54 protein-coding genes, 2 pseudogenes and 1 riboswitch (2 of these 57 running past the window's edge) are annotated in these 57671 nt (G+C 38.9%); of the genes and pseudogenes, 11 read left to right on the top strand and 45 right to left on the bottom strand.

Going from position 1 to position 57671, the window contains the following annotated elements; translation table 11 throughout:
• From scpA to ACFFHF_RS04290, 10 genes are all read right to left on the bottom strand, one after another.
• On the bottom strand, positions 1-1377 hold the 5' portion of the coding sequence (gene scpA, locus ACFFHF_RS04335) for a methylmalonyl-CoA mutase (protein WP_377057648.1). It extends 804 nt beyond the left edge of the window; the window shows 1377 of its 2181 coding nt (coding positions 1-1377); it begins with the start codon at positions 1375-1377; its stop codon lies off the left edge, out of view.
• Complete coding sequence (locus ACFFHF_RS04330; RefSeq protein WP_377057646.1) at positions 1370-3208, bottom strand: methylmalonyl-CoA mutase family protein; 1839 nt, start codon at positions 3206-3208, stop codon at positions 1370-1372. Before ACFFHF_RS04330 ends, scpA begins: the two co-directional genes overlap by 8 nt.
• A gap of 152 nt (positions 3209-3360) precedes the next feature.
• Complete coding sequence (locus tag ACFFHF_RS04325) at positions 3361-4623, bottom strand: dihydrolipoamide acetyltransferase family protein (RefSeq protein ID WP_377057645.1); 1263 nt, start codon at positions 4621-4623, stop codon at positions 3361-3363.
• A gap of 32 nt (positions 4624-4655) precedes the next feature.
• On the bottom strand, positions 4656-5639 hold the full coding sequence (locus tag ACFFHF_RS04320) for an alpha-ketoacid dehydrogenase subunit beta (RefSeq protein WP_160546537.1): 984 nt from the start codon (positions 5637-5639) through the stop codon (positions 4656-4658).
• A 14-nt stretch (positions 5640-5653) separates the two neighbouring features.
• Complete coding sequence (locus ACFFHF_RS04315; RefSeq protein WP_340904570.1) at positions 5654-6649, bottom strand: thiamine pyrophosphate-dependent dehydrogenase E1 component subunit alpha; 996 nt, start codon at positions 6647-6649, stop codon at positions 5654-5656.
• Between the two features lie 71 nt (positions 6650-6720).
• Positions 6721-8142 (bottom strand): dihydrolipoyl dehydrogenase, encoded by a 1422-nt coding sequence (gene lpdA, locus ACFFHF_RS04310; protein WP_160546539.1) that lies wholly within the window; start codon positions 8140-8142, stop codon positions 6721-6723.
• A gap of 16 nt (positions 8143-8158) precedes the next feature.
• Positions 8159-9283 (bottom strand): butyrate kinase, encoded by a 1125-nt coding sequence (gene buk, locus ACFFHF_RS04305; protein WP_340904572.1) that lies wholly within the window; start codon positions 9281-9283, stop codon positions 8159-8161.
• 68 nt (positions 9284-9351) lie between these two features.
• Positions 9352-10446: a branched-chain amino acid dehydrogenase gene (bcd, locus tag ACFFHF_RS04300; RefSeq protein WP_160546541.1), complete on the bottom strand. Its 1095-nt coding sequence runs from the start codon at positions 10444-10446 to the stop codon at positions 9352-9354.
• A 32-nt stretch (positions 10447-10478) separates the two neighbouring features.
• Positions 10479-11384 carry a phosphate butyryltransferase gene (gene yqiS / locus ACFFHF_RS04295; protein WP_160546542.1) on the bottom strand — a complete coding sequence of 302 codons (906 nt, stop codon included), beginning with the start codon at positions 11382-11384 and terminating at the stop codon, positions 10479-10481.
• Between the two features lie 136 nt (positions 11385-11520).
• Positions 11521-13581 carry a sigma 54-interacting transcriptional regulator gene (locus tag ACFFHF_RS04290; protein WP_377057644.1) on the bottom strand — a complete coding sequence of 687 codons (2061 nt, stop codon included), beginning with the start codon at positions 13579-13581 and terminating at the stop codon, positions 11521-11523.
• A gap of 135 nt (positions 13582-13716) precedes the next feature.
• Between ACFFHF_RS04290 and ACFFHF_RS04285 the strand changes: the two genes are divergently transcribed.
• Entirely contained in the window at positions 13717-13968 is a 252-nt protein-coding gene (locus ACFFHF_RS04285; protein WP_119710658.1) for a DUF2627 domain-containing protein, read from the top strand.
• 8 nt (positions 13969-13976) lie between these two features.
• On the opposite strand, the gene ACFFHF_RS04280 is transcribed toward ACFFHF_RS04285, so the two are convergent.
• From ACFFHF_RS04280 to accB, 15 genes are all read right to left on the bottom strand, one after another.
• The gene (locus tag ACFFHF_RS04280) at positions 13977-14717 is read right to left on the bottom strand and encodes a glycerophosphodiester phosphodiesterase family protein (protein WP_160546544.1); all 741 of its coding nucleotides are present in this window, start codon (positions 14715-14717) and stop codon (positions 13977-13979) included.
• Positions 14718-14733: 16 nt separating this feature from the next.
• The gene (locus ACFFHF_RS04275; protein WP_160546545.1) at positions 14734-16308 is read right to left on the bottom strand and encodes a flagellar assembly protein A; all 1575 of its coding nucleotides are present in this window, start codon (positions 16306-16308) and stop codon (positions 14734-14736) included.
• Positions 16309-16623: 315 nt separating this feature from the next.
• Positions 16624-17427 (bottom strand): sporulation transcription factor Spo0A, encoded by an 804-nt coding sequence (gene spo0A, locus ACFFHF_RS04270; protein WP_377057643.1) that lies wholly within the window; start codon positions 17425-17427, stop codon positions 16624-16626.
• Positions 17428-17658: 231 nt separating this feature from the next.
• Positions 17659-18948, bottom strand: coding sequence for a SpoIVB peptidase (gene spoIVB / locus ACFFHF_RS04265; RefSeq protein ID WP_377057641.1), 1290 nt, complete (start codon positions 18946-18948; stop codon positions 17659-17661).
• Positions 18949-19078: 130 nt separating this feature from the next.
• Positions 19079-20767 (bottom strand): DNA repair protein RecN, encoded by a 1689-nt coding sequence (recN, locus tag ACFFHF_RS04260; protein WP_160546546.1) that lies wholly within the window; start codon positions 20765-20767, stop codon positions 19079-19081.
• 16 nt (positions 20768-20783) lie between these two features.
• Positions 20784-21233, bottom strand: coding sequence for a transcriptional regulator AhrC/ArgR (gene ahrC, locus ACFFHF_RS04255; RefSeq protein ID WP_160546547.1), 450 nt, complete (start codon positions 21231-21233; stop codon positions 20784-20786).
• Positions 21234-21378: 145 nt separating this feature from the next.
• On the bottom strand, positions 21379-22221 hold the full coding sequence (locus ACFFHF_RS04250) for a TlyA family rRNA (cytidine-2'-O)-methyltransferase (RefSeq protein ID WP_160546548.1): 843 nt from the start codon (positions 22219-22221) through the stop codon (positions 21379-21381).
• Positions 22218-24122: a 1-deoxy-D-xylulose-5-phosphate synthase gene (gene dxs / locus ACFFHF_RS04245; protein ID WP_340904577.1), complete on the bottom strand. Its 1905-nt coding sequence runs from the start codon at positions 24120-24122 to the stop codon at positions 22218-22220. The genes ACFFHF_RS04250 and dxs overlap by 4 nt, the downstream gene beginning before the upstream one ends.
• Before the next feature lie 114 nt (positions 24123-24236).
• Complete coding sequence (locus ACFFHF_RS04240; protein WP_377057640.1) at positions 24237-25130, bottom strand: polyprenyl synthetase family protein; 894 nt, start codon at positions 25128-25130, stop codon at positions 24237-24239.
• Positions 25131-25132: 2 nt separating this feature from the next.
• Positions 25133-25366: an exodeoxyribonuclease VII small subunit gene (locus ACFFHF_RS04235; protein WP_160546549.1), complete on the bottom strand. Its 234-nt coding sequence runs from the start codon at positions 25364-25366 to the stop codon at positions 25133-25135.
• Complete coding sequence (gene xseA, locus ACFFHF_RS04230) at positions 25359-26717, bottom strand: exodeoxyribonuclease VII large subunit (protein WP_160546550.1); 1359 nt, start codon at positions 26715-26717, stop codon at positions 25359-25361. Before xseA ends, ACFFHF_RS04235 begins: the two co-directional genes overlap by 8 nt.
• A gap of 142 nt (positions 26718-26859) precedes the next feature.
• Positions 26860-27258 carry a transcription antitermination factor NusB gene (gene nusB / locus ACFFHF_RS04225; protein ID WP_160546551.1) on the bottom strand — a complete coding sequence of 133 codons (399 nt, stop codon included), beginning with the start codon at positions 27256-27258 and terminating at the stop codon, positions 26860-26862.
• Positions 27259-27398: 140 nt separating this feature from the next.
• Positions 27399-27806, bottom strand: a complete 408-nt coding sequence (locus tag ACFFHF_RS04220) for an Asp23/Gls24 family envelope stress response protein (protein ID WP_160546552.1) — start codon at positions 27804-27806, stop codon at positions 27399-27401.
• 17 nt (positions 27807-27823) lie between these two features.
• A complete protein-coding gene (gene accC / locus ACFFHF_RS04215) occupies positions 27824-29182 on the bottom strand; it encodes an acetyl-CoA carboxylase biotin carboxylase subunit (protein ID WP_160546553.1) in 1359 nt (452 codons plus the stop codon).
• A 13-nt stretch (positions 29183-29195) separates the two neighbouring features.
• Positions 29196-29705: an acetyl-CoA carboxylase biotin carboxyl carrier protein gene (gene accB / locus ACFFHF_RS04210; protein WP_160546605.1), complete on the bottom strand. Its 510-nt coding sequence runs from the start codon at positions 29703-29705 to the stop codon at positions 29196-29198.
• A gap of 271 nt (positions 29706-29976) precedes the next feature.
• Here accB and ACFFHF_RS04205 point away from each other — a divergent pair, with 271 nt between their 5' ends.
• Genes ACFFHF_RS04205 through ACFFHF_RS04185 form a run of 5 tightly spaced genes read left to right on the top strand, consistent with a single transcriptional unit; the run spans position 29977 to position 33908 of the window.
• Positions 29977-30702 (top strand): SDR family NAD(P)-dependent oxidoreductase, encoded by a 726-nt coding sequence (locus tag ACFFHF_RS04205; protein ID WP_160546554.1) that lies wholly within the window; start codon positions 29977-29979, stop codon positions 30700-30702.
• Positions 30699-31727 (top strand): S-adenosylmethionine:tRNA ribosyltransferase-isomerase, encoded by a 1029-nt coding sequence (locus ACFFHF_RS04200; protein WP_160546555.1) that lies wholly within the window; start codon positions 30699-30701, stop codon positions 31725-31727. Before ACFFHF_RS04205 ends, ACFFHF_RS04200 begins: the two co-directional genes overlap by 4 nt.
• A 12-nt stretch (positions 31728-31739) precedes the next feature.
• The gene (locus ACFFHF_RS04195; RefSeq protein WP_160546556.1) at positions 31740-32090 is read left to right on the top strand and encodes a VOC family protein; all 351 of its coding nucleotides are present in this window, start codon (positions 31740-31742) and stop codon (positions 32088-32090) included.
• Positions 32091-32132: 42 nt separating this feature from the next.
• Entirely contained in the window at positions 32133-33254 is a 1122-nt protein-coding gene (locus ACFFHF_RS04190; protein WP_160546557.1) for a GAF domain-containing sensor histidine kinase, read from the top strand.
• A 12-nt stretch (positions 33255-33266) separates the two neighbouring features.
• A complete protein-coding gene (locus ACFFHF_RS04185; protein ID WP_160546558.1) occupies positions 33267-33908 on the top strand; it encodes a response regulator in 642 nt (213 codons plus the stop codon).
• Between the two features lie 34 nt (positions 33909-33942).
• Here the strand turns inward: ACFFHF_RS04185 and ACFFHF_RS04180 are convergent, their stop codons facing one another.
• From ACFFHF_RS04180 to spoIIIAA, 8 genes are read right to left on the bottom strand one after another with little or no spacing between them, the layout of a single operon-like run.
• On the bottom strand, positions 33943-34488 hold the full coding sequence (locus ACFFHF_RS04180) for a SpoIIIAH-like family protein (protein ID WP_160546559.1): 546 nt from the start codon (positions 34486-34488) through the stop codon (positions 33943-33945).
• A gap of 15 nt (positions 34489-34503) precedes the next feature.
• On the bottom strand, positions 34504-35178 hold the full coding sequence (gene spoIIIAG, locus ACFFHF_RS04175) for a stage III sporulation protein AG (protein WP_340904590.1): 675 nt from the start codon (positions 35176-35178) through the stop codon (positions 34504-34506).
• On the bottom strand, positions 35179-35793 hold the full coding sequence (gene spoIIIAF, locus ACFFHF_RS04170) for a stage III sporulation protein AF (RefSeq protein ID WP_160546560.1): 615 nt from the start codon (positions 35791-35793) through the stop codon (positions 35179-35181). It abuts the gene before it with no gap.
• A 10-nt stretch (positions 35794-35803) separates the two neighbouring features.
• Positions 35804-37021 (bottom strand): stage III sporulation protein AE, encoded by a 1218-nt coding sequence (gene spoIIIAE / locus ACFFHF_RS04165; protein ID WP_445677922.1) that lies wholly within the window; start codon positions 37019-37021, stop codon positions 35804-35806.
• A gap of 26 nt (positions 37022-37047) precedes the next feature.
• A complete protein-coding gene (gene spoIIIAD, locus ACFFHF_RS04160; protein ID WP_066047148.1) occupies positions 37048-37443 on the bottom strand; it encodes a stage III sporulation protein AD in 396 nt (131 codons plus the stop codon).
• Between the two features lie 8 nt (positions 37444-37451).
• On the bottom strand, positions 37452-37658 hold the full coding sequence (gene spoIIIAC / locus ACFFHF_RS04155; RefSeq protein ID WP_077213937.1) for a stage III sporulation protein AC: 207 nt from the start codon (positions 37656-37658) through the stop codon (positions 37452-37454).
• A 32-nt stretch (positions 37659-37690) separates the two neighbouring features.
• On the bottom strand, positions 37691-38206 hold the full coding sequence (gene spoIIIAB, locus ACFFHF_RS04150; RefSeq protein WP_160546562.1) for a stage III sporulation protein SpoIIIAB: 516 nt from the start codon (positions 38204-38206) through the stop codon (positions 37691-37693).
• Positions 38207-39124, bottom strand: a complete 918-nt coding sequence (gene spoIIIAA / locus ACFFHF_RS04145; protein WP_160546563.1) for a stage III sporulation protein AA — start codon at positions 39122-39124, stop codon at positions 38207-38209.
• Between the two features lie 157 nt (positions 39125-39281).
• Between spoIIIAA and ACFFHF_RS04140 the strand changes: the two genes are divergently transcribed.
• On the top strand, positions 39282-39959 hold the full coding sequence (locus ACFFHF_RS04140; protein WP_160546564.1) for an SIMPL domain-containing protein: 678 nt from the start codon (positions 39282-39284) through the stop codon (positions 39957-39959).
• A gap of 55 nt (positions 39960-40014) precedes the next feature.
• On the opposite strand, the gene efp is transcribed toward ACFFHF_RS04140, so the two are convergent.
• The 3 genes from efp to ACFFHF_RS04125 form a co-directional block, all read right to left on the bottom strand.
• The gene (efp, locus tag ACFFHF_RS04135; protein WP_160546565.1) at positions 40015-40572 is read right to left on the bottom strand and encodes an elongation factor P; all 558 of its coding nucleotides are present in this window, start codon (positions 40570-40572) and stop codon (positions 40015-40017) included.
• A gap of 25 nt (positions 40573-40597) precedes the next feature.
• The gene (locus ACFFHF_RS04130; RefSeq protein WP_160546607.1) at positions 40598-41659 is read right to left on the bottom strand and encodes a M24 family metallopeptidase; all 1062 of its coding nucleotides are present in this window, start codon (positions 41657-41659) and stop codon (positions 40598-40600) included.
• Between the two features lie 86 nt (positions 41660-41745).
• The gene (locus ACFFHF_RS04125) at positions 41746-42270 is read right to left on the bottom strand and encodes a YqhR family membrane protein (protein WP_160546566.1); all 525 of its coding nucleotides are present in this window, start codon (positions 42268-42270) and stop codon (positions 41746-41748) included.
• 364 nt (positions 42271-42634) lie between these two features.
• On the opposite strand from ACFFHF_RS04125, the gene ACFFHF_RS04120 reads away from it, so the two are divergent.
• A complete protein-coding gene (locus tag ACFFHF_RS04120) occupies positions 42635-43009 on the top strand; it encodes an SA1362 family protein (RefSeq protein WP_160546567.1) in 375 nt (124 codons plus the stop codon).
• A 211-nt stretch (positions 43010-43220) separates the two neighbouring features.
• On the opposite strand, the gene ACFFHF_RS04115 is transcribed toward ACFFHF_RS04120, so the two are convergent.
• The 6 genes and pseudogenes from ACFFHF_RS04115 to lipM form a co-directional block, all read right to left on the bottom strand.
• Positions 43221-44105, bottom strand: coding sequence for a patatin-like phospholipase family protein (locus ACFFHF_RS04115; protein ID WP_160546568.1), 885 nt, complete (start codon positions 44103-44105; stop codon positions 43221-43223).
• 106 nt (positions 44106-44211) lie between these two features.
• Positions 44212-45237 carry a spore photoproduct lyase gene (gene splB, locus ACFFHF_RS04110; protein WP_160546569.1) on the bottom strand — a complete coding sequence of 342 codons (1026 nt, stop codon included), beginning with the start codon at positions 45235-45237 and terminating at the stop codon, positions 44212-44214.
• 106 nt (positions 45238-45343) lie between these two features.
• Positions 45344-47077: pseudogene (locus tag ACFFHF_RS04105) on the bottom strand (vitamin B12-dependent ribonucleotide reductase); the annotation flags it as partial.
• Between the two features lie 276 nt (positions 47078-47353).
• The gene (locus tag ACFFHF_RS04100) at positions 47354-48136 is read right to left on the bottom strand and encodes an HNH endonuclease (RefSeq protein ID WP_160546571.1); all 783 of its coding nucleotides are present in this window, start codon (positions 48134-48136) and stop codon (positions 47354-47356) included.
• Positions 48137-48205: 69 nt separating this feature from the next.
• A pseudogene (locus ACFFHF_RS04095) lies at positions 48206-49024 on the bottom strand (ribonucleotide reductase barrel domain-containing protein); the annotation flags it as partial.
• A 388-nt stretch (positions 49025-49412) separates the two neighbouring features.
• On the bottom strand, positions 49413-50249 hold the full coding sequence (lipM, locus tag ACFFHF_RS04090) for an octanoyltransferase LipM (protein WP_160546572.1): 837 nt from the start codon (positions 50247-50249) through the stop codon (positions 49413-49415).
• 174 nt (positions 50250-50423) lie between these two features.
• On the opposite strand from lipM, the gene ACFFHF_RS04085 reads away from it, so the two are divergent.
• On the top strand, positions 50424-50804 hold the full coding sequence (locus ACFFHF_RS04085; protein ID WP_119709106.1) for a rhodanese-like domain-containing protein: 381 nt from the start codon (positions 50424-50426) through the stop codon (positions 50802-50804).
• A 94-nt stretch (positions 50805-50898) separates the two neighbouring features.
• Here the strand turns inward: ACFFHF_RS04085 and gcvPB are convergent, their stop codons facing one another.
• Genes gcvPB through gcvT form a run of 3 tightly spaced genes read right to left on the bottom strand, consistent with a single transcriptional unit; the run spans position 50899 to position 54824 of the window.
• A complete protein-coding gene (gene gcvPB / locus ACFFHF_RS04080) occupies positions 50899-52356 on the bottom strand; it encodes an aminomethyl-transferring glycine dehydrogenase subunit GcvPB (RefSeq protein ID WP_160546573.1) in 1458 nt (485 codons plus the stop codon).
• On the bottom strand, positions 52349-53695 hold the full coding sequence (gcvPA, locus tag ACFFHF_RS04075; RefSeq protein WP_160546574.1) for an aminomethyl-transferring glycine dehydrogenase subunit GcvPA: 1347 nt from the start codon (positions 53693-53695) through the stop codon (positions 52349-52351). The genes gcvPB and gcvPA overlap by 8 nt, the downstream gene beginning before the upstream one ends.
• 16 nt (positions 53696-53711) lie before the next feature.
• Positions 53712-54824: a glycine cleavage system aminomethyltransferase GcvT gene (gcvT, locus tag ACFFHF_RS04070; RefSeq protein ID WP_160546575.1), complete on the bottom strand. Its 1113-nt coding sequence runs from the start codon at positions 54822-54824 to the stop codon at positions 53712-53714.
• Between the two features lie 138 nt (positions 54825-54962).
• Positions 54963-55054, bottom strand: a riboswitch (glycine riboswitch).
• Between the two features lie 168 nt (positions 55055-55222).
• Between gcvT and ACFFHF_RS04065 the strand changes: the two genes are divergently transcribed.
• Together ACFFHF_RS04065 and ACFFHF_RS04060 are read left to right on the top strand one after the other, a co-directional pair.
• On the top strand, positions 55223-56911 hold the full coding sequence (locus ACFFHF_RS04065) for a DEAD/DEAH box helicase (RefSeq protein ID WP_160546576.1): 1689 nt from the start codon (positions 55223-55225) through the stop codon (positions 56909-56911).
• A protein-coding gene (locus ACFFHF_RS04060) for a YqhG family protein (protein ID WP_377057637.1) crosses the window boundary here: on the top strand, positions 56889-57671 show its 5' portion. It continues 12 nt past the right edge of the window; the window shows 783 of its 795 coding nt (coding positions 1-783); its start codon is at positions 56889-56891; the stop codon falls past the right edge of the window. Before ACFFHF_RS04065 ends, ACFFHF_RS04060 begins: the two co-directional genes overlap by 23 nt.

Raw genomic sequence — 57671 nt, 5'->3', positions numbered from 1 at the left:
CTCACCTGAGTCAATTTTGGCTTGGCGCTTAGCTGCCGCTTCTTCAATCTTCATTTTTGGCAAGCCCGTTTCAATTGCTTTTGCCATTCCACCTAGCTCTTCAATCTCTTCGATATGCTCCCACGCACGTTTAATCAACTCATCTGTCAGAGCCTCCACATAATACGATCCACCCCAAGGGTCAATCACATTCGTGATACCAGTCTCTTCCTGAAGAAACAACTGTGTATTGCGAGCAATTCTAGCAGAAAAATCGGTTGGAAGTGCAATGGCCTCATCTAAAGCATTGGTGTGAAGTGATTGAGTATGTCCCATTGCTGCCGCATGAGCTTCTATAAGGGTGCGCGTCACATTATTAAACGGATCCTGTTCCGTTAAGCTCCACCCAGATGTTTGGGAATGGGTACGCAAGACAAGAGATTTTTCACTTTGAGGAGAAAACGTCTTCATCATCTTTGCCCAAATATAACGTCCCGCCCTCATTTTAGCTACTTCCATAAAATAATTCATACCAATCGCCCAAAAAAATGATAATCTCGGAGCAAAGGAATCGATATCAATCCCCGCTTTTAGACCTGTTCGAACATATTCGAGTCCGTCAGCTAGTGTATAAGCAAGCTCGATATCAGCTGGTGCTCCTGCCTCTTGCATATGATATCCTGAAATACTAATGCTATTGAATTTTGGCATATGCTTAGAAGTATACGAAAAAATATCAGAGATAATTTTCATCGACATTTCTGGTGGATAAATATATGTATTACGAACCATATATTCTTTTAAAATATCATTTTGTATCGTCCCAGATAACTGTTCCTTACTTACCCCTTGCTCTTCAGCCGTTACAATGTAAAAGGCCATGATCGGCAAAACCGCTCCATTCATCGTCATCGAGACTGACATCTGGTCTAGAGGAATGCCATCAAACAAAGTTTTCATATCAAGGATTGAATCAATAGCCACCCCGGCTTTACCTACGTCACCTTCGACGCTTGGATGATCAGAGTCATAGCCTCGATGAGTGGCTAAATCAAATGCTACAGACAAACCTTTTTGTCCCATTGCTAAATTCCTGCGATAAAATGCATTACTTTCCTCTGCGGTCGAAAAGCCTGCATACTGTCTTACCGTCCAAGGTCTGTTTACATACATCGTTGGATAGGGTCCCCTTGTAAAGGGGGGCAAACCAGGTAAATCTCCAAGATGGGCTAAATGATCGCGGTCCTCTCTTGTATAAAGAGACTTTATCCTGATTTGTTCATTTGTTTCGTAAAATAAATCGTCTATGGAAGCAGTTATTTCTTCTTTTTCTCGTCTACTTTTTTCTTCCTTATAAGACGATATCTTTATTTGACGAAAATTGGGTTTGTTAAGCATGTGTAGTTTCCTCCATTTCAGTCAAGAGACTCAATAGAGAATCATAGCAGTTACTTTTACGATGAAAAAAGCCCCTTACACCTGTTTGAAGCCACACATCCTTATGTTCAGGAAGACCACCCAAATATAATCTTTTTTCTGGATAAATCGCCTGAAATTCTTTCACGATGGATAGCCCCCATTCTTCAAACTCTCCATATGCTCCACACAAACAGTACGTTGAATAGTTGCTGCTATCAATATATTTCTGAATTTGTTTCCAACTGTCCGTTTCCTCACTTTTTTCCGTAACAATTCCACCTGGTGCGAGAAAGCCTGCAACAAAATCTGCTTGTGGTTTAAACTGTTTGACTCCACCGATACAGATTACCCCTACGACTGGTTTCTGTTCTAGTTTTTCAGAAACCCTTCTAAGGTTTTCATAGGGTTCTGAAAGTCTAGATTGCTTTAGTTCAGGTATCTTTATTGCTACATCTTCAGGTGTAACTTTTTGCTGGACGCTTAATTTTAATGGTTGATCTTGCAAATTTGCGTATATATTGGTACCGATAATCGATTGTTGTCTTGTGAAACTATCATTCTTTCTATTTTCCAATACTTTAGAGAGTTGAGATTGAATCTCTCCATCAACAAGGGAAGATAGCATTCCACCAGAATCATCAATTTGTATAAACAACTCCCATGCCTTATTGGCAATCTCGTCAGTTAGTTCTTCTATATACCAGGAACCACCAGATGGATCGTGAGTTTTACAAATAAGCGCTTCTTCTTTTAGAATAAGTTGCGTATTTCGAGCCATTCGCTCTGAGAATTCTGCTCCGTTCCCTTCGAGCTCATTATATGGACTAACATGCAAATATTGAACCCCTCCGATAACTGCAGCAAACGCTTCATTACTAGAACGAAGAAGATTCACATATGGGTCATACACTGTTTTGGTAAAGGTAGACGTTCGTGCTGATATGACCATTTTTTGATTTTCTTTACTTCCTCCGTATGCTTTTACGATTTCACCCCAAAGCATGCGAGCTGCTCTTAACTTAGCAATTTCCATAAAGAAATTAGCTCCTATTGAGAAGTGAAAAATATATTTAGATAGTATGGTTTCAATCGGTATGTTTCGGTTTGAGAGTTCTTCTAGGTGGAATACAGCAGATGCAAGCGAAATCGCAATCTCTTGAACTGCGTTAGCTCCCCCATTATGATAGGGAGATGTGTCAACAAGAATTGTTTTTAATTCCGGGAATTTTTGTGAGGTGATTTGAATATTTGTTGCTAGTTCATCATACACAGCATTCACTGGCTCTCTTAAATAGCCATCTGAAGCCAATTGGGCTAACGGATCTGTTGCAATAAAGCCTTGTAGATCACTTATCTCTTTGATGCTACAGAGCTCTGAGACGAGTTTGGATTGCTGACTTTTTTTTGCATGCACACAAATCGGGAAACGGTCGGCAAACTCTTCAAGTATAGATTGATATGAGATATCCTCTTGAACAGAGAAAGAAACAGCGGTCTGTCCACCTTTGATTGCAGCTTCTATCTTATCTTTTAGTTCCTTTGCAGTCGACGCTTGAATAGTCTGAGCAATTCTCCATGGTTGTTTCTGATCAATGTACGAATCAATTCCTCTTCGATAATCTGGGACACCTGGAAATTGAGAACCATGTTGTTCTTTCTTAAAATAAAGCGGTTTCAATTTTATCTGTTCGTATGTACGATTTATTAATTGTTCTACCTTTTTTCCTTTCAGTGACTGTTCACTTTTTTCGATCCAGTCTTTTTCTTGCCAAAGTGGGAATGACGCATGTTTCATATCTCTTATTTGCATTGTATGCCGTGCAAAATCTGCTACGGCTTCCCTCCCTCCGAAAGATAAATTGAGGTAAAATTCAAAATTATTGATCTTACCCTTATTGTAGTACACATGGGAATAATTGCAAAGAAGAAAAACCGCTGTCTAATTGACAACGGCCTTTTGTCTTAGTAGATTGATGTATTTTCTTTTGTGGTAGCCTCAAGGATATCTTTCACCCGTTTTAAGAATCTTCCGCACACAAGACCATCAAGAACGCGGTGATCAAGCGATAGACAAAGATTAACCATGTCTCTTACAGCAATCATTCCGCCATTCATTACCACCGGACGTTTAACAATGGACTCTACCTGTAGAATGGCTGCCTGAGGGTAATTAATAATTCCCATAGATTGTACAGATCCGAACGAACCAGTGTTGTTAACAGTGAATGTTCCACCTTGCATATCAGTACTTGTTAATTTTCCAGCTCTTACTTTAGAAGCTAATTCCGTTATTTCTCTCGCAATCCCTTTAATGGTCTTTTCATCCGCGTGTTTAATAACTGGAACATATAAAGCATCCTCCGTTGCAACTGCGATGGAAATATTAATATCCTTCTTCTGAATAATTTTATCTCCTGCCCACATAGAGTTCATTTGTGGAAATTCCTTTAAAGCTTGAGCAACTGCTTTTACAAAGAACGCAAAGAACGTTAAGTTAAATCCTTCTTTTGCCTTAAACTCCGATTTGATGGAGTTTCTGTATGCAACTAAATTTGTCACATCGACTTCAACCATTGTCCAGGCATGTGGTGCCTCATGCTTGGAGCGTAACATATTGGCCGCTATCGCTTTTCTAACACCTGTGACTGGAATTTCTATATCTCCGGCTGTTACAGGAACATCCATTGGAGCAGGCGGTGCTTTTTCTACCGCTTTTGGTGCTGGAGCTGTTGGAACAGTTACAGCTTTTTCTTGAGGTGTTGGAATGGCTCCGGATTCTATAATCGCTTGAAGATCTTTACGCGTAATTCTGCCACCCGCTCCAGAACCTGACACCTGAGTTAAGTCAATTCCATGCTCCGCAGAAAGCTTTAAGACTGCAGGTGAATAGCGTGCTTTATTTGGCGCATCACTTACTTCAGTCTTAAGAACTTCCATATTAGATGGCTTAGAATCAACCGATTCCTCTTGTTTACGATTGTCGCCCTCGACTTCGATTGTACAAATGATGGCGCCGACCTCTAATGTGTCTCCTTCATTGGCGATGAGTTCAACAATTTTCCCAGAGAAGGATGAAGGTACTTCTGCATTTACTTTATCCGTCATTACCTCTGCTAGAGGATCGTATTTGTTTACCGTGTCTCCAACTGAAACGAGCCATTTGCTAATCGTTCCTTCTGTAACACTCTCCCCAAGCTGAGGCATTTTGATTTGTTCAATAGCCAATTCGTTACCTCCTTGTTAACCTTTAATCCCTATTAAAATTCAGCAAGCTCACGCATTGCTTTTTCGACCTTATCTGGATTTACCATAAAGTATTTTTCCATCGTTGGTGCGTATGGCATAGCTGGTACGTCAGGGCCCGCTAAGCGCTTTATCGGTGCATCCAAATCAAACAAGCAGTTCTCTGCGATGATCGCTGCTACTTCGCTCATAATGCTGCCTTCCTTGTTATCCTCCGTTACTAATAGGACTTTTCCTGTTTTAGAAGCCGCTTCAATAATTGCCTCTTTATCCAAAGGATACACGGTACGTAGGTCAAGAATATGGGCTGAAATCCCGTCACTGGCCAATTTTTCTGCGGCTTGTAGAGCAAAGTGAACACATAAACCATATGTGATGACGGTAATATCTTCTCCTTCTCGTTTTACATCTGCTTTACCTATTGGAAGAACATAATCATCAGCCGGAACCTCCCCTTTGATTAAGCGGTAGGCACGCTTATGCTCAAAAAACAGTACAGGATCATCATCACGAATTGCAGCCTTTAACAGACCTTTTACATCGTAAGGAGTCGAAGGCATCACAATTTTCAGACCTGGCTGATTGGCAAATACCGCCTCAACGGATTGAGAGTGGTACAGTGCACCGTGAACGCCTCCACCATACGGAGCACGCACTACAATAGGGCAATTCCAATCATTGTTAGAACGGTAACGGATTCTTGCTGCTTCGGAAATAATTTGGTTCACTGCGGGCATAATAAAATCAGCAAACTGCATTTCGGCAATAGGTCTCATGCCATACATTGCGGCACCAATTCCGACTCCTGCAATGGCTGATTCTGCTAGTGGAGTGTCAATTACTCGCGCCTCACCAAATTGATCATATAAACCTTGTGTTGCTTTAAACACACCGCCCTTTTTGCCAACGTCTTCTCCTAAGACAAATACTTTCGGATCGCGTTCCATTTCCTCACGAATCGCCATAGTTACCGCATCAATATACGAGATTACAGGCATTAATTTCTTCCCCCTTACTTCTCAGCGTACACATGCTTTAATGCACTTTCAGCAGCTGCATATGGTGCATTTTCTGCATAGTCTGTTGCTTCATTTACTTGTTTCATTATTCGATCATTAATTTCCTTTGCTAAATCATCATTTAAGAGTCCAACTTCTGTTAGATAAGAAGCAAATGTTAGAATTGGATCCTTCGCCTTTGCTTCTGCTACCTCTTCCTGGCCACGGTAGCTTCGGTCATCATCATCAGAGGAGTGAGGAGTTAATCGGTATGAAACGGTTTCTACCAATGTTGGACCTTCTCCGCGACGACCACGATCCGCAGCTTCTTTCACTGCCTTGTATACTTCAAGAGGATCGTTTCCATCAACCGTTACCCCCGGCATTCCATAACCAATGGCTCGATCGGAAACATTCTCACATGCCAGTTGTTTTTCAATTGGAACAGAAATCGCATACTTGTTGTTTTCGCACATAAAGATGACTGGAAGCTTATGAACTCCAGCAAAGTTTGCGCCTTCATGGAAGTCTCCTTGATTTGAAGAACCTTCTCCAAACGTAACGAATGTTACTAAATCTTTGTTTTCCATTTTCCCAGCAAGAGCAATTCCAACGGCATGAGGAACTTGTGTAGTTACTGGGGAAGAACCTGTGACAATCCGATTTTTCTTCTGTCCAAAGTGACCTGGCATTTGACGGCCACCTGAATTTGGATCCTCTTCCTTAGCAAAACCAGACAGCATGAGATCTTTGGCAGTCATACCAAACGTTAAAACTACACCCATATCTCGATAATACGGAAGAACATAATCCTTCTCACGATCTAATGCAAATGCTGCACCAACTTGAGCTGCCTCTTGACCTTGACATGAAATAACAAATGGAATTTTCCCCGCGCGATTTAACAGCCACATCCTCTCATCAATTCGACGAGCAAGCAGCATCATTTCATACATTTCTAAGACAGTTTCATCACTCAAACCTAACGCAAGATGACGATTTTCACCCATTATCATAACCTCCTATTTAACGGTGACAGACACCACTCGTGGACATTTGTATTTATGGAGTGGACACCCTGTCACCCATGTAATGCTTTCCCGTCGACTGCAAGAGCTGCTTCTCCGATTGCTTCAGATAAAGAAGGATGAGGGTGAATCGTATGAGCGATTTCCCACGGAGTTGCATCCAACACTCTAGCCAACCCTGCCTCTGAAATCATATCTGTTACATGCGGTCCGATCATATGGACACCTAAAATATCATCCGTTTTCTTATCAGCAATGATTTTTACAAATCCATCTGATTCACCGTACACCAGTGCTTTTCCGATGGCTCGGAAGGAGAATTTCCCTACTTTTACTTCAAATCCTTTCTCCGTTGCTTCTTCCTCTGTGTATCCTACACTTGCTACCTCAGGATTAGAGTATATACACTTAGAAATGAGACTATAATCTATTGGAGAAGGATTCTCCCGGGCAATATGCTCAACCGCAACAATTCCTTCATGCGAAGCAACATGAGCCAACTGTAGTCCGCCAATGACATCACCAATGGCATAAATATGGGATTCCTTTGTTTGATAATAAGAGTTGGTTTTTATAACCCCTCTTTCTATCTCTATATCCGTATTTTCAAGGCCAATTCCTTCCACATTCGCTTGGCGACCTACAGAAACCAAAATCTTCTCAGCTGAAAATTCCTTAATCGTTCCATTTACATCAGCAGAAATCGAAACAGCATTTTCCTTTTTTAAAGATTCTGGCAACACTTTTGCACTAGTAACCAATTTAATTCCTTTTTTCTTCATTAACCGCTGCATTTCCTTTGAAATTTCACGATCTTCTGTAGGAATGATACGATCGCTATACTCTATTACGGTTACTTCCGTTCCAAAATCTGAAAGCATCGATGCCCACTCAATTCCAATCACACCGCCGCCAACAATAATCATTGAATCCGGAACAGACGTAAGCTGCAATGCTTCATCTGAGGTAAGTACATGTGAACCATCGATTTCAAGACCATCTAACGTACGAGGACGCGAACCAGTAGCAACAATGACATTTTTCGGTATCAGCATCATATTGTCTTCTCCGCTATTCATCTCTACCGAAACTGTACCTGGCATTGGTGAAAAGATAGAAGGACCTAGAATTCTACCCGTACCTTCATATACACTGATCTTCCCTTGTTTCATAAGGTGTTGAACCCCCTTATGGAGACCCTCAACTATTTTATTCTTTCTTTCTTGAACCTTACCGAAATCTAATGAAATATTTGAGGCAATTACACCAAAATCTTGCGCTTTCATAGTCGTTCGATATACCTCTGCACTTCGAAGTAATGCTTTACTAGGAATACACCCTTTATGTAAACAAGTCCCGCCTAACTTTGTTTTCTCAACGATTGCCGTTTTTAAGCCGAGCTGGGACGCACGTATCGCTGCCACATAACCGCCTGTACCTCCACCTAAAATGACTAAATCATACTCTTCTGCCAAACCAAAACCCTCCTCGTTACTTGCTATGAACAGTATCTTTTACTCCATTTGGATACTGTTTCGCCTCTTCTTCTCCTCTTAAAACTCTTAGCGCACCTTCTACAAGAGCCTGCAACTCATTTTCACCAGGTTCAATCATGACGTCTGCTATCCAGTTGACTCGGTCACTGATTTCTTTTACAAAATCTTTCCCGTACGCTAATCCACCTGTAAGGATAATCGCATCCACTTTTCCTGCCAAAACACTACTCGCTGCTCCAATCTCTTTTGCCACTTGATAGGCCATCGCTGAGTATATAAGCTTTGCCTGCTTATCACCCTTACCGATCATCTCTTCTACCTTTATTGCATCATTCGTACCAAGATACCCGACAAGCCCGCCTTGACCGACTAGTTTCTTCATCACTTCCTCACGATAAAAATCTCCTGAATAACATAAGGAAATTAAATCACCTGCTGGTACTGTACCAGCACGCTCCGGACTAAATGGCCCATCACCATGCAATCCATTATTCACATCAATCACTCTACCATTTTTATGAACCCCTACAGTGATTCCTCCACCCATATGAGTCACGATTAGGTTCAGGTCCTCATACCTTTTTCCGAGTGACTTTGACACCCTCCTGGCAACCGCTTTTTGATTAAGTGCATGGAAAATACTTTTTCGTTCGATTAATGGAAAACCAGAAATACGCGCGATAGGATCAAGTTCATCTACAACCACGGGATCGACAATAAATGCTGGGATATTTAAACCCGATGCAATTTCAAAGGCAATAATTCCTCCCAGGTTTGATGCGTGTTGCCCTGAATAACCAGCCTTTAAGTCTAGAAGCATTATATCATTTACTTCATACGTACCACCTTCAATTGGGCGAAGTAATCCACCACGTCCACAAACCGCACTCAGCTTCGATATATTTATGCCTTCTATATCAAGCGTCTCAAGTATCGTCTGTTTTCTGAATTCGTATTGGTCAATGATATTGTCAAACGAATTAATCTGGTCTGATTCATGTCGAATGGTCTTTTCAAAAATTGATATGTCATTATCGAATACTCCGATTTTCGTTGATGTAGAACCAGGATTGATTACAAGAATTCGATTCATTAATTCGTGCAACTTGTTAACCTCCATTGTTCAAGCTTTATACTAGTATGTAAAAGACAAGAGGCTGAAATCATCAGCCTATTCTTGTCAGTGCATTAACGTCGACTTAAAATATGATGTCCATTTTGTAGGAATTGACTTCTAGAATTACGCATTCTTTCGATTCGCTCTTCTGCCATTCGATCAGCCGCTTTATATGTCGGAATTCTATCCCGTTTAGCAATTTCAATAACTTTTTCAATATTTGAGTAGATCGTCTCTACTTTTTTCATAGCTCTCTCATGATTATAGCCGTATAGCTCATCTGCTACGTTAATTACTCCACCTGCATTGATTACGTAATCTGGTGCATAAACAATTCCCATTTCATGAATGATATCACCGTGGCGTGGATCACGTAGCTGATTGTTTGCCGCTCCTGCAATGACTTTCGCTTTAATTTGCGGAATCGTGTGATCATTGATGACTGCCCCAAGAGCACATGGTGCATAAATATCACAATCCACACTATAAATTTCATTCGGCTCTACCGCTCTGGCACCAAATTCTTCAACAGCCCTTTGTACGGCTTCTTTATTAATATCCGTTACAATTAATTGTGCACCTTCTTCATGAAGATGACGGCACAAGCTATATGCTACATTTCCTACACCTTGTACGGCAACCACTTTTCCTTCAAGTGAATCTGTGCCGAATGCTTCCTTTGCAGCAGCTTTCATCCCACGATATACACCATATGCTGTAACTGGTGATGGATTCCCAGAAGAACCAAATGCCGGTGAGATACCCGTGACATAATCCGTTTCTTCATGAATTATGTCCATATCAGCTACTGTTGTTCCTACATCTTCCGCTGTGATGTAGCGCCCATTTAATCCTTGAATGTAACGACCGAATGCACGGAACATTTCCTCATTTTTATCTTTACGCGGATCACCAATTATAACTGTTTTTCCACCACCAAGATTTAATCCTGCCGCTGCATTTTTGTACGTCATTCCCTTTGCTAGACGCAAAGCATCTTCAATCGCTGCTTCTTCTGACTCGTATGTCCACATCCGCGTTCCACCTAAGGCTGGACCTAATGTTGTATCATGTATAGCGATAATCGCCTTTAATCCGGATTGTTTATCTTGGCAAAACACCAACTGCTCGTAATCGTAAGTTTCCATATACTTAAAAATTTCCATTTACCTCTTCCTCCTCAACCAACAAGTTTTCTTTATTTACAAACAGAACAAATAGCAAGAGCAAGGGAATACACTTTACTTTCAGCTGAATCTGCTCTGGATGTTAAAACAATTGGTACTTTTGCTCCGGCGATGATCGCACCAACCCTTGCCCCAGCAAAATATACGAGTGATTTATATAGTGTATTTCCTACTTCAATAGTTGGCACTAATAAAATATCAGCTCGTCCAGCCACCTCACTGTTAATCTTTTTCTGCTTAGCTGCTTCGAGAGAAATGGCATTATCAAGACCAAACGGTCCGTCTATGAGGCAATCCTTTATTTGGCCTCTCCGGTTCATTTGAGTTAAGATCGCTGCATCCATTGTTGCTGGCATGGATGGATTTACGACCTCCACTGCAGCAATGACAGCAACACGCGGAGTTTCAATCCCGATTGATTTCGCAAGTTTTACGGAATTATTTATAATTTGAACTTTTGTCTCTAAATCAGGATTTATATTCATAGCTGCATCGGTTACAATCGTAAAACGGTCATAACCAGCAACTTCAAAAACGGAGATATGCGACAGCACATTCCCGGTTCGTAATCCGTAGTCTTTATTAAGTACTGCCTTTAAGATGGTGGCTGTTGGAACATTTCCCTTCATAAGTACATTTGCTTCATTTAATTTAATTGCTTTGACTGCATGTTCAGCAGCAGAAGCACTTGAGTTGGTATGAAAAATCTTTATTTTTTCACTTCTCACTAGCTCCGGGGCCTTTTCTCTCAGTATAGACAAAATTTGCTCTTTATCTCCATATAGAAAGAAATTAGCTATTCTAAGCCTAAGAGCCTCAATGACTGCTTCGATAACTTCTACATCATCTGCTGCAACTACTGCCACAGTCTTTTCTTCATATTGGGTCGCTCTTTCGATTAGCCAATCCAATGTCATGTAAGTTCAACCCCTCTTTTACCCAAGCGTTCGATCACTCCTGTATAACATTATGCAAGAAGCATGCCAAAAAATAAAATATGAAAACGTTTTATTTTGCATGAATTATCCTGCAAATTATTTCATAGCATGAAATTTATTGCATGCCACTTCTGGCAAGATTGTATTTATCAAGCTTATAATACAAATTTCGAACCGATAACCCTAACTTCTTTGCAGCCGCTGTTTTATTTCCTTTTAGCTCCGCTAAGGTTTGAGCGATTATTTTCGCTTCAAACTCTTCAACCAGTTCGGCAAGCGATTCTTCTTTTTCATCCTCAGCTGTCATCTTTGGCAACTGATCTTGCTCCTTAATTAAAGCAGGAACGTGCATAATATCAATTTCTGTTTCATGGTTGGTCATAAAAATGATTGCCCGCCCAAGAATGTTTTCTAATTCCCGCACATTGCCTGGCCAATCGTAACGCATAAGTTGCTTCATTGCGAGCGGGGTGATCCCCTCTACATTCCGTCCATAATCCTGATTGATTTTATGAATGAGCCTTTCACAAAGGAACGGAATATCCTCTTTTCTGAACCTCAAAGCAGGAATATGAATAGGCATTCGATTAAGCCGGTAATATAAGTCTTCCCGAAAAGTACCGTTCGCAATGCCTTTCTCAATATTTACATTCGTAGCAGCAATTACTCGCACATTAATTGGTATAGATTTGGTCCCACCAACCCTTGTAATTTCATTTTCCTGTAGAACTCTTAGTAGCTTCGCTTGTGTATTAGCCGTTAACTCACCGATCTCATCAAGGAAAATACTTCCATTGTTTGCTTCTTCAAATAATCCTCTTTTCCCCCCACGCTTCGCACCTGAAAACGCTCCTTCCTCATAACCAAACAATTCACTTTCTAGTAGACTTTCTGATAACGCCGCACAATTCACACGGATAAATTTGTTATATTTCCGATCACTTCCATTATGAATCGCGTGCGCAAAAAGCTCCTTTCCAGTTCCTGATTCACCGCGAAGCAATACCGTTGCAGGAGTTTTTGCACCAAGTCTTGCTTGTTCAATTGAAAGCTGAATTTCCTCCGAATGTCCAATAATATCATCAAAGGAGTATTTCGCTTCAAGCGTCCGAATAATTTGTCTCGCTCTACTCAACTCTTTATTTAAGCTTTGTATTTCGGACATATCATGTATGACACCGACGCTACCTTTTAACTTCCCATCAACGATTATTGGAGCAACATTAACAATGACATCTTTTTTATTCGGTCCAACTCTCATCGTTACACCTCTTACAGGTCTTCTCGTTTGGAGCACTTTCATATGCATACTTTCACCTTCTGATATATCAGCATTGGCTGGTTGACCAATGACTTGTTCCTCTGTCAATCCCGTTAGCCTAGAATAAGCAGGGTTTATCATAAGCCCCTTTCCATTCTCGTCCACTACAGAAATCGCTTCATCACTTGACTGAATAATCGCTTGAAGCATAATTTTAATCTCATTTAAATTTGTTATTTCAAGCGCTAGGTCCATTAACTCTGTTTTATCTTTAAAGACTGAAAATGCACCAATTAAGTGATTATCTTCATCGATCATAGGTATTCGGGTGGTAATTACATGCATCCCATTTGTTAGCACCAATTCGTGATTCGCTTCAATTTTCCTGGTTTTTAAAATACGCGGCAACTGACTTGAAGGAATAACCTGAAGGATTGGTTTTCCAATCGCCTCTTTCTGACTTATTCCTGTCATTCTCTCTGCGCTGCTATTAAAAAGGGTGACAACTCCATTTTTATCGACTACGATCATCCCATCGTCAGTCGAATTAAAAATAAGGTCATGCTTGTATGCATCATTTTGCACTTTATCAAGCAATTTTTCTTTCTCTTCCATTAACATCGTAACCAGGAAGGCTACACTCCCTGGAATTAGAACCGTATTTTTAGAACGAGCATCTCTTAATTCACGGAAAACCTTATCATCACCAGTTACCTCAATAATAATATCAACGGTTTCAATATATTTACGCCAATCAATATCTGTAATGATCCCTTCCGTTTTCGCATGTTTCATACCTTCCGCCTCTAAATCATGATCAATTACTACTTTGACATCAAGCATAGCTGTTTCTTTTAATATTTTTAATATAGAGGTTCCACCTTTACCGGCCCCTACAATCATGACTGTCTGCAAAAAATCACCTACTCTAAATGTATAATGAAAAATATTGCATGTCTCTATTTTAATGTGAATGATTCACCTTGACAAATCGGGAGAATAATTTATGATGGCAGAGGAGACCACACTTTTGTTTTGAAGGGATTGCCTATGATTAGAATATTTGCGTTACTTATCTTATTAATACCTGGTTTTTTAGCTGCATACGGTATTAAACTAATGCGAGATATGCTGTTCGGGATACTTCTTTCACCCTTTCCATATCTTTGGCTTCAATTTCTGATTGGTCTATTTCTGTTTGTGGCAGGTTTATCTTTCGTGGCAGGATTCATCTTTCATAGAGATCGCAAAAAAAATAAAGTACAAGCTCGTTTTCAGACACAAAAAAAAGACAAAGCGTAATAATATGACTACGCTTTGTCTTTTTTATATTTATCCCGTAGTTTAACCGCTATAGTTGGGTCATCTGTTATAAACGCGGTACAGTTGATTTGAAATAATCTCTCCATTTCCACTTCTTTATTCACAGTATATGGTCTCACAGCAATTCCCGACTCTAAGGAAAGACTGATCACCTCATTAGGCACAGCTGAATAGCGAGGATGAAACCCTTTCGCTCGGATAGAAGCCGCATATATCCAAGGCATATATAAACCTTCTGATAGTAATGGGGCAATCTCAACTTCTGGTGCAAGTCTATAACAATGAACAATGCTGTAATGGTTGAACGAAGAAATGATCGTTCGTTTGGAAAGATCATATTGACGAATTAATTTTATCACTTTTTCTTCCATTCCTTCGTAACGGAACACACCATTTTTTAATTCAACATTGCAGATTAATGTATTTGTCGCTAGCCAAGCAAATACTTCCTCTAATGTAGGAATCGTTTGTTTTTCACTTAAATTTGGAAACAATACACCCGCATCCAATTTTTTTAACTCTTGAAGTGTAAAGTCCTTCACATATCCTTTTCCGCTTGTTGTTCTGTTGAGCTTTTCATCATGAATGACAACTACTTCACCATCCTTTGAAAGCTGAACATCTAGCTCTATTCCATCTGCATTTGCATATTCAGCTTCATGAAATGCGATCATCGTATTTTCAGGAAACTTAGCTGAATAGCCCCGATGTGCAATCACTTCCGTCATAATGCTCGTACCTCCATTATTCAGAGTAAAGTGTATTCCTATCGCAATAAATCGTACCTTTTATTAAAGATTGAACATGCTTTTTCTGATTCTTGATCTGTAATGTCGTTTCTGGGTATGCGGCAACTTGTATACTGACTTGACCTTCTCCCTTTGTCTCAAGAAGCTTCATGACGTTCTTTCTTCTTGCCTCTAAAAAGGAGACTTCAATCATTTCGTCCTCATATATGGACTTTAAACGTTGAAATTGCTTGAATTGGGTTTCATTAAGATGTGATTGTAAGTCTTCAAAAGAATCGAGTTGCTTTTTAAGACCTTCCACATAGAACACTTTTTCTTTATACCTCAACAACAACTCTGAAAGCTCATGTTCTAATTCAAAACGATTAAATCCTTCGACCTGAATAAACGTCTTCCTTTCAAGCCTATTGCCAAATACAGCAGCACTTACCTTCCCCTTCGCCTCAATAGTACCTCCGATAATTTTACCTTTTTCTTCGTTAGCAATTATGTTTCTCCCCTTAATTTTTGCGCCTAACGAATAATAACCAATATGAATATCCTCACCAGCTTTTAAAATACATTCATTGGCATGTTTTAAGAATATATTTTTTGCTGCTTTAATAATGGTTATGTTATTCCCGAATACTCCACCTTTAATAAAAATATCACCGCTTATGGATTCGACTTCTTTCACTCCACTTATTCCAAGCTCTCCTAAAATTGAAATATCCTGAGTAGCTTTGACACTAAAGCCTGCTGAAACAATCCCGTTAATAGTAACACTTCCATCAAATTGAATGTTCCCAGTCCCCGTTCCTACATCTCCATTAATAATGAGATGATTCCCGACAGAAATTTTACCATCTTTGAATTGGACTACTCCATCTACAAGCGCTTTCAGAGTGGTTACATTATCGTTTTCTATCTTCTCAACTGTCTTATGGTCATAAAACAAGGGTTGATCCTTTCCTTTTTTCGGAAGCAAAACCTCTCCAAGTACATTTCTTCCTGGAACACCTTCTGTACTTGACTTCTTTTCACCAAGCCATTCCCCAGCTTTCACCTCATCAATAAAATTCAAATCAAAATAATCCGCTTTTCCGTCTTCACGAATCGTCGGTTTTCGATTTGATAATTGAAAATACCGTACAACTGCATCTGCTCCAGTAAGGGCCGGTTCTCCTTTTGCTATGACAAATTCCTTATTAACAAGTGGTTGCTTTACTTCCGTTTGCAAAATTCCACTTTTAATTCCATGAACTTCTAGTGCTTCCGATATATCAGCCATGAGTTTTTCACGTTCGCCAAGTAGTACCGCTTCTGTTACGCGAAGGCGCATTTTAGCAACCATCTTATCTTCACTAATCGAAATAGAAATAAGAGGCTTCCATTCACCGATATGTATCTTCTCAATTTTTGCCTGTTCTAAACTCGCTTTCAATTCTACAAATTTTGTGATCGCAATTCTTGGATGTTCTCGAACAAGCTGATCCAATTGATTAAGTGGATATCCTTTTTGTAAAACAGTAATAAAGATCGATCCGTTCTCCTCTTCCAGTCGAATATACTCATTGTTTATAAGGTCCATGATTGCTGCCACCCTAATCATAATAGTATTTTAAGTATATATGAAAGATGGTAACTTGAATATACGTGATCAGTCTTCTTCATATAAAAACAAAACTTTGTCCTCACAAGTGATAACTATTGAAGCAATACCATATTATTAAGTAACTATATTACTGTTTCCGAATACAACCAAGTAACACGACGAGGATAAAGATGATCACCATTATTAATTTTCGACAGTACAACAAAACCCAATGACACATTTGTCATTGGGTTTCCACTATTCTTATAATTAATAGTACTGAATGATGGCTTTACTTTCCTTCTAACTCTTTCAAGAAGCCTTATGTTCTAAACGAAGCTTATCCGCAACCATCGCGATAAACTCAGAATTTGTAGGTTTTGCTTTTGACATGCTCACTGTATATCCGAAAAGACTCGAAATGCTGTCGATATTTCCTCTGCTCCAAGCAACCTCAATGGCATGACGGATTGCACGTTCTACTCGGCTAGCCGTTGTATTATATTTCTTAGCAATATCCGGATACAGTACTTTCGTAATAGAGCCAAGCAGTTCAATATCGTTGTAAACCATAGAAATAGCTTCACGTAAATATAAATAGCCCTTTATATGAGCCGGTACACCAATTTCATGGATGATACTAGTAATGCTTGCATCAAGATTTTTCGGTTTTGCTTCCATTTGTTGACGATACATTGGACTTGTTGTTAAAGGAGAGGTTGATCTCATGACAGCGCTTGTTTTTCCACTCACTTGACGAATATGGTTTCCTAAATTTTCTAAATCAAATGGTTTTAAGATAAAGTAAGAAGCTCCAAGTTCTACCGCTTTCTTAGTAACATCCTCTTGGCCGAATGCTGTAAGCATAATAACGTTCGGCATCGGAGACTTTCGAGAATCGCGTAACTTTTCAAGAACTGCTAGCCCATCTAAGTGTGGCATAATAATATCTAAAACAAGAACATCCGGAGTCACTTTTTCTAATAAATCGAGGCATTCTTGACCATTATGAGCTGAACCAACGACTTCCCTATCTTCTTGGGACACTAAATAGTCCTTAAGTAAGCCAACTAGCTCTCTATTATCATCAACTACACATACTTTTATCTTTTTCACTACATGTTTCCTCCTCGAAAGTTTTCTCACCTGAACAATTATCTATATATATAATCTACTAACCAATTCGACAATGCAACAGTAAATCCTTTTCTTTTTTGAAAAAATCTAAAAAAATGGTATAAATCTCTATTTTTCTTCGGTTTTCGCCCGTATTCGACTTATTCTGTACTTTTGTCGAAAAATCTTTATTTTTCGAATAAAAAAAAGGGAGGCGTAAAAGCCTCCACCTTAACTCGCCTTTTCTCTTGGTTTTTCGTATATATCGATTCCCGCTTCATTTAGCATCCATTCGATGTGAACACCATAGCCTGAAGTAGGGTCATTGACGAACACATGCGTTACGGCTCCAACCACTTTATCATCCTGGATGATCGGACTTCCACTCATCCCTTGCACAATCCCACCCGTTTTTTCAAGTAATTCTGGGTCAGTTACCTTAATAACCATTCCTTTTGTAGCTGGAAACTTTTGTGGAATCGTGCTTACAATTTCAATATCAAATAGTTTTACTTGATCATTATCTACAACCGTTAGTATCTTAGCCGGACCCTCTTTTACCTGATGGGAAAGAGCAATTGGAAGGGCCTTATCCATTATTCCATTCGTAATTTCTTTTGAAAGCTTTCCAAATATTCCAAAAGGGCTATTTCTTTGAATGTCACCAATTACCTCTTTATCGGAAGAGAAACGGGCGAGTTTTTCACCTGGATCTCCATTGCTTCCTTTTTCAATAGACGTGACTGTTGAACGAACAATTTGACCATCCTCAACTACAATAGGCTTTTTCGTGTCCATGTCTGAAATAACATGTCCTAAAGCACCATACTTTTTCGATTCTGGATGATAAAACGTCATTGTTCCAATACCAGCCGCCGAGTCACGAATATATAGGCCGAGCTTAAAATTCTCTTCTCCAGCTTCTTTTAATGGCATAAGTTTTGTATCAATTTTGCCATCTTCTCTGCTCACTTCAATATTCAGTGGCTCACCCTTTTGACCTGCAGTTTGAACAAATGGTGCTACATCTGACATTTTTTCAATTTTTTGACCGTTAATCTTTGTAATAATGTCGCCTACTTTAATTCCTGCAATTTCACCTGGAGATTTTTTTCCTTCTGCTGTATTTACTTGATGGTGACCAACGACAAGGACTCCTACCGTATTAAGCTTCACACCGATAGATTGTCCACCTGGAATGACTTTAAAATCCTTTAATACGTCTACATCGACCTTTTTAATAGGGAAACCTGCTAGTTCAAGTAGCATTTCATCTTTCCCATATTTCTTTGCTTGTAAAGACACGGTTTGATCATCTTGTTGAATAGAAAGAGTTGAATTTGCTGTGACGGCAGCAGATACAGGAGTAGATTTCTGTAAAATAAGGTTTTCACCCTCAAATAGGGTAACACTTTTGGGGATACTAAGGTAATCTTGAAATGGTTTTGAAAATCCTATGGCAACTAATGAAACAAGGAGAATTCCACCAATTATTTTTCTAAGAAGTTCATGCCTCAACATCTTTCACTCTCCTCGCTTCTAGTCCACACACACTTTTTTCTGCTTTATGGCTACATCTTTAATTTTGCCTGCTTAAGTCGCATTTATAACCTTTTCCGTTATAAAAAAGCTACCCAATATGGATAGCTTTTCAAGTTACCTTCATTTCCTTTGCTAAATGGAGTAATTCTTTCGCATGCTCTCGGGTTAAATCGGTAATTTCTACTCCAGATATCATTCGACCAATTTCTTTTACTTTATCGGGCTCTGATAATGATTGTACTGAAGTTTTCGTTCTACCCTTTTGGGTAACCTTTGAAATATAGAGATGAGTATCAGCCATAGCTGCCACTTGAGGCAAATGGGAAATACAAAGGACCTGCGATGAAACGGCTACTTTGTAAATCTTTTCTGCAATGGCTTGTGCTACACGTCCTGACACTCCAGTATCCACTTCATCAAAAATAATGGAAGTAACGCCTTGATGTTTAGAGAAGATACTTTTTAATGCTAGCATCATTCTCGACAGCTCCCCACCAGATGCTACCTTAGATAGAGGCTTTAATGGTTCTCCTGGATTTGTAGAGATAAAAAATTCGATTTGATCACAACCTGTAGGAGTAAACACATCATAATCTGAGTGAAAACGCACTTCAAATACTGTTTTGTCCATATAAAGCTCTTTTAATTCACGGTGAATCGATTTTGTTAGTTTCTCTGCAAACTGTAACCTTGTGGAGGTCAGTTCTTTCGCTTCGAGAACTAAATCCTTTTTTATGGCAGCAAGCTCTTTGTTTAGTGCATTGATATGTGTTTCTTTATTTTGAAGTGTTTCGATTTCTTCTTCTATTTTAGCCGCATATTCTATGATCTCTTCAATTGTTTTTCCATATTTTCTCTTTAGCTGATTTATTTCGTTTAGTCTGCTTTCAATATCGTGCAAACGTTCTGGGTTGAACTCAAGACTATCCATCTTGCTTCTCAGTTCTCTAGCCACGTCCTCTAAGGCATAGTAACTAGTAGACACTGTCTCAGCTAACTCTTGATATTGTTGATCAACACTAGAAACATCTTCTAAATGACTCATTAAAAGACCAATCCAGTCCAACCCCTTTTGTTCCCCTTGAAGCACAGAATAGCTGTTAGAAAGACCTTCGTAAACCTTCTCAAAATTAGACAATCGTTTCTTTTCTTCAATTAGTTGTTCATCTTCATTAATCACTAACTGTGCTTTTTGAATTTCATCAAACTGAAATTGAATCAAATCTAGACGATGCGCCATTTTCTGTTCATTTTCACTCAAACTTTTTAGCCTCTTGGAAGTTTGCTCATAGCTTTGATATAAATTTGCATACTCCTTTAGTTGGCTCGATATAGATTTTGCACCAAATTGGTCTAAAAGCTTTTGGTGCTTAGATTCCTCCATTAATTCTTGATGCTCATGCTGTCCATGAATATCAATTAACGTTCCCCCTATTTCACGCAAGGTAGATATGGTCACTAGTTTGCCGTTTATTCGACAGACACTTTTACCCGTTTGTGAAATATCTCTTCTCAATATGAGCATTCCCTCTTCAATCTCTATTCCAAATTCTTCGGCTTTTTGATAGCTCGGATGTGTCAAACTCTCTAGTTGAAAAAGCCCTTCAATTTCAGCTTTTTCTTCGCCATGTCGAACAAATTCTGACGAACCTCTTCCACCAACGAGTAGATGAACAGCATCAATGATAATTGATTTCCCCGCTCCTGTTTCACCTGTCAAAACGGTTAATCCTTTTGTAAAGGATACAGTTAAGTTTTCAATAATTGCAAAATTTTTAATCGACAACTCGGTTAACAACTGGTTTCACCTCTATTTAGAGCATTTCAAGGAATCGATTAGTAATGGTAATCGTTTCTTCTTCTTTCCTACAAATAATGAGGATCGTATCATCTCCACAAATGGTTCCTAATATTTCTTCCCAATCTAAATTATCTATCAGGGCACCAATGGCCATAGCATTACCCGGTAGTGTCTTCATCACAAGTAAGTGACCTGCACTATCAATACGAACGAAGGCATCCATTAAATTTCTCTTTAATTTTTGAAGTGGATTAAAACGTTGATCGGCTGGAAGACTATATTTGTATCTACCATCCATAAGTGGCACTTTTACTAAGTGAAGTTCTTTAATATCTCTAGAAATGGTTGCTTGTGTTACATTAAATCCGGCAAACTTTAGTTCATCAACTAATTCATCTTGTGTTTCAATATCATTGCTCGTAATAATTTCTCTAATTTTAATATGACGTTGACCTTTATTCATGTTTTCACCCCTGATTGCTTTCAAAAACTCTGTAGTATTTTGTTTTATTTTTTCAATTTTTGTAGATGTATATATGTATAAATATACATCCTTTTGCTTATTACGTCAAAGTATACCTACAAAAAAAGAAGAACAAGCAGGACGCTTATTCTTCTACATTCGACTTTGATTTTAAAACTTCATGGGCTTCTAAAACGATTTGGTTTGGCTTTTTGGAAAGATGGTTTATCCCTTGCTCCTTTTCGCCATTCCACCCTAGATGCAGCAAAAACTCAATATTGCCATCGCCACCAGTGATTGGAGAAAAGGATAGATTTTTGACATCATAACCAAGAGCTAAAGAAAGGTCAATGATTTTATTTAAAACCGCTTCATGAACCTTTGGATCTCTTACGATTCCTTTTTTCCCTACTTCTTCTCTCCCGGCCTCAAATTGCGGTTTCACCAATGCAATAATATCACTATTGGGCACTAGAAGAGTTTTTAACACAGGGAGAATAAGCTTTAATGATATAAAAGAAACATCTATTGAAGCAAAATTTGGCATCTCACCAGTTAGGTCAGCAGGGGTCACATAACGAAAATTTGTCCGTTCCATGACAATAACTCGCTCATCCTGCCTTAACTTCCAAGCTAACTGATTATATCCGACATCTAAGGCATACGATTGTTTTGCTCCATTTTGTAAGGCACAGTCTGTAAACCCTCCGGTCGAAGCACCAATATCTAGCAAAACCTTCCCTTCAACATGCACGTCAAATTCCTTCAAGGCTTTTTCTAGCTTTAAGCCACCCCTGCTTACATATGGCATGACATTCCCTTTTATCGTTAAAGGCAGATCGCTGCTTATTTTCTCACCAGGTTTATCCAATCGGTTTTCATTGCTATATACGAGCCCTGCCATAATCGCTCGTTTTGCTTTTTCTCTTGTTTCTATTAACCCGCGTTCAACTAGCAGGACGTCAATTCGTTCTTTTTTACTTTTCATAGTAATGAACCCTTTTTCCCTTTAACCTGAGTAAGTTCGATTACTTTTCGAATCGTTGAATCCACGGTTAAATCGATTTCTTTCAATAACTCATCAACACTTCCATGCTCAATAAATTGATCTGGAATTCCCATGCGATCAATCACTGCATCAAAATAACGATTTTCAAAGGCAAACTCTAAAATAGAACTTCCAAATCCACCTTGAAGGACGGCTTCTTCAATCGTTAATACTGGCATTTTTCGTTCAAATAGCTCCGAGAGCATCTGACGGTCTAGCGGTTTAATAAATCGAGCATTAACGACCTTCACAGAGATCCCCTGCTGTTCGAGATGTTTTGCAGCCTCTAATGCCATTGGAATCGTTGTTCCAAATGTTAATATAGCCACATCTTCGCCTTCTTTTATTACTTCCCAAGTGCCAATCGGAATGGTTTTAAGGTCCTTATCCAATGGAACTCCTACTCCATTCCCTCGAGGGAACCTCATGGCAATCGGTCCCTCATCATACTTTAAGGCTGTATTGACCATATGTTGCCCTTCGTTTTCATCTTTTGGCATCATCAGCACCATGTTTGGCACATGTCTCATAAAGGCGATATCGAACACACCTTGATGAGTTTCTCCATCAGCACCTACAAGCCCTGCACGATCAATACCTATAAATACATTCAGGTTTTGACGGCAAATATCATGAACCACTTGGTCATAGGCTCGTTGTAGGAAAGTCGAATAAATGGCTAAAAATGGCTTCATCTTTTGGGTGGCAAGTCCTGCAGCTACGGTCGCTGCATGCTGTTCAGCAATACCTACATCAAACATTCGATCAGGGAATTCACTTGCAAATCCCTCAAGTTTGGAACCAACAGGCATCGCAGGGGTGATTGCAACGATTCTCTCATCTTCTCGCGCGAGCCTACGAACCGTTTCGCTAACCAGTTTACTCCATGCTGGCGGAGGCGTTTCAACCGGTTTTGGAAATGCTCCTGTTTCAATTTTATACGGTCCCGTTCCATGCCATGTACCCACAACATCACTTTCTGCAGGATGGTATCCTTTTCCTTTTTTAGTGATCACATGTAAAAGAACGGGTCCTTCTGTCTTTTTTGCGTATGCTAAATTTTCAAATAGTTCGTCATAATTATGACCGTCTACTGGTCCTAAATACGTAAAACCCATCTCTTCAAAGAACATACCAGACACTAACAAATACTTCAGGCTATCTTTTATTCTCTCGGCCGTCGTTGCTAATTTTCCTCCGACAGCAGGAATTTTCTTTAATAAATACTCGAGTTCATCTTTCGCCCAGTGATATTTCCCAGCCGTTCGTAAACGGCCTAATATACTGTGAAGAGCTCCAACATTCGGTGCAATACTCATCTCATTGTCATTTAAGACAACGATAAGGTTCTTTTTTTCATGACCGATGTGATTTAAAGCTTCCAGTGCCATTCCACCCGTTAAGGCACCATCACCAATTACAGGAACAACAAAAGATTTCTCCTTTTTTAAATCTCTAGCAATTGCCATACCCATAGCAGCGGATAAAGAAGTCGAACTATGCCCTGTTTCCCAAACATCATGTTCACTTTCAATCATCTTTGGAAAACCACATAAACCTTTATATTGTCTTAGCGTGTCAAATTCGCTTGCTCTACCCGTTAAAATTTTATGGACATATGATTGGTGACCGACATCCCATAAAATTTTATCTTTTGGGCTTGTAAAACAAGTATGAAGAGCAATCGTCAGCTCTACCACTCCTAAATTCGGTCCAATATGGCCACCTGTAACTGATAATTTTTCTATTAAAAATTGTCTGATGTCTTCACTTAATTCTTGTAGTTGTTGTTGAGAAAGCCCTTTTAAGAAGGAAGGGTCTTTAATTGATAACAGATCCACTAGTAGGACCACTCACTTTCATCTCTTAATTGTTGCTAATCTTTCGTTAGCTGTATACACAAAGAGTAACGTATTACAGACATTTTTCCAAATGTTTTACGTTCACACTCTTATTTAATGATTTCGATTAGCTACTAAATCCGTGATTTCTTTAAGAATTTCCGTTTCAAGTTCCATGCTATTTAAGGCATCCTTAGCGAGCGTAATATGCTCTAATAATGATTGCCTTGCTCCCTCCATCGTCAACAATGATGGATATGTGCTTTTATTGTTTTGTTCGTCACTGCCCACTTTCTTCCCGATGATTTCTTGATCACCTTCAAGGTCTAGAATATCATCCCTAATTTGAAAGGCTAAACCTAAATGGTGAGCAAAGGTAGTAAACTTTTCTAATAGTTGATTATTTGCTCCGGCAATCATCGCTCCAGCAACGACACTATAAGCAAGTAACTTCCCTGTCTTATGGATGTGAATGTATTCAAGTTCATCAAGGCTTAAGTCTTTCCCTTCCCCATCCATATCAGCTACTTGTCCACCTACCATTCCTTCAGCACCTGATGCTTTGGCTAGTTCTGTAATCAGTTGGATTTTCACTTCAGTTGGAATAGCCTCGGAGGATGCACTAGAAATCACTTGAAAGCTATATGTTAAAAGAGCGTCACCTGCAAGAATGGCATATGCTTCTCCGAACACCTTATGATTCGTAGGCTTTCCTCTTCGTAGGTCGTCGTTATCCATGCTTGGAAGATCGTCATGAATTAACGAATAGGTATGGATCATTTCTATCGCTGCAGCCGCTTCTATACCTAATTCCCCTTTCTTCCCAAACGCTTCTAATGTAGCGAATAATAATAACGGACGAATACGTTTGCCGCCTGCTTCTAACGAATAGAGCATCGCTTCCTTAATCTGTGTAGGTGCAGATAATTGACTAACAGATTCCTTCAGGTATGCTTCTACTAGCTCTTTATACTTTTTAGAAAAGGTGGTAAAACCCACTTTGTTCACTATTATTCCTCCTCTTGAATAGAGAAGGTTTCCTTCTTCCCATTCTCCGTAAGAATTTCTGTTAGCTGCTCCTCAACATTTCGAAGCTTATCGTGACAAAGCTTTGAAAGCTCCATTCCTTTTTTATAAATAGAAATCGCCTCTTCTAAAGGTACATCCCCTTCTTCTAGTTGTTCAACGATATCTTCAAGTTGCTGCATGGCTTCTTCAAAGCTTATTTTCGTGTCTTTACTCATTTGTTTGATCCTTCCCCTCGATCTCTAACACTTCACAAGTGATAGAACCATCTACAAGTTTTATTTTAATACTATCATTAATTCGAATTTGTTCCGTGCTTTTTACTAAGTGATCGTCTTCATTGTAGACGAGGCTATATCCTCGATCCATAATTTTCAGAGGGCTTAATGCATCCAATGCCATATTCACTCTTTGATGTTCTTTTTTCTTTGCTAAAAGGAGGCTAGTAAAAGCACGATTTAATGTCTTTTCCGTCTTAGATTGCTGCTGAACGGCTGTTTGAAGGAGTGTATTCAAATTATTTCTTTCAAGTCTCCGCCTGGTACGAATATACTCTTCATTTTTATTTACAAATAAAGCTTGAGCTGCCCTCTTTAATAATTCTGTTGACTTATCAACTTGCTCTAACTTTTGTTCATACAATCTTTGCGGGTACTTAAAGGCGTATGATTTACTTAAACGATCATATCGCTGTGCTTGTACACTTATCTTCTCTTTAATTTTTCGTATAATCCTTGTTTGTCTAGTTAATACTCTTTCGATTAATTCATCAATATGTGGCACTGCAAGCTCTGCCGCTCCCGTAGGAGTCGGAGCTCGGAGGTCCGCCACATAATCAGCAATGGTCGTGTCTGTTTCATGACCAACAGCAGAGATAATCGGAATCCTAGATGCAAAAATGGCCCTTGCTACAATTTCTTCATTAAATGACCATAGTTCCTCAATGGATCCCCCACCGCGACCAACAATCAATACATCAATATCATGTGACTGATTTGCTTGCTCGATTGCCTTTACAATGGATGCAGCTCCTTGCTCTCCTTGAACAAGGGCAGGAATGACCAATATATTAGCAATCGGATATCTCCTTTTAAGAGTTGTTAGAATATCTCGTATTGCTGCTCCCGTAGGAGAGGTAATTACCCCAACAGTGTGAGGATATTTTGGCAGAGCTTTTTTATATTCGTTTGAAAATAGGCCTTGTTTTAATAGTTTTTCTTTTAGCTGTTCAAAAGCTAGATAAAGATCACCAATTCCATCAGGCTGCAATTCTTTTATGTACATTTGATACTGACCACTTTGTTCGTATACGGAGATATCGCCTTTCACTAACACTTTCATCCCGTTTTCTGGTCTGAATTTGATGGACTTATTAAAGCTTGAAAACATGACGGCCAGGATTCTTGCTTTTTCGTCTTTTAAAGTAAAGTACATATGTCCACTAGAGTGCTGTTTAAAGTTTGAAATTTCCCCTTTTACGTACATATCCTGTAAATGTGGATCGGCGTCAAACTTTCTTTTTATATATTTAGTTAAGGCAGTTATTGTTACATATTGCTTTTCTTCCATTCAGTACTCCTTTTTTCGGAAAAGGTATGGATCACGCAAAAAAACAGTCCTATCTAATTATAAGGATAAATCTCTTTTCAGTCACGTCTTGATAGTGCGAAAGGGATTACCTATATAAAAAAGGGCTGTTTTATAGCGGAAATTACTGTTGTTCTGTTTGTTGCTTTATTTTAGAGAGAACTCCATTTATAAATCGACTAGCATGCTCATCTCCGAAAACTTTTGCAATCTCAATCGCTTCATCGATAACAACGTTTGCAGGTACTTCTTCCTTCATGTAAACAAGTTCGTAAACAGCCAGTCTTAACAGGTTCCGATCCACTGGCGCAATTCGCTCAATTGTCCACTTCTCTAAATGCTCTTTAATCATTTCATCTATCTCACTTTTGTGTTCCACAACCCCACTTACTAGAGTAGAGAGGTAGTCATCTCCACGCTCTTCTTCTAATACATGAAGAATCGCTTCCTTTGGATCTGCTTCACTTATGTCAATTTGAAATAATGCTTGTAACGCTTTTTCTCTTGCCGTTCTTCTTTTCATCTATCCTAAACTCCTTTATTGATTGAGATACCTTAATCATCAATATGATCATAGCATAATAACTCATCATACATGAAATACTCGAAAGAAAAAAGAGCCAAAGACTTTTTTGTTGTCCTTGACTCTTTAGAGTGAGTAAATTACAGCTCTTGTTCTTGTTCAACTTCTTGCTTTGTACTTTCGAACTGGATGCCAACGATATGCACGTTTACTTCCTTAGCATCAAGTGCAGTCATATTCAAAAGCGCTTGTCGAATATTATCTTGAACCTTCTGAGCGACAGTTGGAATGGAAACCCCAAACTTCATTAAGCAATACACATCCACTTTAATTCCGTCTTCTCCAAGCTCCACCTTAACGCCCTTGCCATGATTTTTCTTACCTAATCGCTCAACAACCCCTAACGCAAAGTTTCCTCTCATTTGAGAAACCCCGTCAACTTCAGACGCAGCAATACCAGCAATTACTTCAATTACTTCAGGTGCAATCTCTACTTTCCCAAGACCAGAGTTTCCTGGATTCATTTCCAAGATGTTATTTTCGCTCATTCAAAGCACCTCCAACATTATTTTCCTGTTTCCATTAAATCATACATTTCAAGAAATTTCGTGTTAAAGTCTCCTTCAACAAACTTTTCATGATTTAAAAGTTTTAAGTGGAATGGAATGGTTGTATGAATTCCTTCTATGACAAATTCACTTAACGCTCTTTTCATGCGTGCGATTGCTTCTTCTCTAGTACTTCCGTACGTAATCAGTTTCGCAATCATGCTGTCATAATAGGGTGGAATCGTATAACCAGGATATGCAGCTGAATCCACACGAACTCCTAAACCACCAGGAGGAAGATACATTTCTATTTTACCAGGTGAAGGCATGAATTTCTTCATTGGATTTTCTGCGTTAATTCTGCATTCGATCGCCCACCCATTAAAAACAACTTCTTCTTGGGTTAAACTAAGCTTTTCACCAGATGCCACTTTAATTTGTTCCTTAATTAGGTCAACGCCAGTTATCATCTCTGTGACCGGATGTTCTACTTGGATACGAGTGTTCATTTCCATAAAATAAAACTTACGGTTTTGATAATCATAAATAAATTCTACTGTCCCGGCACCAGAATAATCAACCGCTAATGCTGCCTTAACGGCTGCACTTCCCATCTCATGTCTTACTTCTCCGTCTAAGGCTGGAGATGGCGTTTCCTCAAGAAGCTTTTGAAGTCTCCTTTGGATGGAGCAATCTCTTTCCCCTAAATGGATGGCATGTCCATGATTATCTGCAAGAACTTGTATCTCAACATGTCGGAACTCTTCAATAAACTTTTCGATATATACTCCAGGGTTCCCAAAAGCCGTTAATGCTTCTTGTTGAGTAATGTTAATCCCTTTGATTAGCTCAGTCTCCGTTCGGGCCACACGAATTCCTTTTCCACCCCCACCAGCAGTCGCTTTTATAATAACAGGGTAACCAATTTTATTGGCCAATTCGATTGCTTCTTCATCGTCTTTAATGATTCCTTGGGATCCTGGAACAATCGGAACCCCTGCTTGTTTCATCGTTTCACGAGCCACGTCCTTTGTTCCCATCTTAGAGATGGCTTCTGGAGATGGTCCAACAAATGTGATATTCACATCCCTACAAAGATCTGCAAAGTCAGCATTTTCAGCTAAAAATCCATAACCAGGATGAATGGCGTCACAACTCGTCAGCTTAGCTACACTAATGATATTTGTAAAATTTAAGTAGCTATCCTTTGAAGCTGTTGGTCCAATACAGTATGCTTCGTCAGCAAGCTGAACATGTAAGGATTCACGATCCGCCTCAGAATATACAGCAACAGACTCAATCCCAAGCTCACGGCAAGCCCGTATAATACGAACGGCTATTTCTCCTCGATTCGCAATTAATAACTTTTTTATCATAGCAGACAGCTCCTTACTCTGGCTTCACTAAAAATAACGGTTGACCATACTCCACTAACTGTCCGTCTTTTACAAGTATCTCTACAATTTCTCCGTTAACTTCAGCTTCAATTTCATTAAATAACTTCATTGCTTCTACGATACAAACAACTGAATCGCTAGACACTTTTGAGCCCACCTTAACATACGCATCAGCATCAGGTGATGGAGATGCATAGAAAGTCCCAACCATCGGTGAATTGATTTTATGTAAGTTTGAAGTATCAGCAGCAGGTGTTTGTGCTGGTTGTGCTTGCGGTGCGATTGGCTCCTCGTGCTTTACCTCTACAGCAGCCACTGGTGCTGATGTCTTTTCAGCAACGACTACAGGCGCAGGTGTAACTTGTTCCTTTACAGTCACTGTTCCTACAGCCGCATTCTTTTTCATTTTAATTTTAGCACCTTCGTATTCATAAACAAATTCATCTAGACTTGAATGATCTACAAGTTTTATTAATTCTCTAATTTCTTGAACCTTTAACATCATATTCACCTCTAATTTACTTTTTAGCACTAGATACTAATATCATACGATAAGACCTCATAGAAGTTCAACCTTTATTCCTCTATATACATATTCGACAAAAGAACACGTTTTCATTTTTGAAATATAAGATTTTTTAAAATTTTTGTTAGTTAAATTTTCTCCTACGACTAAAGTTGTAGAAAATATCGAGCTTTTACATGAGGGAAATGTTTGAAATATTTTCTATTCTGTAATTACAAGGAACCATTTATACAGGAGGAGATTTGTAATGAATAGTAACGATGTAGTTATGATAACTGGAGCATCAAAAGGATTAGGAAAGGCTTTAACATTAGCATTTGCCAAACAAAGAAAACGGTTGTCTATTTGCGCTAGAAATATGGAAGCATTATCTAAAGTGAAGGAAGAAGCAGAACAATTAGGAGCAGAAGTGTTTGCGATAAAGGCAGATATTTCTCTCCCAAGAGACGTTGAAAGATTTGTAGCTTTAACAGTAGAAAGATTTGGACAGATCGATGTGTTAATTAATAATGCCTCAACCCTCGGACTGAGTCCAATGCCTCTATTACTAGATTATCCTGAGGATGACTTTTCTACTACATTACGCGTAAATGTTCTTGGCCCTTTTTCTTTAACAAAAAGAGTGCTGATCCACATGCTTTTACAAAATAAGGGGTCAGTCATTAATATTACCTCTGAAGCCGGCTCAACTGGGTATGCTGGTTGGGGTGCCTACGGAGTATCAAAGTTTGCAATTGAAGGATTAACAGAAACTTGGGCTGATGAACTACGTGATACAAATATCCGTATCAATATGGTTGATCCTGGGGAAATGAATACCGAAATGCACACACTAGCCGTTCCTGATTGTGATTACCCGTTAGCAGACCCTAATGATGTGGTTGATGTTTTTCTTTATTTAGCTTCCGACGACTCAAATAATATTACTGGGAAACGGTTTGAAGCTCAAGTATTTAAGGAGGAAAGCAAATGACTTCACAAGCTTTTGATTTTCATCTTCCAACAAAGTTGAATGCGTCAATCCCCCCTGAGCGAAGAGGGATTAGACGTGATCAAGTGAAAATGATGGTTCTTAATAAACAAAGTGGGCAAGTATACCACGATGAATTCTGTCAGCTTGAACATTATCTTCAAGAAGGTGACCTGCTTGTTCTTAACAATAGCCGAACCATCCCCGCACTATTAAGAGCTAGGTTTCATCCAAATCATCAGAAGGAACCATCGATTATAGAAGTAAAGCTTGCTCGTAAATTAAATGAGTTCGAATGGGAAGCTTTAATTTTAAGTGATGAGGTTTCAGAAGGAGAAGTTTTACACTTCTCCCCTACTTTGTCAGCTACGGTGTTAAATCAGAAAAGCCCTACTCCCCTTTCTCGAATTCTATTTTCAAAAGGAGGTACTGAGCTACTAGAAGAGGTCTATATGATCGGTGAACCTATCCGTTATGAATATATTCATAAACCTTGGAGTCTTGAATATTATCAAACCGTTTTCGCAACAACACCCGGATCGTTGGAAATGCCTTCAGCCGGAAGAGCCATAAGCTGGGAACTGCTATTTCGATTACAAAAGAAAGGGATTCAGATTGCTTTTCTTCAATTACACACAGGGCTCAGTTATTTTTTGGATGACAATTTGCTGCCAAGTCCTGAACAAAATAGTGAGAAATATATGATTCCGGAAAAGACAATGAATAAAGTACTAGATACAAAGAAACGCGGCTCAAAGGTCCTTGCGGTAGGTACGACCGTTGTCCGTGCCTTGGAAACCGCTTCGAAGACCAGCTGTCTCAATGGATGGACAAATTTGTATATTACGGAAGAGTCAAGGCTACAGTTGGTTGATGGAATCATTACTGGCTTTCATGAACCAAAAGCGAGCCACTTGGATATGCTTTTAGCTTTTGTACCAAAAGAAAAGCTATTTCCTGCGTATGAGGAAGCACTAAATAAACAATATTTATGGCATGAATTTGGAGATATTAATGTCATTCTTTAGGAGGGTGTTATCTTGCGAGTCCATCATTATGGGATTGAAGTAAAAGATATGGAGAAATCCATATCTTTTTATGAAAAGGTACTTCATTTTCAAGTAGAAGAAAAGGTAAAATTTATGGAAGAGGATATTGTTTTTTTACGCTTAGAGGATATACGTTTGGAGCTTTTTCTAGGTGATCATGTAAATAAAGTCTCACATACGCATATTTGCTTCGAAGTTCCTTTTTTACAAGAAATCATTCTTCGTTGTAAAGAATACCATTTTTGTATGGTGGAAGGTCCATACGAGTTGGAAAACGGGTGGACCACTGCATTTGTGACAGGTCCATCAAATGAAACGATTGAATTTTTACAAAGAAGTTGACAATAGTTTGAACATAATAAATTTCTATTGTTTGAGGGTGACATGATGGGAGAGAGTTCTAGATTTAGAGAAATGAAAATACTAAAAGAAATTGCTGAAATGTTAAACGAGGGGACTGAGCTGAATCACGTTCTATCTCAAGTCCTAAAAAAGCTTTTGGATTTAACAGGACTCCAAACAGGTTGGATCTTCTTTATTGATGAAAAAGGCTCCCATCAACTTGTTGCACACGAAGCCCTTCCCCCTGCTCTTTCGTATGAACAAAACATAAGAATGTGTAAGGGTTCGTGCTGGTGTGTTAATCGTTATCATCATCAGAAAATAACAAAGGCAACCAATATTATTGAGTGTCAAAGAATCGAGGAAGCCATAGAAACCCAAAACGGAGACCATAACGGCTTAACACATCATGCTACCGTGCCGCTCCGTGCAGGTGAGGAAAGATTTGGTTTATTAAATGTAGGGGCTCCCTTTAAAACCTTCTTCAAGGACGATGAGTTAGCCCTGCTTGAAGCCGTTGCATTTCAAATTGGTACGGCCATTAAGCGGCTGAAGCTTGTGGAACATGAGCAAAAAACCGCCCTGAAAGATGAACGAAATCGACTTGCACGAGATCTTCATGATTCTGTGAATCAATTATTATTTTCTTTAAGTCTCACGGCAAGAGCAGGTGTAGAAATGACTAAGCCTGAGGAAATGAAAAGTACCTTCACCTATATACAAGAGCTTGCTCAAGATGCACTTGGGGAAATGAGATCTTTGATTTGGCAGTTACGTCCTCAAGGGTTAGAAGATGGACTACTAAGTGCCTTTCAAAAATACGGCCAGTTACTAGGTCTAACTGTTCATATTAACCTGAAGGGTGTTCCTCATTTTTCAAGTCAGGTCGAAGAAGCACTGTGGAGAATTGGGCAAGAGGCACTTGCGAATTGTAAAAAACATGCTGGTACAACGGTTGTATATATTGATTTAGAAAAAACAAAAGAGAAAACCATTCTAACCATTAAAGATCTTGGCATTGGGTTCCAATATCAAAAGGGAGTTCAAACACCATCGCTTGGTTTACAAAGTATGCGACTTCGAACCGAAGCGTTTAAGGGGGAGTTTTCACTAGAAAGTTCCCCCGATAATGGAACACTTATTCAAATCAAAATACCAAATTAAGGAGGGAGCTAAATGACTACGAAGATTCTGGTGGTCGATGATCATCACGTTGTTCGTAGGGGACTCGTCTTATTTCTTCGCACCCAAAAAGAAATCGAAATTATAGGTGAAGCGGGGAACGGAGTGGAAGCAATTGAGCTTACGAAAAGACATCAACCCGACCTAATATTAATGGACCTTTCCATGCCGGAAATGGATGGCATCGAAGCTACGAAAATGATTAAAAACTTGTACCCTACGATAAAAATCATTATTCTGACAAGCTTTTCTGAGCAGGATCATGTCATTCCTGCACTCGAGGCGGGTGCTTCTGGATATCAATTAAAGGATATTCAACCAGACGAACTTGTTCAGTCGATCCGAAATGTGATGTTAGGAACAAACCAGTTACACCCCAAGGCTACAAGTCATTTATTAGCGAAGTTATCAACCGATCGAAACCAAAATCGCCCTTCCATTTACGAGTTAACAAAACGAGAAATGGAGGTATTAAAAGAAATTGCCAAAGGAAAAAGTAACAAAGAAATTGCAACTAGCCTATATATAACAGAGAAGACTGTCAAAACCCATGTTTCTAACCTTCTCTCAAAGCTTGGTTTAGCCGATCGTACTCAAGCAGCCCTTTATGCAGTTAAAAATCGGCTAGTTGAATAAAAAACGGAAAGCGCTCGGGCTTTCCGTTTTTCTATTATTTACTTATTTGAAATTGTACCACTGGCTTCAGCCCGCTTAATTCAGAGCGTACTAACTTTAAGATTTCATTTGCAGCTGCTGGAGAGTGGCTTTTGGCTTTTACAGTGACGCGAACTTCGTTATCGCTTACTCTTACTAAAGCATCTTCATAGTCCATCGCTACAATCATCGTTTCAAGATACGCTTCTTTTTGGGTCACATCATTTAATTCTTTAATTTTATCAAGAGCGGCATTAATATCTTCTGTTGGTAGATCCGTAGAAGCAACAGTCGTTTCTAGCTCTTCTTTTAATTTACTTCTCTCTTCATCTAGCTCTAAGCGAAGTGCTTCAAACATTTCATCGCTAGCAGTACTAGAAATGACAGATTCACCAGATTCAGATGTATTTTCTCCACTTACTGTTGAATCTTCCTCTGATTCTTTTTCTACTGTAGCCATATTGTTCATTTGCTGTTCTGGAGAAGTAATGTAATATACCGATAATACAACAACTAAGCTAAGCATTGTTAATAACCAAACTGTTTGTTTTTTCAATAACATCTATAAATCCCCCTTTTATTTTTTAGGCATAACAGACACTCGATGAACCGGTACATCTAATAGTTTAGTAACGGATTCAAGTATCCATTTTTTTACTTGTATATTATCAGCTCCCTTTGCAATCACGATGACGCCACGAATGGCAGGCTTCTTCGTTTCTATTACAATAGGAACCTCTTTTTCCCCATCTCGGATAATCACTAACTGTTCATCCTTTGATTGGTCTTCGACTGTTCGTTGCCCACCCTCACGGTCAACCTCTTCGGTTTTTTGGGACTGAACAACCACATTTTTTTCAAGTATCTTTTTCTCAGTCGCGTCGACATTTACAGCTACAATCACTTCGCCAACGCCGACAATTCCCTCAAGTGTTTCCTTTAATTGATTTTCATAATGATCTTCATAGGCAGCAATTATTTCATTTCCATCAATCTTTTTCTGTCCAAATGTTTCTACATCCTCACTTGATTTCTCAGCATTTGCTGCCGTTTCAATAGCGGAAGGACTTGGATTTATTAGCAAATTACTTGCTAACATAATGGCGGCTCCAATTAACAAGACGATTAAGAAGTATTGATATTTACTAGATTTTTTCTCAGGAGGGCTTTCTTTACTAAATAGGTTTTTTAGGAATGTAATGGGCCCTTTATCTTTGTTAGGTTCTTTATCTTTTTCTGTATCATTTTCCACTTATTTGTTCCCCCCTTCTATGAAGATTTCAACAGCGCCTTTGTTTACATCCCATTTTTCAGAGAGAAGTGAAGACAGTTCCTCGTTTTGTTCACTTTCCGAATTAGATGGTAGAGGTGAGTTCGTATTAATATCAACCATTTGTACGACTTCTACCACAGTCTCCGTTGTTGATTCACGTAATGTAACAGATATCTCTTGAAGATTGTCTGGGAAGGTTGCGCTGCTCGTTTCATCCACTGATAGATCGATACTAGCAATCTCTAAACCGTACTGTTCCATCAACTCCTCTTCAACGTCCTTTTTTAATTGGACAGCCACTTCTTCTAAAGCATATGCATCAAAAGAGGCTTGTATTTCTTTTTTCTTCATTTCTATTGAATTTTCTATATTTTTTTCTGAAAAGGAGTCTACTTCGGTGATGGCGGAGAGGTTCGCTTCAAAATCACTAGATAGTATTTTCAGTATGGGCGAAAGAATAATAGCTATTAGTAATAATCCAGTAACCATCCTGGTGTACTTTTGCATATTTGAATTCGGAAGCAGCATATCAACAACTGTTGCTAGCAAGACGAAAAGGATTATATTTGTGATCCAGTCTTTTAGGAAATCCATACCACCCCTCCTAACGAACCATCATCGTAAGGTTTCCTGCTGCTATGACAACAGTTAAACTTAGAAAAAACATCATAGATACGATAGCTAAAGCAGCAAAAACGAAAACAATGCTTTTACTAATAATTTCTAAACAAGCGATAACCGGTCCTCCACCTAGAGGCTGTAAGACAGCAGCAGCAAATTTATAAATAAAGGCAATCATTAATATCTTAATCGCCGGAAAAGCAACAATAAGTAACAAGATTGCTACCCCTGCAATTCCAACGGTATTTTTCAGTAAAAGCGAAGCACTAATCACTGTATCAGTGGCATCTGTAAACATTCGTCCAATAACAGGGATAAAATTACCGGTAATGAATTTTGCTGTTCGAATCGTAATTCCATCTGTCACAGCTGCTGAAGCTCCTTGAACACTAAGAACACCAAGGAAAACCGTGAGGAAGATTCCGAGTAATCCAATGCTCCAATTTCTTAACAGATTTCCTAATTGAGTTACTTTGTGATGCTCTGATAAAATACTTACAATGCTTAATACTGCTCCTAAAAACAAAAGTGGTAAAACAACATATTGAATGAACATTCCACTGCTATTCATGAGGAATAAAATTACTGGATGGAAAAAGGCAGCAGATACGAGCCCCCCCGACGAGGCGATTAATGCAAGAAGAAGTGGAATGAGCGCCAAGATGAAGGAAATCATCGTTGTTATCGTATCATTTGTATACTGGATGGCTACATGAAAACTGTTTAGTGCGATAATAATCAACACCATAAATACAATTGCATACGCTACTTTACTAACTGTGCTCTTTTCGAATGAGTTTTGCAGTGTTTGCAAAAACATGGAGAACACGGTTAGCAATATTAGGGTACCAAGAAGCTTTCCATTAACAACAAATTCGTGAAAAATGAATTTAATTATTCCATTTGTCCACTCTTTTAAGGAAAATTGCTTGTCCCCCTTGATAAAATCGTAAAGGCTTCCCTTCTGACTTTCCGGAAGGAATCCTCCGTATTCCGTTGTAATCTTTTCCCAAAAAACCTTCATTTCATCCATATCTAAAGCTTCAAGCTGTTCTTCCATCATTTGTTCAGGATTTATGACGGACTGTGAAGAAGATTGAGTTTCTTCATTTGTCTCCGCTTTACTTATTGGGACAGACACAAATAGAATGAGAAATATGAGAGAGAATGTTTTGAAGATCAATTGCTTCAACTTTTTCACCTTCTTTTATCGGTTCAGTGGTTCAATTAATTTGGGATTAATGCAATGATGGTTTCTATCAATACCGTCAAAATGGGGATCGCCATAGCAAGTATTAATATTTTCCCAGCCATCTCAATCTTCGAGGCAATTGCTGCTTGTCCCGCATCCTTTGTAATTTGAGATGCAAACTCCGCAATATAAGCGATTCCGATAATTTTCAGGATGGTTTCTACGTAAATAATATTTACGTTTGCATTTATCGCTATCTTTTCAAGCATATGGATAATCGCGTAGATTTGATCGATTAAAAAGAGAAAGATGGAACATCCAACAAATACGATTAGCAAAAAGGCGAAATTTGGTTTTTGCTCTTTAACTACAAGAGCTAAAAAGGTAGCAATAAGCGCAAACCCAACTATTTGTAAAATTTCAATCGTCAAACCCTCCTTTATCCTTGGAATAGGAACACTGATTTGATTTTTTGAAATAACTCATCCACAATAGAAGCGACCATAAACAATATATAAATAAAGCCAAATAAAGTTACCCACTGAGCGTACTCTTTTTTTCCGACTTGATCGAGGATCGTGTGTAAAAACGCAACTACAATACCTACTCCAGCTATTTTAAAAATAATATCCACTTCTAAGCCCATTTGCTTTTCCTCCTAAGACCACATTCGATTTTTTACATCAGTAGAATAACTAGTAGTAACCCTGATAGAAATCCTAAGCTTTTCATCATCTTTTCATATCTCAATTGTTTGTCATATGCATCCGCTTCTTCACGCTCTAGATGGGTTAAGGCTAACCGAATTTGTTTTTGTTGAGAGAAACGATCATGCCTTCCAAGCGTCTCACCAAATTGCTTCATAATCTCATATTCTCCTTGCTTTAACGCTGTAAGCTTCCAAACCTCTTGAAGACTTTCCTCCCACGCATCCTTTACCGTTGTTTCAGAATTGGTTAGTTTCTTCGAAAAGGATTCAAAAAACCAAGAAATGGGCTTGGAAAGCTGCGATGCTAATCTTCTAGCTGCTTCATGAAGAGGGGTATGACCATACATGATTTCAGCCTCAAGTGATTGTAAGGCTGATTTTAGCTGTCTTAGTTGGCGAGGTCTTTCCGTTAAGTGCCTAGAGGCTTCAAAGCCCGTCCAAGTAGTAGCAACAATAATAAAAACAGCTCCGATTATCTTTAACATTTATGTCACACTCACTTTTCTGACCATTTCTCTACCATGTTGATCCTTCACAGAAAGTATCGTTCCCGGCCCTTCTTTTCGGCTTAATTCAATGAATCTCTGAAAAATTTCACTCTTGATGATGGGTGTCAATGTGGGTCTTTTTACAATATCTGCGTACGAATGACCATGTGTCGTTGTTACAAGTGAGATCCCTGCATGAACTGCTTCTAAAATAGCCTCGCCGTCCTCTTCCCTGCCAATTTCATCTACAACTAACACATCAGGACTCATGGAGCGAATCATCATCATCATCCCTTCAGCTTTTGGACAAGAATCTAATACATCTACTCTAGGTCCAAATGTTAACTGTGGAATACCATTTATACTTCCAGCAATTTCAGATCGCTCATCGACAATTCCTACCTTGGCTGCTGGAATCGTATTTGTACCTGTTGATATCACCCTAGCCAAATCTCTTATTAACGTGGTCTTTCCTGTCTGTGGTGGACCAATAATCATGGTATGCAACCAATCTCCTTCATATAGAAATGGGAGAAGACTATGACAAATCCCGATTTTCTCTCTTGCTATTCGAAAGTTAAAAGAGGAGACATCTGTAATTGCTTTCACCTTTCCCGCCTCCAAAATAACTTTCCCGGCAAGGCCAACCCGGTGACCACCTGCCACCGTAACATATCCTCTTCTTAATTCTTCCTCTAATGTATAGATAGAAAAATGACTGATCTTATTCAACAGTTGTATTGCATCTTCTGCTTTTACCGTATAAGGTAGGAAGATTGGTTTTCCCCCACAGGTGATCTCCAATGGGCGACCAATTCTAATTCGAATTTCTTCCATATCATTTAATTGAAAGGGAGACAGTTGATTCATTTGATTGGCAATCGCTTTAGGTAACATACCAATAACATCTTCCATAACCTTTCCTCCTGTCATCAGAACCTTTCTCATTAATTCATTTGTATGCCTGCTTGGCCACTTTATGACTCCTGAATTCTATAATTGACAGTAGAATCTTATTCCTTATACTGCATACATTTTACAAAGGAGAAGTATTGAAAAAGGGGGAGTTGATATGTATCAGAATTACACGAGAGCATGGAACCATTATCCTTCTAGAGCAACAAGTAGTAATGAAATTAGAGTGATAGGGGAAGGAACGGTTGATATTCAACCAGACCAAGCCGATGTTATTATTGGAATCATCACAGAGAACAAGGAACTCGTACCCGCACAACGAGAAAATGCACAAGTAAGTGCTGCTGTTGTGGATGCTTTGCTGTCACTACAAATACCGAGAGAAAAAATTAGAACATCTGACTATTCTATTTTTCCTCAATACGACTTTGTTGATGGCGTCCAAACGTTTCGAAATTACAAAGTTGAGCATCGTTTAACCGTTACATTATCCAATATGGATCAAATTGGCATGGTCGTTGATAAAGCGATAGAAAGTGGAGCAAACAGTATACTTGCGATTAACTTTTCAGCAAAGAATGTATTAAATCAGGAACAACAAGCACTCACTCTTGCCGTTCATGATGCGACACAGAAGGCTGCAGCGATTGCTCAATCTCTACGTGTTCAACTCAATCATCCTCCTATCCTCATTATTGAAGGAGGCAGTGCTGTAAATATTCCTGAGCCACTTTATTCTACGATGCCGATGGTAAAAGGGGTAAGTACAACGATCGAACCTGGTTTACTACAAGTAAAGGCAACCATTACGGCTGTCTTCCAATTTACTTCGTAACAAAAAAAAGACACTCAATCGAGTGTCTTTTTCATTCTTAATTGCACGTGCAATATTAAGCTCTTGAAACGTATGACGATTCTGTTGTGTTAATGATTAGACGATCACCTTGGTTAATAAAGAAAGGTACTTGAACAGATAGACCTGTTTCTAAAATAGCAGGTTTTGTTCCACCAGATGCTGTGTCACCTTTGATTCCTGGCTCTGTTTCAACAACTTCAAGCTCAACCGTATTAGGAAGTTCCACTCCTAGTGTTTCACCTTGATACATCATGATATGAACTTCCATGTTTTCTTTCAAAAACTTTAGTTCATAATCAATTGCTGTTGCAGGAAGCTCGATTTGATCATATGACTCCACGTCCATGAATACATGTTGCTCTCCGTTTGCGTATAAATATTGCATTTTACGGTTGTCGATTTGCGCTTTCGCTACCTTCTCACCCGCACGAAATGTCTTCTCTTGAACGGCTCCTGTACGCAGGTTACGAAGCTTTGAACGAACAAAAGCCGCACCTTTACCAGGCTTAACGTGTTGGAAATCCATTACACGCCATAAGCCGCCATCTACTTCAATTGTTAAACCTGTACGAAAATCGTTTACTGAAATCATTAATAAATCCTCCTAATAAGATGCATTAAAGAATAATAAGTTCTTTTGTAGAGTATGTGAGGGATTCATTTCCATCCTTCGTAATAATCGTATCATCTTCAATACGAACACCGCCAAGCCCTGGAATATATATACCAGGTTCAACAGTTACAATCATTCCTTCTTCAAGAACAAGATTTGATCTTACTGATAGTGCAGGTCCTTCATGCACCTCTAGACCAATACCATGTCCCGTTGAATGACCAAAATACTCACCATACCCATGCGAAGAAATATGATTTCTTGTTAATGCGTCGGCTTCTTTTCCCGTCATTCCTGGTTTGATTCCTTCCATCCCGAGTAATTGCGCTTGTAAAACAATATTGTAAATTTCCTTTAGCTTAGCATCAGGTTCTCCAACTGATACGGTTCTTGTAATGTCGGATACATAGCCTTTATAATATGCCCCAAAGTCAAGTGTTACAAAATCACCTGCTTCAATCACTTTTTCACTAGCCACTCCATGAGGTAGTGCAGATCGAATTCCTGAAGCAACAATTATATCAAAAGATGATGAAGTTGCACCTCTTTTTCTCATAAAGAACTCAAGCTCATTCGAAACCTCTAACTCTGTTACGCCAGGACGAATAAAGCCTAGAATATGTGTAAACGCAGCATCTGCAATCTTTGCTGCTTCCTTTAATATCTTAATCTCTGCGTCAGTCTTTATCAAGCGCAACTTTTCAATAACGCCTGATAATGGTACTAGTTCTGATTGGACGGCTTCTTTATAGGATTGATAAGAAGAGTATGTAACATGTTCTTGTTCAAAGCCTAGTCTTGTGATCCCCAACGCTTTAACTTGTGCTGCTACTTCCTCAGGTATGGTGCCGTTATGCTTTACTATTTCAAAGCCTACACATTGCTTTTCTGCTTGCTCGACATAACGAAAATCAGTAATAAATTGTGCACGATCTTTACTAATTAGAACAACACCTGCTGACCCAGTGAAGTTAGACATATAGCGACGATTAAAACTACTTGTTATAAGAATGCCATCCACATTTAGCTTTTCTAACTCGGCTCTTAATTTATTTAATTTTCCCATCATTCTCTCCCTTTCGTATTCTTATTCTTTTAAACGAAAAAAGAATGCTCAATAAGAACATTCTAACACATCCTTTTTTCGTTACACTAGTCTGGAGAGAACTGAGGCTCATGGTTTGCTTTTTTTATTTTCTTCATTTCGTGTTCCTCATAGGAAATCGAATAGCCGATAAACGTTCCATATAAAACATAAAAACAAGCTGTAGTAATTAATGTATTTAACTCCATCTTTCTAAATGGAGGAATTCCAGGAAAGATTGGGTTAAGCACGAACAATACTAATGCCAATAACGCAAGTCCAAAGCCTATGCTAATAAATATACTCCTAAAACGTCTGAGTAATATGTAATACATAATGGCAACCCCGATTGAGATAACTCCGAGAAGAACAATTGAAATCAATGTACCTAGCCATTGTTTCTTCCATGCGCCGATCGCCCATGGTTCTAGGATAACCCTAGGATGAATCTCTGTGAAGTTAAAATACCATGCAATAAATGCAAGTCCACTCCACAGCATTCCTCCTACAAACCCTGTGATAATGACCATAGCCATAAATGATAATGGTTTTTCATGCTGTTCTTGCTCATATTTCTCCTTCTTTTCTGCCATTAAAACCACCTCCATTTGTATTATGTCCCACAGCATTTCTTTCCTTACTTATAAATAAAAATAATTTGATTTCTGTCAATTTTAGTCTACATGATAGAGGTTTTTTTCTTTTTCTAGTAGAATAAATATAATATAAGATTTTATTAAACAAATGTAAAAACGGTGTTCCAATATCGTGGAATGTAGCATAAATTAATTAATACCAATAAAACGTTTGAAACAAAAACAACCTCACCATTTAAAATGTGCAAGCCTAATATTCACACCATCTTAACCAACAATGGGTGGAAATTGTGTAATTGTCAGAGCAGCTAGTTTAAAAGCGGAAAAAAATGCTAATCATGCTTTTAGGGAGGTGGCTTTCATGAAAAATCGAACTTCGCTTATATTCATCGTTTGTTTAGTTACTTTAGCTGCTATCGGAGTAGTATCTAGGCTCATGGTCAATCCTAGTGAATTTTTTAAAAGTATTTTTGTGTTTGCAATTGTCGGAGTCATTCTGTACTTTTTGGTTCGACATTTTTATAAGGGAAGTCCCGACAAAAAAGAACAGCATGCGTTCCGCAAAGCTGCTAAGCGTTCAAAAAAGAAGTATATACAAAGGGAAGGTCGGAAACCTTCAGCCAAAAGTGGCTCTATCACTTCTTTAAAAAAGCATGCGAATAAATCTAAATCAGCCACACATTTAACGGTCATTGAAGGTCGAAAAGGTAAAAAGAAAAACCGAGCATCGTTTTAAGAGGCTCGGTTTTTCTTTTTAGTAAGCTCTTTTCTTAAACTTTGAAGGTTATTGGAACAAAATTTTAATGGTTGTGCTAAGTATCTAGGAGAAAATGGGTTGAATTTAATAAGAAAAGAGCATGCAAACTAAATTCTTAAGCGCAAGATAGCTATTTCTACGTTAAAATCGGCTTTAAGATTTTAACAACAATCTTTACGAAAACAGCCTTTTAGTAACTCCATTTTGAAAAGAATTGGGATGCTCTTTCCTTCCCAAAATCGAAAAGGATTTGCTTTTTTTCCTCGGTCAATTCAAACTCCGTTGTTAATACCCCTTCCGTTGGGATAAAGATGATATTTTTTTCATGCTTCCTCGAGATATATCTTGAGTCATGAGCATCCTTCATAGTCTCAAACAGCGCCTCGTATAGTTTAATTGCATTAGTGATTGGTTTAATCGGTCGATCCTGAATACTATGAGACAGTTTAATTCCTAATACTGGTCTGACCTTCTTTACATTCTCACCATCAAATAGCCACATAGGGAAATTACTTAGTACTCCACCATCAACAACGATGCTTGTCGTATGTCCATGCTTTATCTTAACGGGTTCAAAGAAATACGGTAAGCTGCAGCTCATACGAATCGCCTTTGCAACTGAAAATGAATTCGGATTAATTCCATAGGACGGTAAATCATCTGGGAGGATAATTAATCTCCCATTTGATAAATCAGAAGCGACAACTCTTAAAGCTTGAGGCTCTAGGTCGGCAAATGTTCGAACACCTTTTTGCGCAAGCTTTTCAGCAAGCCACTCTTCAAGTTTCTGGCCCTTATATATACCAAGCCTCCAATAAAGTAAAATCCATTTAGCCACACGAAAGGGTAAATACGACGGACGAGTATCTAAAAACGTTTTTAAATCCAATTCATTTATAAGCTCATATACCTCTTTGCTCGTATAACCTGCAGCAATTAACGACGCAATAATGGAACCTGCACTCGTTCCTGCCACTCGTTTAAATCGGAATCCTCTATTCTCTATTGCTTCATAGGCACCAACTAAGGCTATTCCCTTAATGCCTCCCCCAGAAAAAACGCCGTCAATATACATGGAAGTCACTCCTTAGATGCACGTATATGATACATCTTTAAGCAGGACCTTCATTAAATAGTACGGCGGACAATCTAAATTATTTTATTTTTTATCAAAATGGCTTTTACGTAAAGTAACTGACCTCTGCGTTAGGAAAATACTCTTTTACATACCCACGGATCGTTTGCTCCATATCGGCAGCTTCATCGGTTTGATATACGTACTTTCCTATTCCGTAACGTCCCCATTTGTATTTTCTTTTTTCTTCATCCATCTCGAGCTTTGTTTTCGGATAGCGCTTTTCAATTACCTTTTTGGCTGGCTTTGTAAAACGATGCTGAATTAATTCAAAGGTTAAGTCAGGTAACTCAATGCCTTGTAACGACTCACTCAGACGTTCAAATAACTCACGATACCCTTCCTTCCAGTCGTCATGAAGGTAAATAGGTGCAACGATAAAGCCAAGTGGATATCCCGCGTTCGCGACCTTCTTAGCGGCTTCAAGGCGTTCATCAAAGGTTGATGTGCCCGGTTCGAAATTTTTTATTACATAACGCGAATTTACACTAAAACGGAAACGGGTTTTCCCATTATGTTTCGCATCAAGCAGATGGTCGACATGATGATATTTCGTTACAAAGCGAAGTTGACCATATTCTGTTTGACCGATAAACTCGATCGTTTTCTTTAGGGAATGTGTTAAATGATCTAAACCTACAATGTCTGAGGTACAAGCGGCTTCGAATCGAGTGATCTCAGGTGCTCGTTCATCCATATATTTTTGCGCTTGATTAAAAATATCCTCGAGATTTACGTATGTGCGAATATATGGCTTACTTCCTAATGTGGTTTGTAAATAACAGTAATGACAATGCCCCATGCATCCTGTTGCTAAAGGAATGGCGTATTCAGCTGACGGCTTAGATGTATCAAACTTTAATGTCCTTCTCACACCTACAACTAAAGTCGACTTTGCATTCCGGTATTGCTGAAGCTCATTATCTCCAGGAATTCCACGAATTTGGTTATGTGAAGTCGTTTCTCGTATTTCAAGGCCCATATTTTCAAACTTTTGTTTCAATTCTTTACCGAGCTCATACTCTAGTGCACCTGGTTCTATATATACAAGCTGTGGAACGAACGGCTTCATTTTTTTCCCTCATTTCATCAACCTAGTTATACTGGTAGTATGAACAAAAAAAGAAAGAAATGAAAAAAGAGGATGGAACAATTATTTCCATCCTCTTTGACTCAAATTATAGACCACACTTTAACTGTGCGTTACAGTTTGTACATGTGTTACAGCCACCGATTTCTTTTACTTTTCCTTTACGACATACAGGACAAGTATTTCCAACTTCAGAACCGATCGTCACATCTGTTGAACGTAAATCCGAAATGGTATCAACTAATACCACATGTGCTTTTTCTACATTTGTCTCAAATTCATCAACCGTATTTTCTTCTGCTTTTAGTGTGAGTACCTGGCTATCACGTGATCCATCCACATAAACGGTACCACCCTTTGCTCCTCCACGGTAGAGACGCTCATACACCTTTTCTACCTGCTCAACGCTATATCCTTTTGGTGCATTTACCGTTTTACTGATTGAACTATCAATCCATCTTTGGATGACACATTGTACGTCAGCATGCGCTTCAGGTGAAAGCTCCATCGCTGATACAAACCAGCTTGGTAACTGATCAGGATCCGCTTCTGGGTGACGGTCAAGATAATCTTGTACAATATCTGCCTTTACTTCAATAAACTTCCCAAGACGTCCACTGCGGAAATATGAGAACGAGAAGTAAGGCTCAAGACCCGTGGATACACCTACCATAGTTCCGGTTGATCCTGTAGGAGCTACTGTTAGCAAGTGAGAATTACGAATACCATTTTCTAGGATCGCTTCTCTTACATGCTCAGGCATTTTCTGCATAAAGCCCGTTTGCGTAAATGCTTGACGAAGACGATTTGTTTCTACATCTGTATTGCCTACAAGGAACGGGAAGCTACCTTTTTCCTTCGCTAATTCAACAGATGTTTCATAAGCTGTCGTTGCAATCGTTTCAAACACTTTATCAATCAGAACATTTCCTTCTTCAGAACCGTATTCTGTTTCGCAATAGATCAGAAGATCATGTAAGCCCATTACCCCAAGTCCTACACGTCTTTCTCCTAATGCTTGGTTCTTATTGTCTTCAAGGAAGTATGGTGTAGCATCAATCACGTTATCTTGCATACGAACGCCGACAGCGACCGTTTGTCTTAACTTTTCAAAATTAACTGTTTTTGTCTCTTTATCTGCCATTTCCGCTAAGTTCACAGCAGCAAGGTTACACACGGAATATGGTGCTAGCGGTTGTTCTCCACATGGATTTGTAGCTACAACTTGTTGACCATATGCTTTTGCATTTGTCATGTCGTTTGCGTTGTCGATGAAGAAAATTCCAGGCTCAGCAGAGTAGGTCGCGCAGATATTGATAAGATTCCATAATTCTTTTGCTTGGATCTTTCTGTACACTCGTACTTTATGTCCTTGTTTTTCCCACTCACGTACGTCCCCGAATTTATGCCACTCTTCGTTGTAAATTTTCATCTCTTCTGCATTATAGCTTTCCACATCCGGGAATCGAAGCTCATACACAGAATCATTTTCAACTGCTTCCATAAACTCTTTTGTTAAACAGATAGAAATATTTGCACCTGTTAAGAATTCTGAGTTATGAACGGAGAAATTCCCTCCAGTAGCAAGCTTTTCTTCAGCGTCTGCAATATTTTTCTCAGAAAAACCACCTTGACCTGGAATCGTTTTGTAATTTGCAATTCCTTGGTACATAGAACGCTCACTCTCTGTAAGAGGAGAAAACTTTAGTTTTTCTTTAGCATATTTTTTAATCGTTTCATCTTTTGTTGTCTCAAGTAAGAAACGAAGAATTCTTGGGTTTTGCATTTTTGAGATAATAAATTCAATAATGTCAGGATGCCACGTTACATACCGTCTCTTTCGAGAAATTTCATTGCATTTGCAATCGGACTAGACTATATCATCACCCTTAAAACAAATTTAGGGGCTGGGCGCTAATGAGAGATTATTGTTGGGTCTCACTCTCTAGTCGTTGAACCTTCGCCATTACCTTTGCCCAATGACGCTTGGCTGCGGATTATCCAATGAAAACAATTTTTATAGCCCTCACGCTCACCGTTTCCAGTCACGTTGTGGCTTGCTTTCCTCTAAGGAGTTCCCCGCAATTCACCCAGTTTTCTAGTCGTTCATCATCTGAACGACGCGGACTAAGGCATCAACAAATTGCTCTTCTTTACCATAAGTAGTTTCATGGCAACTTCTACATAGAGTTATGCCATTATTTATTTCAAACTGTTTCTCAGGATATTTCTTTTTAGGATAGATATGATGTGCTGCAATATCTTTAGAATTAGAATTACACCCTGGCATTCTACACCGATACACATCTCTAATGTAGACCTGTTTTCTCCACTCTTTGTATTGAGCAGAATCGGTAATATCTTCTGTCTGAATTCTATTTTCTTTTTGATATTGGGCATAACATTTACAAGAACAAAAATGTTTGTTACTTCTAGCAATAGAAGATAACTGTCTTTCAAAATCTTGGGAACAATTAGTACATTGGATTGTTGATCTCTTTTTTATCCTCGATTTCCTAATTTTTATCTTAGAAAATTCAGAATGAGTCCTACCACGTCTTCCAGCACCTTTATCAATTTCATTGTGCCCTCTAACTGGAAATCCAAAATACAACAAACGATCGAGTATAGTAGTATAGCTAACATTTAACTCATTTGCTATTACCGAATACCCTTTCTTTTTAATCATATACTCGTGGTATAACCATTCTTTATCATCATAGATTTCGTCCCCAAGCTTTAAACTCCTCTTCCTAATTCCATATCTCCTAAGCAATCCTCTGATTGTTGTTCTTTTCAATCCTGTGTCAACAGCAATCTTAGAAACAGTTTGGTTTTCAGTTATATACTTTTGATAAAGTTGTTCCCTAGTAGGATTCATTGAACATCACCACCGAACATTTGTTCTAATGTAATCTTACCATAAAGGAACCGCAATTTCATCTTTTCAATCCGCTAACATTATCATTTGAGCTCCACGTCTTGACCCACCTTGCTCTACCAAATGCGTTAACTTCGCAATATCATCCAACCATGAAACCGAACCAGATGATTTACCGTTTACTCCACGAGCAAGTGTATTTCTTGGTCTTAGGGTTGAACCGTTCGTTCCAACACCGCCACCGCGGCTCATGATTTCCATTACTTGCTTACGATGCTCGGAGATTCCTTCACGAGAATCTTGCACAAATGGCATTACATAACAATTGAAGAATGTTACTTCTGTACCAGCACCTGCTCCATAAAGAACTCGTCCTGCTGGAATGAAATTTAAGTTAACTAGTTCCTGGTAAAATTTCTGGAACCATTCAGCCTTCTTTTCTTCTGTTCTCTCTACTGAAGCCAAGCCTGTTGCGTTGCGTTTCGCAATTTGCTCATAGAACACTTCCAATGGCTTTTCAATGACATCAAGTGAACGATTAATAACTCCTGTACTAGCTTCTTCAGGGTCATCTAGAACTCCTCTAAACTCCTCATCAACAAGCACTTTAGCCATCTTTTGGTCCCAATCAATTTCAAGAATAAACCCAAGACCTCTCGCGGGAAACTTTGGATCTTCTTTAATTGTAAGAACAACAAAATCTCCGTTCGATAATGTTAGCTTTTCCGTATCTTTAAATGTATAACGGTCAAGCATAACAAGTCTTGATACCCCTTTATGAGTAATCTTCATATCCGGGGTTACTGGATGCACCTGAGGAAACAAGCTAATGTCCTTGTTTAAGCTCTCGACATCAATATTCATTTTTCTTCCAAACGCAACAGACATACACACAACTCCTTTAAAATATACAAATGCTTCTTTTAATCTACTCTGTAAAAAACTACTAATAGAAATCCAGAATCTAGCGCAGCTAGGAATATTCTTAAATTACCACAGTCCAATGGTGAAATCAACTATATTGTCTACATATAGTATATATTTTTCCAAAACAACCACTATATATTGTGTTTAGTTCAAACACCTACAAATTTGTCAAACTCAAAAAAATTAAGAATCTAGCGAAAAGAGATGATTTTTGTAGATTTTCGAGCGAAAGCGATAAATTTTAACAAATTTCGCTCCTTGCTTTTTCTAATAATGAGACAAAACCTACGTACTATAGGCTTTTTTCCTATAACTTTACAAAAAAAAGAAAAGCGACATATTTCGACGCTTATCTTTTGAAATTCCACTCATCACTTTCATAACGTTCGCGCGCTAGTTTATGAACATAATCTAGCTGCTCTGCAGATAATACAAATGGTTTCAGCTCTATGTTTAGCCCTTGCTCGAATCCCTCTTTAAAAGCACGTTTGGCTTCCTCTACCTCTATTTTTCTTGAACTAATGTCATTAATGGCCACAGCCTTGTTACTAAAGGCTTTCTGCATTCGTTCTTTTACTCTTTCGTTTGGGTATTTAAAAAGACTAAACAGCTTATCCTCATCTATATCTAGTAGGATGGAACCATGCTGCAAAATAACACCTTTTTGTCTTGTTTGCGCACTTCCTGCCACTTTTCTTCCCTCTACAACGAGCTCATACCAGCTGGGTGCATCAAAGCAAACGGCTGAACGAGGATTTTTTAGAGAATCTCTTTCCTCAGCTGTTTTAGGAACCGCAAAGTAAGCATCTAACCCTAGTAACTGAAAACCTTTTAATATTCCTTCAGAAATCACTCGGTATGCTTCTGTTACCGTTTTAGGCATATCGGGATGTTCTTCTGTCACAATAACACTATACGTTAACTCTTGGTCATGAAGTACCCCTCTTCCACCTGTTGGTCTACGCACGAAACCGAGGTGATGTTCTTTTACCTTTTCAAGATCTATTTCCTTCTCAACCTTTTGGAAATATCCTATAGAAAGAGTAGCCGGATTCCAGCCATAAAAACGTATAATTGGCGGAATCTCACCTTTACTATGCCAATCAAGTAATGCTTCATCCAATGCCATATTAAAAGAAGGAGATCCTTCTCCTGAATCAATGAAACCCCATATTTCTTTGTTCATAATGAAACCTCTTTTTCTAATGTTGAAATCTAGCTCTATTAGCTTAACAAATGAATCGAGTGAAAGAAAGTAACAAGTACTCAGGAAATTAAGTTGTTCCTCTTTACCCAAAGTCACAACACCGATATAATATAACTTGGCGTGATGCTTGTTCGAAAGGAGACATGTAACTTTATGGATACTCTTTATTTTATCCTTATACTAGTAGTTGCCATTATCGCTTACTCTGTGATTACTTGGCTATACCAACGTAAAATTGTAAAAACACTGAATGAACAACAATTCCGTGAAGGCTATCGAAAAGCTCAACTAATTGATGTGCGTGAACCGAACGAGTATGAAGCGGGACATATCTTGGGAGCTAGAAACATTCCTCTTTCGCAGTTTAAAATGCGTATGAAAGAGATTCGTCCTGACAAACCGGTTTATCTATATTGCCAAAGTGGGATGAGAAGTGGCCGTGCTGCACAAACACTTTATCGTAAAGGCTATAAGGATCTTTCTCACCTTGAAGGCGGATTCAAAAAATGGTCTGGAAAAATTAAAGTGAAGTAATACAAAAGGATTCCAGCTCTACCCGAGCGGAGTCCTTTTTGTTTTTCCTAAAAAAACAAGCACGGCATCTGCCGTGCTTGTTTCCTATACCTCTTTATGCTTGATACCTTAAAATTGGCTTTCTCGCAGCTGTCGTTTCATCCAATCTTCCAACCACAGTTGTGTGTGGGGCTTCTTGAACGATTTCAGGGTTCTCTTCTGCTTCCTTTGCAATTTGAATCATTGCTTCGATAAATGCATCTAGAGTTTCCTTCGACTCTGTCTCTGTTGGTTCAATCATGATGCATTCCTCTACATTTAGTGGGAAGTAAATAGTTGGTGGGTGATATCCGAAGTCCAACAGGCGCTTCGCGATATCTAGCGTACGAACACCAAGTTTCTTTTGTCTCCTACCACTTAGTACGAACTCATGTTTACAATGTCTATCAAACGGTAAATCAAAATATGGTTCAAGACGTCTCATCATATAATTCGCATTTAATACCGCGTATTCCGTCACTGCTTTTAATCCATCAGGACCCATTGTACGAATATACGTATACGCTCTTACATTAATCCCAAAGTTACCATAGTACGGTTTTACTCGCCCAATCGACTGTGGACGATCGTAATCTAACACAAATTCTCCATCCTTCTTTGTAACGACTGGCTTTGGTAAGTATGCTATTAAATCTTTCTTCACCCCAACAGGACCCGACCCAGGACCTCCACCGCCATGTGGACCAGTGAATGTTTTATGAAGATTTAAATGAACCACATCAAAGCCCATATCTCCTGGTCTAGCTTTAGAAAGGACAGCATTTAAGTTTGCTCCATCATAATAAAGCTTTCCGCCAGCTTCGTGAACAATCTGCGCCATTTCAAGGATATTTTCTTCAAATAAACCTAGAGTATTTGGATTGGTTAGCATCAAGGCAGCAGTGTCTTCTCCAACAACACTTCTTAGGTCATTTAAATCCACTAATCCATTTTCATCAGATTTTACAGTGATGGTTTCAAAACCTGCGACGGTTGCTGAAGCTGGATTTGTTCCATGAGCGGAGTCAGGTACAATCACCTTTGTTCTTTTCGTGTCCCCGTTTGCTTCATGGAAGGCACGAATGAGCATAAGTCCCGTCCACTCACCATGTGCTCCTGCAGCAGGCTGTAATGTAACTTCATCCATACCCGTAATTTCAATTAGATGCTCCTGAAGATCGTACATAAGCTCCAATGCACCTTGAACAGAGCTCTCATCTTGAAGTGGGTGAATATGAGCAAAGCCAGCGATACGAGCGACGTTTTCGTTGATCTTTGGATTGTATTTCATCGTACAAGATCCAAGAGGATAAAAACCAGAGTCCACTCCATGATTTCTTTTTGAAAGAGCGGTGTAATGACGCATGATATCAAGCTCAGAAACCTCAGGTAAATTTGGTTCTTCAGCTCGCAAATATTCAGCTGGAATCAAATCATCTAAGTTTACCTCAGGGATATCCATCTCCGGGAGACTATACCCTACTCGGCCAGAGGTACTTAATTCAAAAATGAGCGCTTGGTCTTCCTTATGCATGATAATCCCCCATTCTATCAACAAACAGATCTATTTCTTCTTTTGTACGTAGTTCAGTCACTGCCACGAGCATGTGATTCTTTAACTCTGGATAATCACGACCGAGATCGTAACCTCCAATGATTCCTTCCTTTAATAGCTGTTGGTTTACTTCTTTCACAGGCTTATTTAAGACAACTACAAATTCATTAAAACATGGTCCATTAAAGGCAATGGTGAATCCTTTATTTTCAAATGCTTTCTTTGCATAGTGAGCTCTTTGGATATTGCTCACAGCCATCTCTTTGACGCCTTTTTTCCCTAAAGCCGTCATAGCTACCGAAGCAGCTAAAGCATTCAACGCTTGGTTTGAGCAAATATTAGATGTTGCCTTGTCACGTCGGATATGTTGTTCTCTTGCTTGAAGCGTTAAAACAAACCCTCTTCTTCCTTGATCATCTTTTGTTTGACCAACAAGACGACCAGGAATTTTACGAACCAATTTATTCGTTACAGCAAAATAACCGCAATGTGGTCCACCAAATGAAGTTGGAATTCCAAACGGCTGTGCATCTCCCGCTACAATATCAGCACCAAAGGCTCCCGGAGGTGTTAATGCACCAAGGGACAAAGGATTACTTGATACGACAAACATTGCTTTGTTCGCGTGAATGATTTCCTCGAGTTCTTTCATCGGCTCGATTCTTCCAAAGAAGTTTGGATACTGTACGATAACGGCTGCAATATCATCACCCATTTCGCTCTTTAACGCCTCTAAATCAGTAACACCATCTTGGTATGGAATCTCTACGACTTCTACGTATTGTCCTTTTGCATACGTCTTGACTACATCCTTTGTTTCCGGATGTACTGTACTAGAGAGAAGCACCTTTTTACGCTTCGTATGACCAGAGCTTAGCATCGCCGCTTCTGCCAAAGCGGTACCACCGTCATACATCGAAGAGTTAGCTACGTCCATACCTGTTAATTCACAAATCATTGTTTGAAATTCAAAGATCGCCTGTAACTCACCTTGTGAAATTTCTGGTTGATAAGGTGTATAGGCTGTGTAAAATTCTGAACGTGAAAGAACATGATCTACAATGACAGGCATGTAATGATCATACACACCAGCTCCTAAAAAGGAAGTATGTGAGCGTAAGTCGGCATTTTTAGAAGCCAAAAGAGTTAATTCTTTTAATAAGGCTGTCTCCGATTTAGCTTTTTTAATATTATATTCTCCCTTAAACTGTACACTTTCTGGAATATCGTTAAAAAGCTCCTGAACATCGGAAATTCCGATTTCTTCTAGCATGGCTTTTTTATCGGTTTCTGTCATTGGTAAGTAGCGATGCTTCATGACGTTTGTTCCTCCCTTATTTCTTTTCCCTTTTATAAAATGGTGTTGGTATCACTTTCACCTTCAAGCGTTTCCCACGAATCTCAATGGTTAGCTCCGACTCTGCAGATACGACTGTTGAATCCACTAACGCTAAGCCAATGTTTCTTTTCAACGTAGGTGATTGTGTTCCAGTTGTTACTTCTCCTACGAGTTGTTCACCCACATACACCGGATAACCATGTCTTGGTATGCCTCTGTCAATCATTTCAATGCCTATTAGTTTACGAGGGATTCCAGCTTCCTTTTGCTGCTTTAAAGCTTGCTTTCCAATAAAATCTACTTCCTTATTAACTTTCACAGCGAAACCAATACCAGCTTCTAACGGAGAAATCGTGGAAGAAAGCTCCTGACCATAAAGGGCCAAATTAGCTTCGAAGCGAAGGGTATCACGAGCGCCTAAGCCACAAGGAAGAACGCCGTCTTCTTTACCTGCCTCAAGAATGGTTTCCCATAGGAAAGTCGCATCTTCACTCTTACAGTACACCTCAAAGCCATCTTCTCCGGTGTACCCTGTTCTGGAAACAAGTGCCTCTTTTCCTCCGATGGATACTTTCTCTTGAAATTTAAAATATCCAATTGTCGAAAGGTCAGCTGTATCAACTAGCTTCTGAAGAACCTGTTCGGCAAGCGGGCCTTGAAGAGCTAGCTGGCCCATTTGTTCAGAAAGATTCAAAAGCGTTACATCCCCTTCAACACGATCGTTTAACCATGTAAAATCTTTTTCAATATTTGAAGCATTTACAACAAGCAGATAATGGTCGTGATTCAGTTTATAGATGAGAAGATCGTCGACCGTACCACCATTCTCGTAGCACATAGCAGTATATTGTGCATCACCTATTTGCAGCTTCGATACATCATTCGTCATCATTTTTTGGAGGTAGGCCAAACTGTCTGTCCCTTTCACTTCAATTTCTCCCATATGAGAAACATCGAACAATCCTGCCTTCGTTCTTACAGCCTCATGCTCTTCTTTAATGCTTGAAAATTGAACTGGCAGTTCCCATCCTCCAAAGTCAATGGTTTTCCCACCATATTGTTGATACACGTCAAAAAGCGGTGTTCTTTTTAGTTGCGCCACTATCATTTCCCCCTTTTCAAATCATAAAAAAAGGACAGAGACCCCCCTCTTTACTTAAGAAAGGTCTCTGTCCTGGCACCTGAAAGTTTACCGTTTGGCTGTCCCCTTTGGTGGCTTCAAATGATGAAGCGCTCTCCAGAGCTGCGTCAAACAAGAGTTCTTTTGCCTGAGAGATTCACAAATTTTTGTTTGCTCCTTCGGCGCTACTTAGAAGTAGTCTCTCCCCTTGTTCTCATTCGCATTATAAAATTTCCCAATTTGGATCATACTAAGCTGTACTATAGAACATTCGTCAAAATAAACTATAATGTGACAAATTTCAAAACTTTTAAGATATTATCATCCTACCATTTCGAAACCCATACGGCAATATATTTATCGATCAAAAAAGGGAGTTGTTTTTAATGACGGTAGAGATTGAGTTTGATTCTTCTTGGCAGGAGGGACTGGTAGAGAAAATTACAAATGACGGCCCTTGGGGGAACTTTGAGTTATATAAGCTAGCGGTAGAGGTAGAAAAACATACGGTTATTGATAATTTTGAGGGATTACAAGCTCCCAAACATCTCCCTAATTTAACACCGCTACCTCATCAGCTAGAAGTTGCCAAGCAAGTTGTTGAAAGTATGAACGGAAAAGCCATCCTTGCAGATGAAGTAGGTTTGGGGAAAACGATCGAAGCAGGGCTTATTTTAAAAGAATACATGATTAGAGGTCTTGTAAAAAAAGTCCTCATTCTTGTTCCCGCCTCCCTTGTTACCCAATGGTCATATGAATTAACAAGTAAATTTTATATTCCGGCAGTTGCACAACGTAAAAGCTATGTGTGGGAACAGTGTGATGTAGTTGTATCTTCCATCGATACAGCTAAACGTGCTCCACATCGAGAAATCATTCTCTCTCAAGATTATGATCTGATTATTATTGATGAAGCACATAAATTAAAAAACAATAAAACAAAAAACTATGAATTTGTACAAAGCTTAAAGAAAAAATTCTGTTTACTTCTAACAGCAACCCCTATTCAAAATCGAGTTGGTGAGATTTTCAACCTTGTCTCTCTCTTAAAACCTGGTCATCTAGGAAATGAATCTGTGTTTAATGAAAAATATAAGAAGGATTCCCGCGATATTAACGATAATGAACATTTAAAAGAGCTTGTAAATAAAGTGATGATTAGAAATCGTCGAGCAGACACAGGTATTGAATGGACGAAAAGACAAGTTGAAACCATTCCTATTGAGCTTACTAAGGAAGAGCAGGATTTGTATGATTCTGTTACTGAGCTACGATCAGAGGGAGACTGGACAACGACATCCGCTTTCTCAGTCATGACTCTTCAAAGAGAAGCATGCAGTAGTAGAGAGGCAGTGTTTTTCACATTAAAGAATATGCTTGAAAAGAAAGAAAACCCCTCGAAGGAATATCAGGATCAAATCACATATTTAATCGAGAAGGTAAACGCCGTTCATACGAATTCGAAGGCCGTCAAAGCTCTAGAATTGATTCAACAAGTAAATGATAAAGTCATTATTTTTACCGAATATCGAGCCACTCAGCTCTATCTTCAATGGTATCTAAAGCAAAATGGAATCAGTTCCGTACCCTTCCGTGGTGGATTTAAAAGAGGCAAAAAAGACTGGATGAGACAGCTTTTTGAAAACAATGTACAGGTCCTTATTGCAACCGAAGCAGGTGGAGAAGGAATTAATCTTCAGTTCTGTAATCATATCATTAATTTTGACCTGCCTTGGAATCCTATGAGACTAGAGCAACGTATCGGGAGAATTCACCGCCTAGGGCAAGAAAAAGACGTAATGATTTATAATTTTGCAACTAAAGGAACTGTGGAAGAACATGTTCTAAAGCTACTACATGAAAAAATAAATTTATTTGAAAAAGTAATTGGTGATCTCGATGATATTCTGACTCGGTTAGAGTTTGGTAGCTTTGAGGATCATCTATCAGATATATTCGGAAACTCCACCTCTGAAGGGGAAATGCGAATAAAAATGGACAATCTAGCTTCCATGATTCAATTTGCTGAAGAAGTAAAGGATGGTGATTATCGTGCAGCAACAGGAAATTCATAATTTTTTGGTGAAGTATTTTACTGCTAACCAATGTGAAATACTCGTAAATACCGGTTCATATATAACCGTACAATTAACAGTTGAATTAGATAAGGAATTGATGAATCGTCCGTTTTACTGGCATTACTTAGAAAAAACAGGTGGAGTTCCAAACCCTATGAAACTTACGCTTATTACGGATCAAAAAAAGACACCTGAAGATATTAAAGGCGAGGTCATCCATTTTGGCTCGCCAAGACTTCATCAAATATTTCATTCAACTAAAAACCTTGCTGGATATATTCGGCTTTATGAAGATCATCAAGCAACCATGGGTCAACAAGTACCATTACGTCCTTGGTTAGGTATGAACGTAAAAATCTCCTATCAATGTGATCGTAAAAGAGATGTCTTTCGGTCGATTGGTCTACAATTAATTAATGGTCAACTAATCGAGAACTTTCACGATGAACTGTTAAAATTACAATTAGCTCGCAAAATACCTGACTACTCCTTTACCTTATCACCACTTATTATGCCGAATAGTGGGGTAACACGAATTCAGAATATGATTCGTTCAAACATTCTTGAAGAAGATCATTCATGGGCAAACGATGCTAGAGAACGCTGGTCAAAAGACATGAAATTGCTGGAACATTTTTATGAAGAAGCGGAGGAAAAAGGAGAAAGCTATGAAAATGAAAAACGAGCCTTACAGGAGCAATACGAACCAAAAGTTCAGATTTCGATAATAAATGGCGGTATTTTTTATTTATCTGAA

It is taken from the genome of Robertmurraya beringensis (assembly GCF_042433785.1).
Taxonomy (GTDB): domain Bacteria; phylum Bacillota; class Bacilli; order Bacillales; family Cytobacillaceae; genus Robertmurraya_A; species Robertmurraya_A beringensis.
Note: the sequence above shows the minus strand (reverse complement) of the source record. Positions and strands in the feature narration are given on the sequence as shown.

Coding starts and splice junctions, on each gene's coding strand:
- ACFFHF_RS04185 (WP_160546558.1), top strand. CDS start 33,267: ATGACTACGAAGATTCTGGTGGTCGATGATCATCACGTTGTTCGTAGG.
- spoIVB (WP_377057641.1), bottom strand. CDS start 18,948: ATGTTGAGGCATGAACTTCTTAGAAAAATAATTGGTGGAATTCTCCTT.
- lipM (WP_160546572.1), bottom strand. CDS start 50,249: ATGAACAAAGAAATATGGGGTTTCATTGATTCAGGAGAAGGATCTCCT.
- yqiS (WP_160546542.1), bottom strand. CDS start 11,384: ATGACATTGGATTGGCTAATCGAAAGAGCGACCCAATATGAAGAAAAG.
- splB (WP_160546569.1), bottom strand. CDS start 45,237: ATGAAGCCGTTCGTTCCACAGCTTGTATATATAGAACCAGGTGCACTA.
- ACFFHF_RS04085 (WP_119709106.1), top strand. CDS start 50,424: ATGGATACTCTTTATTTTATCCTTATACTAGTAGTTGCCATTATCGCT.
- ACFFHF_RS04315 (WP_340904570.1), bottom strand. CDS start 6,649: ATGGGTGAAAATCGTCATCTTGCGTTAGGTTTGAGTGATGAAACTGTC.
- gcvPB (WP_160546573.1), bottom strand. CDS start 52,356: ATGCATAAGGAAGACCAAGCGCTCATTTTTGAATTAAGTACCTCTGGC.
- ACFFHF_RS04180 (WP_160546559.1), bottom strand. CDS start 34,488: ATGTTATTGAAAAAACAAACAGTTTGGTTATTAACAATGCTTAGCTTA.
- ACFFHF_RS04100 (WP_160546571.1), bottom strand. CDS start 48,136: ATGAATCCTACTAGGGAACAACTTTATCAAAAGTATATAACTGAAAAC.
- ACFFHF_RS04280 (WP_160546544.1), bottom strand. CDS start 14,717: ATGACGGAAGTGATTGCACATCGGGGCTATTCAGCTAAGTTTCCTGAA.
- buk (WP_340904572.1), bottom strand. CDS start 9,283: ATGGAGGTTAACAAGTTGCACGAATTAATGAATCGAATTCTTGTAATC.
- ACFFHF_RS04285 (WP_119710658.1), top strand. CDS start 13,717: ATGATTAGAATATTTGCGTTACTTATCTTATTAATACCTGGTTTTTTA.
- ACFFHF_RS04235 (WP_160546549.1), bottom strand. CDS start 25,366: ATGAGTAAAGACACGAAAATAAGCTTTGAAGAAGCCATGCAGCAACTT.
- ACFFHF_RS04200 (WP_160546555.1), top strand. CDS start 30,699: ATGACTTCACAAGCTTTTGATTTTCATCTTCCAACAAAGTTGAATGCG.
- ACFFHF_RS04330 (WP_377057646.1), bottom strand. CDS start 3,208: ATGCAAATAAGAGATATGAAACATGCGTCATTCCCACTTTGGCAAGAA.
- efp (WP_160546565.1), bottom strand. CDS start 40,572: ATGATTTCAGTAAACGATTTTCGTACAGGTTTAACAATTGAAGTAGAT.
- gcvPA (WP_160546574.1), bottom strand. CDS start 53,695: ATGAAGCATCGCTACTTACCAATGACAGAAACCGATAAAAAAGCCATG.
- ACFFHF_RS04140 (WP_160546564.1), top strand. CDS start 39,282: ATGTATCAGAATTACACGAGAGCATGGAACCATTATCCTTCTAGAGCA.
- ahrC (WP_160546547.1), bottom strand. CDS start 21,233: ATGAATAAAGGTCAACGTCATATTAAAATTAGAGAAATTATTACGAGC.
- gcvT (WP_160546575.1), bottom strand. CDS start 54,824: ATGATAGTGGCGCAACTAAAAAGAACACCGCTTTTTGACGTGTATCAA.
- accB (WP_160546605.1), bottom strand. CDS start 29,705: ATGTTAAAGGTTCAAGAAATTAGAGAATTAATAAAACTTGTAGATCAT.
- ACFFHF_RS04130 (WP_160546607.1), bottom strand. CDS start 41,659: ATGGGAAAATTAAATAAATTAAGAGCCGAGTTAGAAAAGCTAAATGTG.
- spoIIIAB (WP_160546562.1), bottom strand. CDS start 38,206: ATGTTAAAGATAATCGGAGCTGTTTTTATTATTGTTGCTACTACTTGG.
- ACFFHF_RS04220 (WP_160546552.1), bottom strand. CDS start 27,806: ATGAGCGAAAATAACATCTTGGAAATGAATCCAGGAAACTCTGGTCTT.
- ACFFHF_RS04125 (WP_160546566.1), bottom strand. CDS start 42,270: ATGGCAGAAAAGAAGGAGAAATATGAGCAAGAACAGCATGAAAAACCA.
- ACFFHF_RS04120 (WP_160546567.1), top strand. CDS start 42,635: ATGAAAAATCGAACTTCGCTTATATTCATCGTTTGTTTAGTTACTTTA.
- bcd (WP_160546541.1), bottom strand. CDS start 10,446: ATGGAAATTTTTAAGTATATGGAAACTTACGATTACGAGCAGTTGGTG.
- ACFFHF_RS04205 (WP_160546554.1), top strand. CDS start 29,977: ATGAATAGTAACGATGTAGTTATGATAACTGGAGCATCAAAAGGATTA.
- ACFFHF_RS04250 (WP_160546548.1), bottom strand. CDS start 22,221: ATGAAAAGTAAAAAAGAACGAATTGACGTCCTGCTAGTTGAACGCGGG.
- ACFFHF_RS04190 (WP_160546557.1), top strand. CDS start 32,133: ATGATGGGAGAGAGTTCTAGATTTAGAGAAATGAAAATACTAAAAGAA.
- spoIIIAF (WP_160546560.1), bottom strand. CDS start 35,793: ATGGATTTCCTAAAAGACTGGATCACAAATATAATCCTTTTCGTCTTG.
- ACFFHF_RS04320 (WP_160546537.1), bottom strand. CDS start 5,639: ATGCCTGTAATCTCGTATATTGATGCGGTAACTATGGCGATTCGTGAG.
- spoIIIAC (WP_077213937.1), bottom strand. CDS start 37,658: ATGGGCTTAGAAGTGGATATTATTTTTAAAATAGCTGGAGTAGGTATT.
- spoIIIAA (WP_160546563.1), bottom strand. CDS start 39,124: ATGGAAGATGTTATTGGTATGTTACCTAAAGCGATTGCCAATCAAATG.
- accC (WP_160546553.1), bottom strand. CDS start 29,182: ATGATAAAAAAGTTATTAATTGCGAATCGAGGAGAAATAGCCGTTCGT.
- ACFFHF_RS04065 (WP_160546576.1), top strand. CDS start 55,223: ATGACGGTAGAGATTGAGTTTGATTCTTCTTGGCAGGAGGGACTGGTA.
- ACFFHF_RS04275 (WP_160546545.1), bottom strand. CDS start 16,308: ATGGACCTTATAAACAATGAGTATATTCGACTGGAAGAGGAGAACGGA.
- nusB (WP_160546551.1), bottom strand. CDS start 27,258: ATGAAAAGAAGAACGGCAAGAGAAAAAGCGTTACAAGCATTATTTCAA.
- xseA (WP_160546550.1), bottom strand. CDS start 26,717: ATGGAAGAAAAGCAATATGTAACAATAACTGCCTTAACTAAATATATA.
- ACFFHF_RS04115 (WP_160546568.1), bottom strand. CDS start 44,105: ATGTATATTGACGGCGTTTTTTCTGGGGGAGGCATTAAGGGAATAGCC.